48 protein-coding genes and 4 tRNA genes (1 of these 52 only partly in view) are annotated in these 57,414 nt (G+C 64.2%); 21 read left to right on the forward strand and 31 right to left on the reverse strand.

The window, feature by feature from the left end; translation table 11 throughout:
• Positions 1 to 499 precede the first annotated feature (499 nt).
• The 7 genes from ACLKOZ_RS12945 to ACLKOZ_RS12975 all read right to left on the reverse strand — a co-directional run bounded on the left by ACLKOZ_RS12945 (position 500) and on the right by ACLKOZ_RS12975 (position 7,607).
• Positions 500 to 572 (reverse strand) — tRNA-Glu (locus tag ACLKOZ_RS12945).
• A 129-nt stretch (positions 573 to 701) separates the two neighbouring features.
• Positions 702 to 773, reverse strand: a tRNA-Gln gene (locus ACLKOZ_RS12950).
• A 158-nt stretch (positions 774 to 931) separates the two neighbouring features.
• Entirely contained in the window at positions 932 to 3,259 is a 2,328-nt protein-coding gene (locus ACLKOZ_RS12955; protein ID WP_436475537.1) for a heparinase II/III domain-containing protein, read from the reverse strand.
• 406 nt (positions 3,260 to 3,665) lie between these two features.
• Positions 3,666 to 4,403: an HAD family hydrolase gene (locus tag ACLKOZ_RS12960; RefSeq protein WP_436475539.1), complete on the reverse strand. Its 738-nt coding sequence runs from the start codon at positions 4,401 to 4,403 to the stop codon at positions 3,666 to 3,668.
• Positions 4,403 to 5,917 (reverse strand): glutamate--tRNA ligase, encoded by a 1,515-nt coding sequence (gene gltX / locus ACLKOZ_RS12965; RefSeq protein ID WP_436475541.1) that lies wholly within the window; start codon positions 5,915 to 5,917, stop codon positions 4,403 to 4,405. Before gltX ends, ACLKOZ_RS12960 begins: the two co-directional genes overlap by 1 nt.
• 71 nt (positions 5,918 to 5,988) lie before the next feature.
• Positions 5,989 to 6,765: a fumarylacetoacetate hydrolase family protein gene (locus ACLKOZ_RS12970; protein WP_337348933.1), complete on the reverse strand. Its 777-nt coding sequence runs from the start codon at positions 6,763 to 6,765 to the stop codon at positions 5,989 to 5,991.
• Between the two features lie 41 nt (positions 6,766 to 6,806).
• A complete protein-coding gene (locus tag ACLKOZ_RS12975; protein WP_436475544.1) occupies positions 6,807 to 7,607 on the reverse strand; it encodes an MBL fold metallo-hydrolase in 801 nt (266 codons plus the stop codon).
• Between the two features lie 125 nt (positions 7,608 to 7,732).
• Here ACLKOZ_RS12975 and ACLKOZ_RS12980 point away from each other — a divergent pair, with 125 nt between their 5' ends.
• Positions 7,733 to 8,332 carry a hypothetical protein gene (locus ACLKOZ_RS12980; RefSeq protein WP_436475546.1) on the forward strand — a complete coding sequence of 200 codons (600 nt, stop codon included), beginning with the start codon at positions 7,733 to 7,735 and terminating at the stop codon, positions 8,330 to 8,332.
• Positions 8,333 to 8,452: 120 nt separating this feature from the next.
• On the opposite strand, the gene ACLKOZ_RS12985 is transcribed toward ACLKOZ_RS12980, so the two are convergent.
• The 11 genes from ACLKOZ_RS12985 to ACLKOZ_RS13035 form a co-directional block, all read right to left on the reverse strand.
• Positions 8,453 to 9,565, reverse strand: coding sequence for a branched-chain amino acid aminotransferase (locus ACLKOZ_RS12985; RefSeq protein WP_436475548.1), 1,113 nt, complete (start codon positions 9,563 to 9,565; stop codon positions 8,453 to 8,455).
• Positions 9,566 to 9,676: 111 nt separating this feature from the next.
• Positions 9,677 to 10,729 carry a 3-isopropylmalate dehydrogenase gene (locus tag ACLKOZ_RS12990; RefSeq protein ID WP_310161981.1) on the reverse strand — a complete coding sequence of 351 codons (1,053 nt, stop codon included), beginning with the start codon at positions 10,727 to 10,729 and terminating at the stop codon, positions 9,677 to 9,679.
• A 170-nt stretch (positions 10,730 to 10,899) separates the two neighbouring features.
• Positions 10,900 to 12,459 carry a methionine--tRNA ligase gene (gene metG / locus ACLKOZ_RS12995; RefSeq protein ID WP_436475550.1) on the reverse strand — a complete coding sequence of 520 codons (1,560 nt, stop codon included), beginning with the start codon at positions 12,457 to 12,459 and terminating at the stop codon, positions 10,900 to 10,902.
• 33 nt (positions 12,460 to 12,492) lie between these two features.
• Positions 12,493 to 13,248, reverse strand: a complete 756-nt coding sequence (locus tag ACLKOZ_RS13000; protein ID WP_131131755.1) for an ABC transporter ATP-binding protein — start codon at positions 13,246 to 13,248, stop codon at positions 12,493 to 12,495.
• Positions 13,245 to 16,040, reverse strand: a complete 2,796-nt coding sequence (locus ACLKOZ_RS13005) for an ABC transporter permease (protein ID WP_337345921.1) — start codon at positions 16,038 to 16,040, stop codon at positions 13,245 to 13,247. The genes ACLKOZ_RS13000 and ACLKOZ_RS13005 overlap by 4 nt, the downstream gene beginning before the upstream one ends.
• A 206-nt stretch (positions 16,041 to 16,246) precedes the next feature.
• Positions 16,247 to 17,836, reverse strand: a complete 1,590-nt coding sequence (gene serA, locus ACLKOZ_RS13010; RefSeq protein ID WP_436475553.1) for a phosphoglycerate dehydrogenase — start codon at positions 17,834 to 17,836, stop codon at positions 16,247 to 16,249.
• A 127-nt stretch (positions 17,837 to 17,963) separates the two neighbouring features.
• Positions 17,964 to 19,067 carry a ketol-acid reductoisomerase gene (ilvC, locus tag ACLKOZ_RS13015; RefSeq protein ID WP_337345919.1) on the reverse strand — a complete coding sequence of 368 codons (1,104 nt, stop codon included), beginning with the start codon at positions 19,065 to 19,067 and terminating at the stop codon, positions 17,964 to 17,966.
• A 23-nt stretch (positions 19,068 to 19,090) separates the two neighbouring features.
• Positions 19,091 to 19,603: an acetolactate synthase small subunit gene (gene ilvN, locus ACLKOZ_RS13020; protein ID WP_436475556.1), complete on the reverse strand. Its 513-nt coding sequence runs from the start codon at positions 19,601 to 19,603 to the stop codon at positions 19,091 to 19,093.
• A gap of 2 nt (positions 19,604 to 19,605) precedes the next feature.
• Positions 19,606 to 21,513 carry an acetolactate synthase large subunit gene (locus ACLKOZ_RS13025; protein ID WP_436475558.1) on the reverse strand — a complete coding sequence of 636 codons (1,908 nt, stop codon included), beginning with the start codon at positions 21,511 to 21,513 and terminating at the stop codon, positions 19,606 to 19,608.
• Positions 21,514 to 21,876: 363 nt separating this feature from the next.
• Positions 21,877 to 23,598 (reverse strand): dihydroxy-acid dehydratase, encoded by a 1,722-nt coding sequence (gene ilvD, locus ACLKOZ_RS13030; RefSeq protein WP_436475560.1) that lies wholly within the window; start codon positions 23,596 to 23,598, stop codon positions 21,877 to 21,879.
• A 140-nt stretch (positions 23,599 to 23,738) separates the two neighbouring features.
• Positions 23,739 to 24,665 (reverse strand): LysR family transcriptional regulator, encoded by a 927-nt coding sequence (locus ACLKOZ_RS13035; protein ID WP_436475562.1) that lies wholly within the window; start codon positions 24,663 to 24,665, stop codon positions 23,739 to 23,741.
• Between the two features lie 154 nt (positions 24,666 to 24,819).
• Here ACLKOZ_RS13035 and ACLKOZ_RS13040 point away from each other — a divergent pair, with 154 nt between their 5' ends.
• The 3 genes from ACLKOZ_RS13040 (at position 24,820) to ACLKOZ_RS13050 (ending at position 27,217) form a co-directional block, all read left to right on the forward strand.
• On the forward strand, positions 24,820 to 25,944 hold the full coding sequence (locus ACLKOZ_RS13040; protein WP_436475564.1) for a sunset domain-containing protein: 1,125 nt from the start codon (positions 24,820 to 24,822) through the stop codon (positions 25,942 to 25,944).
• Positions 25,945 to 26,077: 133 nt separating this feature from the next.
• Positions 26,078 to 27,025 (forward strand): PQQ-dependent sugar dehydrogenase, encoded by a 948-nt coding sequence (locus ACLKOZ_RS13045; protein ID WP_436475566.1) that lies wholly within the window; start codon positions 26,078 to 26,080, stop codon positions 27,023 to 27,025.
• A 116-nt stretch (positions 27,026 to 27,141) separates the two neighbouring features.
• Positions 27,142 to 27,217, forward strand: a tRNA-Lys gene (locus ACLKOZ_RS13050).
• A gap of 202 nt (positions 27,218 to 27,419) precedes the next feature.
• Here ACLKOZ_RS13050 and ACLKOZ_RS13055 read toward each other — a convergent pair.
• From ACLKOZ_RS13055 to ACLKOZ_RS13065, 3 genes are all read right to left on the reverse strand, one after another.
• Positions 27,420 to 27,917, reverse strand: a complete 498-nt coding sequence (locus ACLKOZ_RS13055; RefSeq protein ID WP_436475568.1) for a hypothetical protein — start codon at positions 27,915 to 27,917, stop codon at positions 27,420 to 27,422.
• Between the two features lie 80 nt (positions 27,918 to 27,997).
• Positions 27,998 to 28,675: an HNH endonuclease family protein gene (locus ACLKOZ_RS13060; RefSeq protein ID WP_436475570.1), complete on the reverse strand. Its 678-nt coding sequence runs from the start codon at positions 28,673 to 28,675 to the stop codon at positions 27,998 to 28,000.
• A gap of 139 nt (positions 28,676 to 28,814) precedes the next feature.
• Positions 28,815 to 29,270, reverse strand: coding sequence for a MarR family winged helix-turn-helix transcriptional regulator (locus tag ACLKOZ_RS13065; RefSeq protein WP_337345949.1), 456 nt, complete (start codon positions 29,268 to 29,270; stop codon positions 28,815 to 28,817).
• A 95-nt stretch (positions 29,271 to 29,365) separates the two neighbouring features.
• On the opposite strand from ACLKOZ_RS13065, the gene bcp reads away from it, so the two are divergent.
• The 8 genes from bcp to ACLKOZ_RS13105 all read left to right on the forward strand — a co-directional run bounded on the left by bcp (position 29,366) and on the right by ACLKOZ_RS13105 (position 39,384).
• Complete coding sequence (gene bcp / locus ACLKOZ_RS13070) at positions 29,366 to 29,839, forward strand: thioredoxin-dependent thiol peroxidase (protein WP_436475572.1); 474 nt, start codon at positions 29,366 to 29,368, stop codon at positions 29,837 to 29,839.
• Between the two features lie 88 nt (positions 29,840 to 29,927).
• Positions 29,928 to 30,009, forward strand: a tRNA-Leu gene (locus tag ACLKOZ_RS13075).
• A 267-nt stretch (positions 30,010 to 30,276) separates the two neighbouring features.
• The gene (locus ACLKOZ_RS13080; RefSeq protein WP_436475574.1) at positions 30,277 to 30,951 is read left to right on the forward strand and encodes a fasciclin domain-containing protein; all 675 of its coding nucleotides are present in this window, start codon (positions 30,277 to 30,279) and stop codon (positions 30,949 to 30,951) included.
• A 193-nt stretch (positions 30,952 to 31,144) separates the two neighbouring features.
• Positions 31,145 to 32,818: an ABC transporter substrate-binding protein gene (locus ACLKOZ_RS13085; protein ID WP_436475576.1), complete on the forward strand. Its 1,674-nt coding sequence runs from the start codon at positions 31,145 to 31,147 to the stop codon at positions 32,816 to 32,818.
• 79 nt (positions 32,819 to 32,897) lie between these two features.
• Entirely contained in the window at positions 32,898 to 34,400 is a 1,503-nt protein-coding gene (locus tag ACLKOZ_RS13090; RefSeq protein WP_436475578.1) for a malate:quinone oxidoreductase, read from the forward strand.
• A gap of 70 nt (positions 34,401 to 34,470) precedes the next feature.
• Positions 34,471 to 37,686 (forward strand): efflux RND transporter permease subunit, encoded by a 3,216-nt coding sequence (locus ACLKOZ_RS13095; protein ID WP_436475580.1) that lies wholly within the window; start codon positions 34,471 to 34,473, stop codon positions 37,684 to 37,686.
• 127 nt (positions 37,687 to 37,813) lie between these two features.
• Positions 37,814 to 38,923 (forward strand): LLM class flavin-dependent oxidoreductase, encoded by a 1,110-nt coding sequence (locus ACLKOZ_RS13100; protein ID WP_337345906.1) that lies wholly within the window; start codon positions 37,814 to 37,816, stop codon positions 38,921 to 38,923.
• Entirely contained in the window at positions 38,923 to 39,384 is a 462-nt protein-coding gene (locus tag ACLKOZ_RS13105; RefSeq protein WP_337345905.1) for a MarR family winged helix-turn-helix transcriptional regulator, read from the forward strand. The genes ACLKOZ_RS13100 and ACLKOZ_RS13105 overlap by 1 nt, the downstream gene beginning before the upstream one ends.
• A gap of 52 nt (positions 39,385 to 39,436) precedes the next feature.
• Here the strand turns inward: ACLKOZ_RS13105 and ACLKOZ_RS13110 are convergent, their stop codons facing one another.
• Positions 39,437 to 40,243: a transglutaminase-like domain-containing protein gene (locus tag ACLKOZ_RS13110; protein ID WP_436475583.1), complete on the reverse strand. Its 807-nt coding sequence runs from the start codon at positions 40,241 to 40,243 to the stop codon at positions 39,437 to 39,439.
• A gap of 70 nt (positions 40,244 to 40,313) precedes the next feature.
• Positions 40,314 to 41,111 carry a hypothetical protein gene (locus tag ACLKOZ_RS13115; RefSeq protein ID WP_436475584.1) on the reverse strand — a complete coding sequence of 266 codons (798 nt, stop codon included), beginning with the start codon at positions 41,109 to 41,111 and terminating at the stop codon, positions 40,314 to 40,316.
• A 68-nt stretch (positions 41,112 to 41,179) separates the two neighbouring features.
• Between ACLKOZ_RS13115 and ACLKOZ_RS13120 the strand changes: the two genes are divergently transcribed.
• Genes ACLKOZ_RS13120 through ACLKOZ_RS13130 form a run of 3 tightly spaced genes read left to right on the forward strand, consistent with a single transcriptional unit; the run spans position 41,180 to position 43,260 of the window.
• Positions 41,180 to 41,842: a DUF1684 domain-containing protein gene (locus tag ACLKOZ_RS13120; RefSeq protein ID WP_337345902.1), complete on the forward strand. Its 663-nt coding sequence runs from the start codon at positions 41,180 to 41,182 to the stop codon at positions 41,840 to 41,842.
• A 57-nt stretch (positions 41,843 to 41,899) separates the two neighbouring features.
• Entirely contained in the window at positions 41,900 to 42,739 is an 840-nt protein-coding gene (locus tag ACLKOZ_RS13125; RefSeq protein ID WP_436475586.1) for a fumarylacetoacetate hydrolase family protein, read from the forward strand.
• 17 nt (positions 42,740 to 42,756) lie between these two features.
• A complete protein-coding gene (locus ACLKOZ_RS13130; protein ID WP_436475588.1) occupies positions 42,757 to 43,260 on the forward strand; it encodes a GtrA family protein in 504 nt (167 codons plus the stop codon).
• Positions 43,261 to 43,361: 101 nt separating this feature from the next.
• On the opposite strand, the gene ACLKOZ_RS13135 is transcribed toward ACLKOZ_RS13130, so the two are convergent.
• The 6 genes from ACLKOZ_RS13135 to ACLKOZ_RS13160 form a co-directional block, all read right to left on the reverse strand.
• Positions 43,362 to 44,519: a cysteine desulfurase family protein gene (locus tag ACLKOZ_RS13135; protein ID WP_436475590.1), complete on the reverse strand. Its 1,158-nt coding sequence runs from the start codon at positions 44,517 to 44,519 to the stop codon at positions 43,362 to 43,364.
• A gap of 7 nt (positions 44,520 to 44,526) precedes the next feature.
• Positions 44,527 to 45,414, reverse strand: a complete 888-nt coding sequence (gene nadC / locus ACLKOZ_RS13140) for a carboxylating nicotinate-nucleotide diphosphorylase (RefSeq protein WP_436475592.1) — start codon at positions 45,412 to 45,414, stop codon at positions 44,527 to 44,529.
• Positions 45,407 to 47,209, reverse strand: a complete 1,803-nt coding sequence (gene nadB, locus ACLKOZ_RS13145; RefSeq protein ID WP_436475594.1) for an L-aspartate oxidase — start codon at positions 47,207 to 47,209, stop codon at positions 45,407 to 45,409. Before nadB ends, nadC begins: the two co-directional genes overlap by 8 nt.
• Positions 47,209 to 48,522, reverse strand: coding sequence for a quinolinate synthase NadA (gene nadA, locus ACLKOZ_RS13150; protein WP_337345896.1), 1,314 nt, complete (start codon positions 48,520 to 48,522; stop codon positions 47,209 to 47,211). The genes nadB and nadA overlap by 1 nt, the downstream gene beginning before the upstream one ends.
• A complete protein-coding gene (locus ACLKOZ_RS13155) occupies positions 48,519 to 49,229 on the reverse strand; it encodes an NUDIX hydrolase (RefSeq protein WP_436475597.1) in 711 nt (236 codons plus the stop codon). Before ACLKOZ_RS13155 ends, nadA begins: the two co-directional genes overlap by 4 nt.
• Before the next feature lie 129 nt (positions 49,230 to 49,358).
• Positions 49,359 to 49,841, reverse strand: coding sequence for an Lrp/AsnC family transcriptional regulator (locus ACLKOZ_RS13160; protein ID WP_337345894.1), 483 nt, complete (start codon positions 49,839 to 49,841; stop codon positions 49,359 to 49,361).
• A 175-nt stretch (positions 49,842 to 50,016) separates the two neighbouring features.
• Here ACLKOZ_RS13160 and ACLKOZ_RS13165 point away from each other — a divergent pair, with 175 nt between their 5' ends.
• From ACLKOZ_RS13165 to ACLKOZ_RS13190, 6 genes are all read left to right on the forward strand, one after another.
• Positions 50,017 to 51,396, forward strand: a complete 1,380-nt coding sequence (locus tag ACLKOZ_RS13165) for an amino acid permease (protein ID WP_436475599.1) — start codon at positions 50,017 to 50,019, stop codon at positions 51,394 to 51,396.
• Between the two features lie 189 nt (positions 51,397 to 51,585).
• Entirely contained in the window at positions 51,586 to 52,623 is a 1,038-nt protein-coding gene (locus ACLKOZ_RS13170) for a thiamine pyrophosphate-dependent enzyme (RefSeq protein WP_436475601.1), read from the forward strand.
• Entirely contained in the window at positions 52,616 to 53,668 is a 1,053-nt protein-coding gene (locus tag ACLKOZ_RS13175; protein ID WP_436475603.1) for an alpha-ketoacid dehydrogenase subunit beta, read from the forward strand. Before ACLKOZ_RS13170 ends, ACLKOZ_RS13175 begins: the two co-directional genes overlap by 8 nt.
• Positions 53,661 to 53,990: a biotin/lipoyl-containing protein gene (locus tag ACLKOZ_RS13180; RefSeq protein WP_337345891.1), complete on the forward strand. Its 330-nt coding sequence runs from the start codon at positions 53,661 to 53,663 to the stop codon at positions 53,988 to 53,990. The genes ACLKOZ_RS13175 and ACLKOZ_RS13180 overlap by 8 nt, the downstream gene beginning before the upstream one ends.
• A gap of 4 nt (positions 53,991 to 53,994) precedes the next feature.
• Positions 53,995 to 54,822 (forward strand): alpha/beta fold hydrolase, encoded by an 828-nt coding sequence (locus ACLKOZ_RS13185; RefSeq protein WP_436475606.1) that lies wholly within the window; start codon positions 53,995 to 53,997, stop codon positions 54,820 to 54,822.
• A 152-nt stretch (positions 54,823 to 54,974) separates the two neighbouring features.
• Positions 54,975 to 55,622 (forward strand): phosphoribosyltransferase, encoded by a 648-nt coding sequence (locus ACLKOZ_RS13190; protein ID WP_436475608.1) that lies wholly within the window; start codon positions 54,975 to 54,977, stop codon positions 55,620 to 55,622.
• Between the two features lie 89 nt (positions 55,623 to 55,711).
• Here ACLKOZ_RS13190 and ACLKOZ_RS13195 read toward each other — a convergent pair whose 3' ends face one another.
• A complete protein-coding gene (locus ACLKOZ_RS13195; protein ID WP_337345888.1) occupies positions 55,712 to 57,043 on the reverse strand; it encodes an MFS transporter in 1,332 nt (443 codons plus the stop codon).
• A 150-nt stretch (positions 57,044 to 57,193) separates the two neighbouring features.
• On the reverse strand, positions 57,194 to 57,414 hold the 3' portion of the coding sequence (gene hpaB / locus ACLKOZ_RS13200; RefSeq protein ID WP_436475610.1) for a 4-hydroxyphenylacetate 3-monooxygenase, oxygenase component. The gene runs 1,234 nt beyond the window's last position; 221 of the gene's 1,455 nt are visible here — the last part of the coding sequence; the start codon falls outside the window, past its right edge — the gene reads right to left on this strand; the stop codon is at positions 57,194 to 57,196.

Raw genomic sequence — 57,414 nt, forward strand, 5'->3', positions numbered from 1 at the left:
TCGAACCAATGAATGCGGCTTGACAGACATAGAAGAGTCCACAGGCCCCACACCGCAATCGGCGGCCAACCGCCCATCAGCCGTTTAACCAACCCGCCTGGGCAGTACAGCTAGAGCATCCCACTGGGGTACCAATTACGGAAGATGTCCATGATCAGATCCTGGCCGACGGGGTCGATGTGGTGTTAATGGTTGGACACACCGAGCACACAGCAACATGAACCACACCGTTGTGACGCAGTGCCAGAGCGGAACCAGTATGTTCATCCAGGGGTGCTCTGGAATAGCACCAGCCCAGTCCGAGTGCCGGAGGGAAGCCGCGACTCACCGTCATCTCATCCACGTCCAGTGCAACGTTTGTTAGAACCGGCGCCAGCCGAAGCTTCACGTCTACCTGCACCTAGAATTCGCCTGCCACGAGATCGCTTCCACGATCAACCGAATCGAAGGTGGCATCAAAGAAAAATGGCCCCGGGCTAGACCCGGGACCATTCTGCTGTGACCCCAGCGGGATTCGAACCCGCGTTACCGCCGTGAGAGGGCAGCGTACTAGGCCGCTATACGATGGGGCCTCGTACTTCCAGAACAGCATTTCTGCCATTCAGGCTAAGTGAGTATTTCATACACTCAGCCGGTGTTTCAAATCGGAGTGACCGTCTTGAAACCCCTGATTTTCCGCAAGATTCACGGATTTGTCAGAGCTGGGATACCAGGACTCGAACCTAGAATGACGGTACCAGAAACCGTAGTGTTGCCAATTACACCATATCCCAATGGAACCTTCGGGCCGGATCCGCAGGTCTAAACCAGCGCTCCCGGCGCCTCAGCACGAGTAATTACTTTACCTGAGACTTTTCCAGCGCACAAATCGATCAGCGGTTAGGTGGGTCACACTGGGGGTAGCCGCAGCCGTCATGGTGCCGTTCCTCCGTCAGTAAGCCGTCGTGGTCAGATCCAAAGAGGTGACCTGGGGCATCGTGAGCTTAAGAATCGTTAATGCCCTGCCGTCCGTCGTGGTTCCCGGCGCCGGTTCTGCGCTCAGTACAGCCCCCGGTGGAACTCCGTTCAGAGCGATGGTGATTGCCTGTCCATCCCGCCGCAACACGGCCCTGTTGGTTCCGAGACTGACCGTGGCATCAGTGACCCACTGCCAGGTGAAGTCTCTTGCCACCGAGGAACGAATTACATCTTTGACGATCATGCTGGTGCTCCCATGAGTAACAGTTCGTGTTGCGTTTGACGTGCCCGGAAGCGCCTGCCGCAGATCCACCGTCGCTGTAGTAGACGAGACCCTACGCACTGGAGCCGCCGCAGAAGTGGGCTGATTCAGGCCCGTGTAGGCAATTGTAGAGTGCGCCGAAGTGCTGGGATTCCAGTATGAAAGGCGTTGACTCTCAGAATAGTAGCCGGGAGTCAGCGGCGGCATCGGTCCGGGGTCAACGGCCCATTCAATGCCTTTCCTGAAGAACGAAATAGTGCCCAGGTCCAGGTGCGCGTGGTTAGCCGCATTTGAGCCACCTTTCAAGGTCGCCGTGCCCCCAACGACATGGAGCGCCGCAAGTCCGGTTTGTGTATAGACAGTTGACTGCTTGGCAGGAAGCGTCCCGGGCGCGATTCGCCACCACATCAGATATGCATCCGGCTTCTGCGCAAACCGGCCAGCAACCCATGCAGCCGCGGAAGCGTCTCCGCGCACTCGGGCGTCCCAAGCCGGCATCAGTCCGCTGAGCTCGTTCGGTTCGGCATCCGCGAACGGACTCGGCCGGCCGTCCGGCCCCGTGCTGTTCATCGCATAATGGGACACCTTCTCCAGAGACGGCAGGGTCACCGGCGGAGTTCCGTACGCGTTGGGCAGCGTCGAGTACAGTACAGCAATCGCCCGGCTTTGGTAGGTCCAGTACCCCGGCCCCTCCTGTGTACCCCCGTCAGCGGTAATCATGTTCAGTGCCGGCTGGACTGACTTCAGGGATTCCTGCGCCAGGGAGGCCGCCAGCTCCGGCCAGGACTTCAAGAAGACAGCTGCAGCCGTGAAATTAGCCGCGTTGTGTATCGCCCCCAAGTTCGTCGGCCCTTTTACAAAAGTGTCGCGGTCCTCGTGCAGGCACGTCTGCGGTCCCAGCCACCGCACGAGTACCGTTTCGTCCAACGCCGGCAGCTTCACCCAGTCAGCGGCGCTGGACGCTGCCAGCAACAGATGCGACGATGCCAAGGTAGTCATTCCTTCCGGCCCGCCCAGCAGGATGCGCTGAGTGTCCGCAGTTAGCACATCCCGCGCCTTACCGTCATTTCCGGACAACCATCCATACGCAAGTCTGGGAGTACGCACCACATAGGACGATCGCAGTTGCTCCAGGTTCATTTCAATTGCCGACTCGTTCACGGCCGCACGGAGGAGCTGCCGGTGAACTGCCCCGGTAGCTGTGTCCGTTGAAGCGCCTGCGAGGGAATCCCGCAAGATCTGCTGGTTGGTTGCGACCCCTGGACCGTCGGCAGGCAGCGCGGGCCTAAAGGCAGGGGATGCGGCCGGCAGTGCACAGCCACCGGCAAATCCAACCAAACCCGATACCGTCGGAATGCTCCCTGTCCCCTGTTCCAAAGCCGTCACGTAAGCCGGAGACGCAAGTGCCGGGGCGGGCACAGCCTTCCCCACCGCTCCGAGCTGCCTGGAGGTGTCCGCCGAAAGCTGTGTGCTGAAACTACTGGTGCGCGCTTTTTGCGCCTCATACGTTGACGCCGTGATCTTGCCCGCCGTCAGGTCGGCGAGGGCAGTTGTCGCTAGCAGCTGCTGCTTTGCCCGCAAGTCCTTCAGGATTGTGAGCTGGTATCCGCCTTTCTTTACCGTTGAAGCACGCAGCACCTCAGCCGTCATCTTCGCTGCTACCACATCCATTGAACTTTGCGTCGATGCGGCCGTCAGCTCGTCCCCCACAACTTTCAGCATCTCCAGTCCGGATGCAATTGCTCCCTTGATCACAAGCCCGTTGGCCCGCGCCAACTTCGGGACATAGTCACGCGACGCAACATAATCCTGTGCCGCAGAATACTGGGCCTGCCGCAATGACGCTCTTTGCTCGCTTAGCGTGGCAGCAAATGCAGGCGGAGCAAGAAGGCCACCCAGGGTGATGACCAGAACAGTGGCCGCTGCCAAGCAGGATTTGAAGCCGAGGCCTGCAACAGCTCCGGCGGCACGGACGGCGACTCGCCGGGCCTCCCTCGGGGCACTGCTTTTTCGCTCTTCGGTGGATGACTGCTCGTACATCGAGAACCCCCGGATACCAGTGCGGCTCAGGGTCAACGCTCATGCCAACCCAAGGACGGAAAGGCACAGACATCAGGGCACAACAGGGAACGGCTCATTGAGCATCGAGTCAATCAACGATGCCGAACGATCACGGTCGCTGGCTATGACCCGCAGACAGGAAATGGCTGCGAAGACGCCTGCGTTTAATGCATCCCTAGGAATTTCGAGTCTATGAAGGCGCGCATATTGAGACACGCGTGGTGACTACTCCAATTTGGATTGTCACATTTCGGGCTAGCCGGAGAATTACTTGCAAAAGCAGTGGCCGACACTTGCACGAGGGCCCACGCTCTACTCGGGTTCTCAGTTCCCACCACTTGGGCCGTGGAACGGCCGTCGCGCCAGCGCAAAACGCTGGCTGGATCTAGCTCCTGATCTGCTCCAGCGACGAGATCATGTCGCCCTCAAACCCCTGAGACGGTTCACCCACCCTGTTGAGCCAAACGCCCAGCAAACCGGCCGCCGTCGCCCCTTCGGCGTCAAGCAGCCGGTTGTCGCCAACAAAAAGCGTGTCCCCGGGTTCGGTCCCCAGGAGTCGTACGCCCTCGAGGTAAATCGCCGGCTGGGGCTTTGCTACACCGACAGTGTCGGTGCCCACGAGCCGCATGATGCGTTCCAGGCCGGCGCCGTCCAGTTTGGCCCGCTGATAATCGTGCACGTTGTTGCTCACGGCACCGTACGGGACGCCTGCCTCATCCAGGAGATCAAGCAGCGGAGCAACGTCGTCAAAAGCCCTGACATAGGAAGGCTGGATCCGGCCGTACGCGCTCAGCCATTGGTGTGCCTCCTCGCCGTCGGCAAGGTCCACGCCGAAATGGCCCAGGGCCGCGCGGCCACGAAGCAGCCGTTGGTCGTTGAAGGTCAGTTCCCCGGCCAGGTAGCGGTCGTAGTAGTGGGTGGTTTCGTGCGTGAAGATCCTGCCGAACCGCTCCCAGCCGGCCTGGTCCAGGCCAGGAAGGAGGTGTTCGCTGACCTCGCGCAGGGCGGTGGTCATGGCGTATTCAAGGTCCACCAGGGTGTCATCTATGTCGAAGAGAATCCCCCTGATGGTGCCGAACGGCGTCTCAAGGAAACCCTCAGCTCGCTGGCCGGGAGAAGCCATCAGCCGCGGAAGGTGCGGAGCCGGGCAAGGGAGGAGTCCTTGCCGAGGATCACCATGGACTCGAACAAGGGCGGCGAGATCCGACGCCCGGAGATGGCTGTCCGGACCGGACCGAACGCCAGCCGTGGCTTGATCCCCAAGTCCTCCACGAGGGCCTGCTTCAGGGCGGCCTGGATGTTCTCAGGGTTCCACTCCGCAATGGGCTCCAGCGCCGCGATGGCGGCCTCGAGGACCTCGCTGAGATTCTCCGGCATGCCCTTGCGGGCGTCGTCGGCGACGTCGATGGCATCGTCTGCTTTGAACAGGAATCCCAGCATCTCCGGCGCCTCGCCCAGCAACGTGATGCGTTCCTGGATCAGCGGCGCGGCTTCGGTAAGGATTTCCTCCTGGCGCGCTGTGGGCTGCTCCCCCACGAAGCCTGCAGTGCGCAGGTACGGCACAAGCCGGTCACGGAAGTCTTCCGGGTCGAGCATGCGGATGTGGGTGCCGTTGATGGCCTCGGCCTTTTTGATGTCGAACCGCGCCGGGTTGGCCAGGACGTCCTTGACGTCAAAGTATTCAATCAACTGGTCCACGGTGAAGATGTCCTCATCGGCCGAAAGGCTCCAGCCGAGCAGTGAGAGGTAGTTCAGCAGGCCCTCGGGAATGAATCCACGATCGCGCAGCAGGAACAGGTTGGACTGCGGGTCACGCTTGGACAGCTTCTTGTTGCCCTCACCCATCACGTACGGGAGGTGGCCAAAGAGCGGCAGGTAGCTGGCGACGCCGATGTCCATCAGGTAGCGGATCAGCACCACCTGGCGGGGGGTGGAGGACAGGAGGTCCTCGCCGCGCAGCACGTGCGTGATCCCCATCAGGGCGTCGTCTACGGGGTTCACCAGCGTATACAGCGGGGATCCGTCAGCACGAACGATGACGTAGTCCGGGATACTTCCGGCTTTGAACGTGATGTCGCCGCGGACCAGGTCAGTGAAAACGACGTCCTCGTCAGGCATCCGGACGCGCAGGACCGGCTGGCGGCCCTCGGCCCTGAACGCCGCGAGCTGATCTTCGCTGAGTTCCCGGTCAAAGTTGTCGTAACCGAGCTTGGGGTCGCGTCCGGCGGCACGGTGGCGTGCCTCGACTTCCTCCGGCGAGGAGTAGCACTCGTAGGCGTAACCCGCTTCAAGGAGCTTGGCGACTACGTCCTTGTAGAGGTCCAGCCGCTGGGACTGACGGTACGGCTCGTGCGGACCGCCGACCTCAACGCCCTCTTCCCAAGTGATCCCCAGCCATTTCAGGGCTTCCAGCAACTGCTGGTAGCTCTCTTCCGAGTCGCGTGCTGCGTCCGTGTCCTCGATGCGGAACACAAACGTGCCCTTGGTGTGCTTGGCGTGGGCCCAATTGAACAGGGCCGTGCGGATCAGGCCCACGTGCGGCGTCCCGGTGGGTGAGGGGCAGAACCGGACACGCACGGGGGTGTCGGCGGTAACGGTGGGGACGGAGGCAGGGTTCGACGCAGAAGCAGTAGTCATAGTGGCTCCAACTTTACCGCCTGCTGCCTGCCCTGCTGCTCCGTCCCGGGACCCTTGGGTTGGGCGGACCGTCAGCGGCGCACGATGGGGTTGGACAGCCGCCCGATCCCTTCGATCTCCACTTCATAGCGGTCGCCGGCCTGCACCAGGCCCACCCCGGCAGGAGTCCCGGTCATGATGACATCCCCCGGCAGCAGGGTGAAGGCCTGCGAGACGATGGACACCAGTTCCCGGACGCTGCGGATCATTTGGCTGGTACTGCCGTCCTGCCGCAGCTCGCCGTTGAGCCGGCCCTGGATCTGGAGGTCCTCGGTGTCCAGTTCGGTCTCGATCCACGGCCCCAGCGGCGCCGATGTGTCAAAGCCCTTGGCACGCGCCCACTGCAGGTCCGTTTTCTGGACATCCCGGGCGGTGAGGTCGTTACCGCATGTGTACCCGAAGATGACGTCGTCGACGCGTTCCTCCGGGACGTCCTTGCAGATCCGGCCAATGACCACGCACAGCTCCGCCTCGAAGGAGACTTCCTCGGAAAATTCAGGCAGCACAACGGGGTCGTTCGGGCCCACCACGGACGTGTTGGGCTTCAGAAAGAGCAGCGGATGGGCAGGCACCTCGTTGCCGAGTTCATGGGCATGCTCCACGAAGTTGCGGCCAACGCCAATCACCTTGCTGCGGGGAATGATCGGCGCGAGCAGGCGGACGTCTTCGAGCTTGTGGTGGACCGCCGTACGCTCCACGCCGTTAAAGAACGGGTCACCGTGGATGACAGTGATTTCCTCACTGCCTGGCTGGCCCTCCACAATGCCGTAAAGGGGATCAGAATCGACTACAAACCTGGCAATACGCATGGTTCCCAGCCTACAGTCTTCGGCCGTGCGGCCCGGCGCATTCAACGGTGCCCGGCGCCTCCGCGCAGGTAGTCCAGCTGCGCTGCGACAGACATTTCGGCCGCACGCCGCACAGATGGTCCGACGTCGGAATACACGGCGTCGGCGACGTCACTGACAGCGGCGTTGCGGCCCAGCCGGTCCAGTGCGGCCCGGATCTGGTCGAGGCGTTCGTGCCGGTGGCCTCGGTAGTCGCGGACGATCGCCTCCAGGGACGGCAGCACGGGCCCGTGGGCAGGCAGGACCGTTGCGGCCCCCAGCGCTTCCAGCCTGTCCAGCGAGGCAAGGTAGTCCCCGAGCGTCCCGTCCGGGTAGTCCAGCATGGTGGTGCCGCGGCCCAGGATGGTGTCGCCGGTCAGCACGGAACCGCGGCCGCCGTCGTCGGGAAGGTGGAAACAGACGGAATCAGAGGTGTGGCCGGGTGTGGCCAGGACCCGGATTTCCAGGCCCGCCATCACGACGATCTCGCCGTCCAGGAGGGGCGACCCGCCGCCATGGCAGTGGGCGGGTTCGGCGGCTCGGACCGGCGCGCCCGTCAGCTGATGCAGCGCGGCTGAACCGGCCGTGTGGTCCGCGTGCCGGTGCGTGACCAGGATGAGTTCGACGGGTCCAGCAGCCGCCAGCGCCTGAAGATGCTGTTCGTCCAGCGGGCCGGGGTCCACGACAACAGCGGACGGGCTACCGCCACCCCGTAATACGTAGGAGTTGGTGCCCTCCAGGCTCATGGGTCCTGGATTGGGGGCAAGGACGAACTGCGTCAAGGCAGAGCTGCGCTGCAGGCCAGGGCTGGAAGCTGAAGTCACAAACCCATCTTTGCACCAGCCGCGGCTCCGGCACCGGTCACGCCGCCGGAATAGAACAGCCAACAAACCGGGTTGACCACCATGAAGAGCACAAGATCTCCATCAGGAAAGCCGGAACCGGACACATGAGCGACACACCCCGCACCATTGCAGACCTCATCGCCGAAGCTGACTCAGCTGGCCATGACCACGCTGCCACCGAGAAAAACAGCGGTCTGCAGCACATCCATAACCACGCGACTGGAGCCATCGTGTGGTTTCCCACATGGCGGACGTTCCGCGGGACGTCCGACTGGAGCGAGGCGGTGGAAGGCGTCGCGGAGGATTTCCGGTCACGTCCAACACCCGTCGAAGAACAGGCGGCCACCTTCCTGGCGGATGACCTGGCTGCACTCCTCAGACGCGCTGCTGCCTCCAGCGATGCGAACGTTTTTGTCCAGGAAAACCTGGTCCACCATCTGACGCGGACCTGGGCCGTCGCGGACGCCGTCGCGACGGCAACGGGCAGGGAACTGCCCACAGGCAGCACCACGCCGTCCATTTTTGCGGGCTATCCCTATGATGTGTACGCGCAGGATGGCGGCACCTTCGCAACGACGCTGTGGAACGACATGATAGACGCCCGCCGTAACCAGGCCCTCAAGGACGAAGCTGCCCGCAAGGCCCTGAAGCCGGTGTCCCGCAAGGCGCTCAAGAACGCTGCCCGGAAGGCCGCGCGACGCTGATGCCCGGGGCCGGCTTTGCCTGCAGAAAGGGAAGAACGACGGCGGTTGCCCGGCACTGCGCTTGACGTACCGCAGTGCCGGCCAGCCGCCGTCGTACCTTTCTCTTGCGCTGTATCCCGGCTAGGCCAGGCGGGTCAGCCAGCCGTGCGTGTCTGGCAGGGCGCCGGTCTGGATGCCCAAAAGCTGCTCGCGGATGGCCATGGTGGTCTCCCCCGCTTTGGCGTCTTCGGAGCCAATGAACTCCGTGGCGTCCTTCAGCACGCCAATGGGAGTGATAACAGCAGCGGTTCCGCAGGCGAACACCTCGGTGATCTCGCCGGAAGCCACGCCGTCACGCCACTCGTCCAGGGTGATCTTGCGTTCGGTGACGTTGCGTCCCATGTCCTTGGCCACCTGGATGACTGACATCCGGGTGACGCCCTCGAGGATGGTGCCGGTGAGGGCGGGAGTGACCAGGGAGCCGTCCTTCATCACGAAGAAGACGTTCATGCCGCCGAGCTCTTCAACGGCGTTGTCATTGAACTGGTCCAGGAACAGCACCTGCTTGCAGCCGTTGGCCTCTGCCTCCTGCTGGGCGATAAGCGAGGCCGCGTAGTTGCCACCGCACTTTGCCGCTCCCGTGCCGCCGCGGCCTGCGCGTGCATACTCACGGGAAATCCAGATGGAAACGGGCTTCAGTTCGCCGCCGAAGTAGTTGCCGGCCGGGGAAGCAATGACGCGGAATGACACTTCACGCGCCGCACGAACACCCAGGAAAGCCTCGGTGGCGATCATGAACGGACGCAGGTACAGGGCCTCGCCATCGCCGGCCGGAACCCATTCCTTGTCTGCGGCAACCAGCTCGCGGATGGCGCCCAGGAAGTACTCCACGGGAAGCTCCGGCAGGGCCAAGCGGCGGGCGGACTTGTTCAGGCGGGCGGCGTTGGCTTCAGGGCGGAACGTCCAGATGGATCCGTCGGCGTGGCGGTAGGCCTTGAGACCTTCGAAGATCTCCTGGCCATAGTGCAAGACTGCCGCGGACGGGTCCAGCGAAATCGGTCCGTAGGCCTCGACCCGGGGGTCGTACCAGCCGCCCTCGCCGTGCTCGTCGACGCTGTAGTCGACGATGGCGGTGTGGTCGGTGAAGTAGTTGCCAAACCCTGGGTTGGCCAGGATGGCTGCACGCTCTTCAGCGGACTTCGGGGTTGCCGAGGGCTGCTGGTTGAATTCGACGCCATGGGCGGTCTGAGTCATGGTTCCTCCACGATCGGCTGCCTGTGGATGTGGTTCATCCTTGAACCCCAGGGCAGCATTTGGTGATTCGAAACTAGCTTACGCCGGTTAACCGAGTCTCTAGGGCACGGCCTAGAGCGCTGCAGCGATGGCATCTCCGATGGCACTGGTGGTGCGGGAGCCGCCGTCGCGGTTTTCGACGTCGGTTATGACCGCCGCTTCGATCTTCCGGGCCGCCTCGGTGTAGCCGAGGTGGTCCAGCAGAAGTGCCGCTGACAGGATGGCGGCAGTGGGGTCCGCCTTCTGCTGCCCGGCGATGTCCGGTGCGGAACCGTGGACGGGTTCGAACATGGAGGGCGCGGTGCGGTCCATGTTGATGTTGCCCGAGGCGGCCAGCCCGATGCCGCCGGTGATGGCCGCGGCGAGGTCCGTCAGGATGTCACCGAAGAGGTTATCCGTGACGATCACGTCAAAACGCGACGGATCGGTGACCATGAAGATCGTGGCCGCGTCTACGTGCAGGTAGTCGTGGGTGACCTCGGGGAATTCCTTGGCCACCGCCTCAACTGTCCGCTTCCACAGGTGGCCGGCGAAGACCAGGACGTTGTGCTTGTGGACAAGGGTGACGTGCTTGCGTTCGCGTGCGCTGGCACGGCGGAAGGCATCCCGGACCACACGCTCCACGCCGTGGGCGGTGTTCAGTGAGACTTCGGTGGCTACTTCGTGCGGAGTGCCGCCGCGCAGCGTGCCGCCGTTGCCGACGTAGGGGCCCTCGGTTCCTTCACGGACGACAATGAAATCGATGGTTCCAGGGTTGGCCAGCGGGCTTCCCACCGTGCCAAAGAGCCGGGATGGCCGCAGGTTGACGTAGTGGTCCAGGCTGAAGCGGAGCTTGAGCAGCATCTCCCGCTCGATGATGCCGGACGGGATCCGGGTGTCGCCGGGTGCTGCACCAACCGCGCCGAAGAGAATCGCGTCGCGCGTCCGCAGGTCCTCCAGGACCTCATCCGGAAGGGTCTCCCCCGTGGCCAGCCAGTGTTCGGCCCCGAGCTTGTAGTGGTGCTGCTCGAGGTCAACACCTTCGGCGGCGACGGCCTTTTCGAGGACCTTCAGTGCCTCGGCAATGACCTCGGGGCCAATGCCGTCACCGGGAATGACAGCGAGATTGATGGTGGATGCGCTCATGATTTCAGGGTAGCCAAGTCATCCACATTCTGGTCAAACCGTCTCATTATTCGAAACCCCGGGACGCTCCCGGTTCGTGCACGTTTCGGGGCGGCCCTCTCCCACTTCCTGCACCTTAACGGCAAACGCTCTCTCACCTCGGAAAAGGAAGTGAGAGAGCGTCCGTGATGCTAGGCCTCGGTGGGCTCCTCGTACTTGGGGAAAACCGGGGCCGGAGCGGGCAGCGGCGTTCCTGCAGCAATCGGTGTGGTGAGCGCGGAGAACTGCCGGGACGCGCCGTCGGGCTGGCCGAGTGTATCCAGCAGCGCGGCCGTGGCGGTGGGCATGACCGGCTGCGCGAGGATAGCCACAATCCGCAGCACTTCCAGCGTCACGTACAGCACCGTGTTCATGCGTTCGACGTCGGTCTTGCGCAGGACCCAGGGCGCTTGGTCCGCAAAGTAGGCGTTGGTGTCTCCCAGGACGGCCCAGATGGCCTCAAGGGCGCGGCTGAACTCCTGCTTTTCGAAGGCGGCCCGTGCCGCCTCAAGCAACCCGTTGGCCTGCTCCAGGATCGCCGTATCCGCAGCGGTGAAGGTACCGGGTACCGGTACCTGGCCTTCGCAGTTCTTGGCCACCATGGACAGTGACCGCTGAGCAAGGTTTCCGAAGTTGTTGGCGAGGTCGGAGTTCATGCGCCCCACGATGGCTTCGTGGTTGTAGCTGCCGTCGGCGCCGAACGGGACCTCGCGGAGGAAGAAAAACCGTACCTGGTCCAGGCCGTACTGCGCCACGAAGTCTGCGGGCGCCACGACGTTGCCGAGTGACTTGGACATCTTGACGCCGTTGTTGTGCAGGAAGCCGTGGATCATGACCCGCTTGGGCAGTTCCAGCCCGGCGCTCATCAGGAAGGCTGGCCAGTAGATGGCGTGGAAGCGCGAGATGTCCTTGCCGATGACGTGGACGTCGGCGGGCCAGAACTTCCTAAACGATTCCGAGTCGACATCGGGGTAGCCCACACCCGTGAGGTAGTTCGTGAGGGCGTCCACCCAGACGTACATCACATGCTTGTCGTTGCCCGGGACGGGAACGCCCCAGTCGAAGGTGGTTCGGCTGATGGACAGGTCTTCGAGGCCGCGCTTTACGAAGCTGATGACCTCGTTGAACCGGGACTGCGGCGCGCCAAATTCGGGCTGGGCCTCATACAGCGCCAGAAGGCGGTCCTGGTAGGCGGACAGCCGGAAGAAGTAACTCTCCTCCGCAGTCCAGGTCACCTCGGTGTCGGTCTCTTTCGAGTAGCGCACGCCGTCGTCCTTGACCACGGTGTCGTCCTCAACGTAGAAAGCTTCGTCGCGGACGGAGTACCAGCCCTCATATTTGGACAGGTAAATATCGCCGTTGGCTTCCATCTTCTTCCAGATGGCCTGCGAGGCGGCGTAGTGGTCCTCGTCCGTGGTGCGGATAAACCGGTCATAGGTGATACCCAGGGCGGAGTGCGCAGCCTTGTAGACCTCGGCGTTGCGGTCCACCAGCTCCTTGGGAGTGATGCCTTCCTTTTCGGCCGTCTGGGCGATCTTCATGCCGTGTTCGTCCGTGCCGGTCAGGAACATCACGTCATAACCGTCCAACCGCTTGAACCGCGCCATGGCATCGGTGGCGATGTACTCATACGCGTGGCCGATGTGGGGCACCCCGTTGGGGTACGTGATGGCAGTGGTGATGTAGAACGGGGTTTTCTCTGGAGCAGTCACGTGCGGACGGTACCTTTGGTGCGAAGGGACGGGCTAGATAAGTTCAGTCAGCGTATCGCTCAGGCGGACCAGTTCGTGGTCGTGTGAAGCGACCAGCACTGCGATTCCGTCGTTAGTGGTGTCTTTGAGGATGCTGATGATGCGGTTGGCGGATGCCCTGTCCAGGCTTGCGGTCGGCTCGTCCACCACCAGGACACGGGTGCCCAGGATCAGCGCACGGGCAATGGCCACACGTTGGCGTTCGCCGCCCGAGAGCTGTGCGGGGCGGTGCCTCATCCGGCGGCCGAGCCCAACGAGGTCCAACAGGTCCTTGGCCATGTCGCGGCGCTGCTCCACCTCGCCGTCGGGCACGGCCGGCAGGAGCACGTTTTCCAGCGCGCTCATGCCGTCGATCAGTGCCCCGCCTTGGTCCACGTAGCCGATCAGGGCCCGACGGCGGTCGGCGATTTCGTCGTCGCCCATGCTTTCGAGCGAATCACCTTCCCAGAAGACCCGGCCCGACGTCGGCAGCGTCAGGCCCGCGCCCACGGTCAGGATGCTGGTCTTGCCGGATCCGCTTCGGCCGGCGACACAGTGCATCTCGCCAGCGTGCAGCGTCAGGTCAAAGCCTTCGACAACGCTGACAGCCTCCGCACCGCCCTTGCCCCCGCCATACCGAATGGTGATGTCGCTCAGTTCCAGCGGAGTCCCGTGGTCCGAGGCCTTGACGATGGTGTTGGCACGGGTCTGCAGGGGCGCCTCAACCGAGCCGGACCTCCGGCTCCGGTGAACATTCGTCTCGTTTGTCATTGGACCACTTTCGTTGCAATCGGTATCCAGCAAAGTACAGCCACGAGGCCGGCGACTCCGGCCCACAGGGCGGCATAGGGGGCAAGGAGGAGCCCGATGCCCAGCGCGCCCAGCACGCCCAGCGGCAGCGCCACCGTGCCCACCAGGGCGTTTTCGAACAGACGGACCTGGCGGAGCATGTCCGGATTCCAGCCCATGGCTTCAAGGATGCCAAGGTACTGGCGTTTCGCGTTGAGCTCAAACCGTCCGGTCACCAAAGTGAGCACGAGTCCCACAATCACGCCCGAAAGGGCCAAAAGGATGCTGGGGAAGGCGACGCTGGCAGCGGCGAGTCCGCTCAGTGCGCTTGCGCCGGCGGCCCGTGGGATGTCGATGAGCAGTGCGATCAACCCGCCAACAGCGGCCCCGAAGACACCCACGGCGACGGCCAGCGAGAGCGTGTTGAACTTGTTGGTGCTGAGCTGCCTGTTGGCGAACGTCAAGGGAGAATCCACCGGGATCAGGCGCTCGTCGTGCTGCGGTTCCTGGTCCACAACGTCACGGTGCCGCAGCTGCTGCGCCGCGAAGAAGGCTGCTGCCGCATACAGCACGAGGACTGATGCGGACACGATGACCGTTGTCAGGCTCCAGCTCACAACGCTCAGGACGATTCCCGCCACGGCGAGGAGCGCGGCACCAACGCCGAATTCCTCCAGCACCCAGCTGCGGATCCGCCTCTGGGTCCAACCCATGGCGCGCAAGGTTCCGGCTTCACTCTTGCGTTTGCGGATGTAGCTGACGGTGGAGGCGCCTGTCAGCAGGGCAGCTCCGCAAAGCGTCAGGAACAACAGGGTGACGTTGGTTCCGGTCAGCGAACCGGAAACGGCGTCGGCGGCGTTCTGCCGTACCCAGGACTGCTGGACGGTACCCAGGGCCGATTCCTTGCCGGCGCCATCCTTGGAGTAGCCGGGAACGAAGATGCTGGCATCCTCGCGGGCGGAGCCGGCAACAACAGTGGCTTCCAGGCCCATCTCGCGGATCTCACTGGCCAGCTTTTCGACGTCGGGCTGTGCCTGCTTCCAGCTTCCGGGGGCCTTGGCCCGGACCCGCACAGCGTCGATGACAGCGGCGTTGTCCTTATAACCGCGGGCAGCGGCGAGGCCGTAGTAATCGGTGATTGCACCAGCCGACTGGCTCGCCAGGCCGGTGGCGCTGAGGGAGGGCTCAAGTTCGGTAGCCGTGACGTCCTTGCCGTCCGCGTCCTTGGTCAGGGTGAACGGCGTGGGGTCGTAGCCGCCCAGTGGGAGCCGGTTGACGTCGCCGGCTGCCTTTGCCACAGCTGACGGGTCAAAGGTTCCGTAGACCATCGCGAGGGGCGCCGCCAGCTTCTCCCCCGTCTCCAGGTTTTCGCGGTACGAGCGCTCATCCACGGGCTCACGCTGGGTCTGATCCACCGGACCGCCGGACGGTGTCTTCTCAGGCAGCCTGTTAACGGTCACCCACTCGCCGGGAACGGCCGACTTTTCGACGGCGCCGTTGGCCGCGGTTTCGCCATCGGTGTACTTCGGCGCGGCGGCAAAGTCGGTGCTCCAGGTGGCCGGTGTGTAAAGGCCCTGGTTGAAGTTGCCCTGGTTGCCAAGGACGGACGAGTGATCGGTTGAACCGGGCCAGGACAGCGCGAAGGGATCCTTGGACACGAACGGAAGGTAGTCCTTGTCCAGGGAACGGGAGGCAGTCCCGACCTCCTTGACCACCTTGCCGGAGTCGTCGATCTCTTCGATCTTGACGTTGTACTTCAGGTCAAGGGATGTGCCCGAACGGACAATCAAGGGGATGGCCTGTGAGTCCGCCGTGAGCTGTCCGTTACGCTTTGCCTGCTGGTACTGGGTCATCAGGGGTGCCCAGTACTTGAGCTTAACGCCCAGGAAGTCAGGGCCCTCCGCCAGCTCTTCCGTGCTGATGCCGTTGGTGAAGAGGCTTTCGAAGTGACGGCCAATGGCCCCGGCGTTGCGGGCATCGGCGGGCGGCGCCTTCTCCAACGGAGCCAGGAAGTCACCAGCCGAACCCAGCAGCGCACGTTCGGCCACAGGATCGACGGCGACGACGGACTCCGTTACTTCGGGCGACAAGGGCAGCGACACGGAAAGATTAAAGAGGTTGTGCTCGGAGCCGCCGGCCGGGTCAGGGAACTTGATCCCGGTTTCGTCCTTGGGGGCGGCAATGCGGATGCTGCTTCCTCCGGCGGCCTGTTCCTCCACGAGCTTGGCCTTGCCGAGGCTGCCTTCTGCCGTGGATTTGAAGAGGGTCTGCTCGGAGACGCCGTCGGAGCTGACGGCGCTGGCCGTGAGGCGGTACTTCTTGGCGGTGTCGCTCAGGACCGATTCTGCGGCCGGCCACTTGTCCGGCGAGGTCGCACCCGCGGCCTGGTCAGCTGTGGCGGTGCCCGCGAGCCCGGCGTTGTAGCCGAGGTAGTCCATGGCGTCCAGCCTCGGTGCTTCAAGGTTCTGGGTCACTCGCGAGACCAGGCTGATGGGCGCTGCCACCGACGTGCCTGTCAGGTCGCGGATGGACTCCAGCTGTTCGAAGCTGATGCCGCCGCTGCCGCTGGCGATTTCCGGCTGCATCAGCGCGCCGGATCCCGCTTTGGCCTGGACCAGAACATCGTAAAGTCCGCGTGAGTTCTCATCCACGGTCCTGTTAAGTGCGGCCTGCGACTGGCCTTGGACGAGGACCGACAAGCACATGGCTGCGATCAAGATGGCCGCGGTCAGCAGCAGCACTTTGCTTCTGATGAACCTCTGGACGGCGTTCATTGGGCTCCCTGAAACCTGGATTGCGTGCGCACACCATCATCCGCGGTTGACGGACGTGAGGATTGGTTTCCTGCCTGGTGTGCGTAAAGTATTGGCCGGCCTGCCGGCCCGGTCCTGAATCAGGACCTAGCCATTGTAAGCAGACCGGCCAATCATACGTGGCCGACGTTAAGTCGAGGTCACGCGTAGTTCACATGCTGGGGATGCTAGTCCTCGAGGTCCACTTCGCGGACCATTTCGGCGCCGATGCCTGCCTTGATGGCGTCCAGCACCTGCTGCGGCACGGAGCTGTCGATCGTCAGAAGGGCCAGGACCTGGCCACCCTCCGCCTGGCGCGCAACCTGCATTCCGGCGATGTTGATGTTGTTCATGCCCAGGATATGACCGATGGTGCCGATCACGCCGGGACGGTCGGAGTAGGCCACCACCACAAGGTGCTCGCTGATGGGAATCTCTACGTCGTAGCCGTTGAGGCCCACGAGCTTCTCAACCTGCTTAGGCCCGGTGAGGGTACCCGCAACGGAGATCTGTGAGCCGTCGCTCAGCGCGCCCCTGATGGTCAGGACGTTGCGGTAGTCCTCTGCTTCCGGCGTGGTGATCAGGCGGGTGTTGATGCCGCGCTGTTCGGCAATGACCGGGGCGTTGACGTAGGAGACCTGCTCGGTCACGACATCGGCGAAGATGCCCTTCAGGGCTGCGAGTTCGAGGACCTTGACGTCCAGCGCAGCAATTTCGCCGGCAACCTCGACGTCGATCTGGGTCAGCGAGGCGTGGGTCAGCGCGGTGAAGATCCGGCCCAGCTTCTCGATCAGCGGGATGCCCGGGCGGACGTCGGGGGCAATGACCCCGCCGGCGACGTTGACGGCGTCCGGAACCAATTCTCCGGCCAACGCCAGGCGCACGGACTTGGCGACCGAAACGCCAGCCTTCTCCTGTGCCTCATCGGTGGAGGCACCCAGGTGCGGAGTCACGATTACGTTATCCAGGGTGAAGAACGGCAGATCGGTGCTGGGTTCCTTGACGAAGACATCCACGGCTGCGCCGGCGATCTGCTTGTCCTGGAGCGCGGCGTAGAGGGCTTCCTCATCCACCAGTCCGCCACGGGCGACGTTCACGACGTAGGCGGTGGACTTCATCTTGGTGAAGGCGTCCGCGCCGAGCATGCCAACGGTTTCAGGGGTCTTGGGCATGTGGATGGTGACGAAGTCGGACTGGCTCAGGAGCTCGTCGAGACTGACCAGCCTGACGCCGAGCTGCGCCGCGCGGGCCGAGGTGATGTAGGGGTCGTAGGCGAGGATTTCGGTGTCGAAGCCCTGCAGGCGGGCGGCGACCAGGGCGCCGATGCGGCCGAGGCCGATGATGCCGACCTTCTTCTCGAAGAGTTCGATGCCCGTGTACTTCGAGCGCTTCCATTCACCGCCTTTAAGGGCGGAGCTGGCCTGCGGGATGTGCCGTGCCAGGCTCAGGATGTGGCCTACCGTCAGTTCTGCAGCGGAGACGATGTTCGAGGTGGGGGCGTTGACCACCATCACACCTGCCTGCGTTGCAGCCTTGATATCCACGTTGTCCAGGCCGACGCCGGCACGAGCGATGACCTTCAGGTTCTTCGCTGCGGCGATGGCTTCGGCGTCCACCTGCGTGGCAGAGCGGACCAGGATGGCATCCACATCGGCGATGGCGGAGAGCAGCTGGGACCGGTCGGCGCCGTCCGTCTGGCGGATCTCGAAGTCCGGGCCCAGGGCCTCGATCGTGGCGGGCGAAAGTTCTTCGGCGAGCAGTACTACGGGTTTTGACACGGTTGATCCTCTGCGTTGCAGTCCTGGGGATAAGTCAAGTCTAGGCTGACGGAAAGGCCGGGCTCACATTGTTAAGTGTGAACCCGGCCTCACTGGCGCGCCGTGAAAGGCGCGTGGGGGCGCAGCCTTAGCGGGCTGCTGAGCCCTCTACGTAGTCCTCGTCCTGCTGCTGCCAGGAGAACAGACCGCGCAGTTCACGGCCGACAGCTTCGATCGGGTGCTGCTCTGCCTTGGCGCGCAGCGCCTTGAACTCCACACCGCCGTTGTCCTGGTCCTCGATGAACCGCTTGGCGAAGGCGCCGTTCTGGATGTCCGCGAGGACAGCCTTCATGTTTTCCTTCACCTCCGGGGTGATGACGCGCGGGCCGGAAACGTAGTCGCCGTACTCTGCGGTGTCGGAGACGCTCCAGCGCTGCTTGGCGATGCCGCCTTCCCACATGAGGTCAACGATGAGCTTGAGCTCGTGCAGCACCTCGAAGTAGGCGATCTGCGGCTGGTAGCCGGCTTCAGTGAGGGTTTCGAAGCCGTACTGGACCAGCTGGGAGACGCCGCCGCACAGGACGGACTGCTCACCGAAGAGGTCGGTTTCGGTTTCTTCCGTGAAGGTGGTCTTGATGACGCCGGCGCGGGTGCCGCCGATTGCCTTGGCGTAGGACTTGGCCAGGTCCCATGCAGCGCCTGATGCGTCCTGCTCGACGGCGATGATGTCGGGGATGCCGCGGCCGGCTTCGAACTCGCGGCGCACGGTGTGGCCGGGAGCCTTCGGGGCGATCAGGATGACGTCAACGCCCTCCGGGGCCTCGATGTAGCCGAAGCGGATGTTGAAGCCGTGTGCGAAGGCCAGTGCCTTGCCCGGGGTCAGCTTGTCCTTGATGGAGTCGTTGAAGATCGAACGCTGGTGCTGGTCCGGTGCCAGGATCATGATGACGTCTGCCCACTCGGCGGCGTCGGCCACGTTCTTGACCGTGAAGCCGGCGTCCTGAGCCTTGGCGATGGAGGAAGAGCCTTCCTTCAGGGCGATGGTAACTTCGACGCCGGAGTCGCGCAGGTTCAGCGCGTGGGCGTGGCCCTGGGAACCGTAGCCGACAATCGCAACTTTGCGACCCTGGATGATCGACAGGTCGGCGTCGTCGTCGTAGAACATTTCAGTCACTTGGGTAACTCCTCTTGAGTGGTTTCTCTGGGTAGACAGTCTGTGGTGTTGCGGTACTGCACGGGCATTGCGCTGCATAGCGGGGCGGTACCCCGCCAGTTTCAAGCGCTGCGCAAGGCCCTGTCACTCATGGAGCGGGATCCCCGTCCAACGGCCAAGGTGCCGGACTGCACAATTTCGCGGATGCCGAAGGGCTCAAGCACTGACAGCAGTGCGGTGAGCTTTTCGGGGTGGCCGGTGGCTTCAATGACCACGGAGTCTGTGGAGACGTCAACCACTGAAGCACGGAACAGGTCTGCAGCCTGGGTCACCTGCAGGCGAGTCGCGGCATCCGCACGTACCTTGACCAGGATGTGGTCTCGCTGTACGGAAGATTCGGAGGTCAGCTCAACGATCTTGATCACGTTGACCAGTTTGTTGAGCTGCTTGGTGACCTGCTCAATGAGGTCACCGTCGGCATCGACGACGACGGTCATCCGGGACATGCCCAGGACTTCCGTCGGGCCGACGGCCAGGGAATTGATGTTAAAGGCCCTGCGTGCGAACAGGCTCGCGACGCGGGTCAGTACACCGGGCTTGTCTTCGACCAGAACGGACAGTGTGTGGCGGCTCATGATCAGTCCTCCTCTTCCCATTCCGGGGTCATGTTGCGGGCAACCTGGATCTGGTCGTTGCTTACTCCGGCGGGCACCATCGGCCACACCATGGAGTCGGGGCTCACCACGAAGTCGATGACCACGGGGCGGTCGTTGATCTCGAGGGCCTTCTGGATGGTTGCGTCGATGTCTTCGTCACGCTCGCAGCGGAACGAGGCACAGCCGTACGCCTCCCCCAGTTTAACGAAGTCCGGAATCCGGACGGTCTCATGGCCCGTGTTCAGGTCGGTGTTGGAGTATCGGCCCTCGTAGAACAAGGTTTGCCACTGGCGCACCATACCCAGCGATGAGTTGTTGATGACTGCAACCTTGATGGGGATCTTGTTGATCGCACAGGTGGCCAGTTCCTGGTTGGTCATCTGGAAGCAACCGTCGCCGTCGATGGCCCAGACCACGCGGTCCGGGTCACCCACTTTGGCACCCATGGCGGCCGGAACCGCGTAGCCCATCGTGCCGGCGCCGCCGGAGTTGAGCCAGGCGTGCGGACGTTCGTACTTGATGAACTGCGCAGCCCACATCTGGTGCTGGCCCACGCCTGCCACATAGATGCCTTCGGGGCCTGTGAGTGCGCCGATGCGCTCGATGACGCGCTGCGGGGCGGAAAGCCCGTCCTCCGGTTCCGTCCAGCCCAGCGGGTAGGTTTCCTTGAGGTTGTTCAAGAACGCCCACCACGTAGTGAGGTCCGGCGTGCCGGTGGCCTCAAACTGCGAGCGTAGGGCCTCGGTGAGCTCTGGAATGATTTCCTTGACGGAGCCCACGATGGGGACGTCGGCCGTGCGGTTCTTGGAGATTTCGGCGGGATCGATGTCCGCGTGGATCACCTTGGCGTTCGGCGCGAACGTCTTGAGTACGCCTGTGACGCGGTCGTCGAAGCGGGCGCCCAGGGTGATGAGGAGATCGGACTGCTGGAGGGCAGTGACGGCCGACACCGTGCCGTGCATGCCAGGCATGCCCACATGCTGAGGGTGCGAATCCGGGAAAACACCGCGCGCCATCAGTGTGGTGACCACGGGGGCGCCTGTCAGCTCGGCCAACTCTCGGAGTTCCGCGGAGGCATGGGCCTTCACGACGCCGCCGCCGACATACAGGACGGGCTTGGTAGCCGCCGCGATGAGCTTTGCTGCTTCGCGGACCTGCTTGTTGTGTCCGCGCGTCACGGGCCGGTAGCCGGGGAGGTCGATCCTTGGCGGCCAGGAGAAGGTCATCTGACCCTGCTGGGCGTCCTTTGCGACATCAACGAGCACGGGCCCCGGACGCCCGGTGGAGGCCAGGTGGAACGCCTCAGCCATGACGTGAGGGATGTCGTTGGGGTCCGTCACCAGGAACGAGTGCTTGGTGATGGGCATGGTGATGCCCACAATGTCGGCTTCCTGGAACGCGTCGGTGCCGATTACACCGCTGGACACCTGGCCGGTGATGGCCACCAGGGGCACCGAGTCCATGTGGGCGTCCATGATGGCGGTAACGAGGTTGGTGGCACCAGGGCCCGAGGTGGCAATGCAAACGCCCACCCGGCCGGTAACCATGGCATAGCCTTGCGCGGCGTGGCCGGCTCCCTGTTCGTGACGGACCAGTACGTGATTCATGCTGGAGGCCATCAAGGGGTCATAGGTAGGCAGGATCGCGCCACCAGGCAAACCAAAAATATCGTCGACGCCGAGTTCTTCGAGCGAGCGGACGATAGCTTGCGAGCCGGTCATCACCGTTGGGGGTACAACGTTGTTCGGCCCAAGGACAGGAGAGACAGCGGCAAGATCAGCGACGACTGCGGCATGGTCAGCCGTTCGGTCGGCGCGTTCCGGGGCCTTGGGGGCTCCAGCGGACTTTGTAGCCATCAGCGAGGGGCTGATCGGCGATCCTTTGCTCATCGGACTCTTCCTTGTGGATCATCTGTATTTTTGGGAACTGCGGGAAATAAAAAAACCCCTCAGCCTTGTGGCTCTTCGAGGGGTTGCGCGTGACGGTTCGTTACCCGGGGCTAATGTGCCACGCGCTTGGTAAGGACGACGACTGCATCTGCAGCGATGCCGGCGGTAACGAATGCGATCATGCGATCAGTTTTCCCTCTGCGTGAGATGCATGTCAACGACGACGATACGCATCTCACCATGTGGACTCCATTGTCCACCAATCGGCCGCCCTCCCAACTAGGTAGCAGCAGGTGTCGTTTTGAGGGCCCATAACGACATCTGCTGCTACCCAGTTGGGTTCAGGCGACCGGCTGCGGTGTACTACCCGCAGTATGCCCCGGTGGAGGCGCTGTGGACCAGCTTGGCGTACTTGGCGAGGACGCCCTTGGTGAACTTGGCCGGCAGCGGCTCCCAGCCCTCCTTGCGGGCTTCGAGCTCTGCGGCGTCGACCAGCAGGTCGAAGCTGCGGGCTGCGATGTCGACCCGGATCCGGTCCCCATCCTTGACAAAGGCGATGGGACCGCCGTCGACGGCTTCCGGCGCTACGTGGCCGATGCACAGGCCCGTCGTGCCGCCGGAGAAGCGGCCGTCAGTCAGCAGGAGCACGTCCTTGCCAAGGCCTGCACCCTTGATGGCGCCGGTAATGGCGAGCATCTCGCGCATGCCCGGCCCACCCTTGGGTCCTTCATAGCGGATGACGACGACGTCACCGGCGTGGATTTGGCCGTTGTCCAGCGCATCAAGGGCGCCCTGTTCGCGCTCGAACACGCGGGCCGTACCTTCGAAGACGTCGGCGTCGAAACCGGCGCTCTTGACCACGGCGCCTTCGGGTGCCATCGAACCGTGCAGGATAGTGATGCCGCCGGTCTTGTGGATCGGGTTGTCCAGGGCGCGCAGGATCTTGCCATCGAGGTCCGGCGGGTTGATGGACTCGAGGTTCTCGGCGAGGGTCTTGCCGGTAACGGTGAGGCAGTCGCCGTGCAGCAGGCCGGCGTCGAGCAGTGCCTTCATGATGACCGGCACGCCGCCGATCTTGTCCACGTCAGTCATGACGTAGCGGCCGAAGGGCTTGAGGTCTCCCAAGTGCGGGATTTTGTCGCCGATGCGGTTGAAGTCGTCCAGGGAGAGCTCGACTTCGGCTTCACGGGCGATGGCCAGCAGGTGCAGCACAGCGTTGGTGGAGCCACCAAAAGCCATGGTCACGGCGATGGCGTTCTCAAACGCCTTCTTGGTCATGATGTCCCGGGCGGTGATGCCCTTGCGCAGGAGGTTCACCACTGCTTCACCGGACTTGCGGGCAAAGTCATCACGACGGCGGTCTGCCGAGGGCGGGGCAGCGGAGCCCGGCAGGGACATACCGAGGGCTTCGCCGATGCAGGCCATGGTGTTGGCCGTGTACATGCCGCCGCAGGCGCCTTCGCCGGGGCAGATGGCCTTTTCGATACGCGTGAGGTCTTCCATGCTCATCTTGCCGGCGGCGCATGCCCCGACGGCCTCGAAGGCGTCAATGAGGGTGACTTCCTTTTCGGAGCCGTCCTCGAGCTTGACCCAGCCAGGCATGATGGAGCCGGCGTAGAGGAACACGCTGGCGAGGTCCAGGCGGGCGGCTGCCATCAGCATGCCCGGAAGGGATTTGTCGCACCCGGCCAGGAGGACCGAGCCGTCGATCCGCTCGGCCTGCATCACCGTTTCCACGGAGTCGGCGATGACTTCGCGGGAAACCAGGGAGAAGTGCATGCCTTCGTGGCCCATGGAGATGCCGTCCGAGACGGAGATGGTGCCGAACTGCATGGGGAACCCTCCGCCTGCGTGGACGCCTTCCTTGGCGCCCTGGGCCAGACGGTTCAGGGAAAGGTTGCAGGGAGTAATTTCATTCCAGGAGCTCGCAACGCCGATCTGCGGCTTGGCGAAGTCGTCGTCCCCCATGCCGACCGCTCGGAACATGCCGCGCGCGGGGGCGGCGTGGATTCCGTCGGTGACGACCCGGCTGCGGGGCTTGATGTCAGGCTTGTTTTCAGTTGCGATCTGGGTGTCCTCACTCATGCGTCAAAGTCTATGACTCAGATTGGGAGGCCAACGACACGGGAGGGTCCGTGAAGCCCAATTCCATGAATATTTCGATCAAATAGTGGACTCTCGTCTCATATATTGAGATCGGAGCTCAGGGACTCCCCCGGAACGTGTCAGAAATCACTTGGACCGCGGCCAGCAGCAACCGACTCGGCTTCCTGCTGGAGCATGTCCAGGACCTTCCGGATAGTGGTCCGGGCCGCGACGTCGGGCCGGGCAAGGGCCACGATGCTGCGGCGGGCTGTCACACCCACGAGCGGGCGGAGCACAAACCCACGATCCTGGTTTGCCACCGCGGTGTACCGGGGCAGCAGGGCGAGTCCGTGTCCGGCGCTGACCAAGGCCTCGAGCACCCGCAGGTCCGGAAAGAGCTGCGCCCGGACCGCGGTGGATCCGGCCTGCTTTTCGATCTGCCGCAGCACGGCGTCGAAGGGGAACCCCTCGGGGACCCCCATCCAGGGATAACCCACCACATCCCGGGCGGTCAGCCGGGGTTTCGACGCCAGGGCGTGCCCTGACTGCATGGCAACGTCCAAGGGCTCATTAAGTAGCGGGACCACGATCAGCCCGTGGGAGGAAAACACGTCCGGGCCATCCACGCTGTGCGCCAGCACGATGTCATAGTCGGCGGCGAGGCCTGCGAAACCGTCCACTCCCGGGTCCTCGAAATGGGCCTCAAAGTGCAAGCCGGCGATGGTCTTGACCCGGTGCAGGAGTCCTGGCAGGAACATCTCCGCCGCGCTGGGGAAGAACGCGGCCCGCACATGGGCCTGCCAGCCGTGCCGGTACGTATCGATGGTGGCCTCCGCCCTGGCCATTGCTGTTGAGACATCCGCAGCGGCCGAGGCCATCGCCAGCCCGGCTTCGGTCAGCCGGACTCCCCGGCCGGCCTTCTCGATTAGGACCACACCTAGCTCGTCCTGCAGGGTTTTGAGCTGCTGGGACACAGCCGATGGCGTGACGTGCATGGCTTCGGCCGTGGCGCCCACAGTGCCCCGGTCGGCAAGTTCGCGCAGAATCCGCAGCCTCTTGAAGTCCATGTAGAGAGGCTACTGGACTGCCGCTGCGTTGTTCGGGCCGTCTTCACTGTCCGCCGGACGGGCTGCTCCCTGCCGAAGACCTAGACAGTCCCGTTTGCCCCGACGTACCGTCAGGTGAACGGCAACCCTGCCATCCGGACTGAAGGGCCCTGATATGGATTTTGTCTTCTGGATCATTCTGATCGTGCTGATCGTCGGTGTCGTCTGGTGGCTGCTGAACCGCGGCAGTTCCACCAAGTCCACCGGCGAGGACGACAGGTCAGCGGCAGCTCCGGCCGGTTTCCGCGCGGACGGCGCCCTGGCCGGAGGCAGTGCCGCGGCTTCCGCGGAAGCCGCGGGTACCACTGGGATCGCCACTGCCGCAGGCTTTGGACGGCCGTCCGACCCTGTGCCACCGACGACGGCGGATGACGCCTCCGAGCTGCCCGAACCCTCTGGTGCCGGCCGGGTTGGTGAACAGGATTCCCCTGCGCCGGAACGGACGGAAGCCGGACCGGGGACCACATCCGCGGAGACAATTGCAGCCCCTGCACCAACAGGCGCCCCGGGCGCCGGGGATATGCCGGAAGCCCCTGTTCCGCCTGCTGTTGACGACGCCACTGAGGTTCACGGCGCCCAAGCAGCCCAGGGCGGAGGGGCCGCGCAGTCCGCGGGCACAGCCCAGGCTTCGGGTCCATCTCAGGTCAGCAGCGACCAGGGCGAGTGGGAGACCCAATGGTCTGAGGCCGGCGGAACGCCCGCTTCCCATGCAGGGGCCCCGACTACAGCGGCCCCAACCGCCCCTGCGGCGGGTAGTGCAGCCGGGGGTCCCACGGACGCCGGCAAAGCAGGCCAGTCCGGGCCGGTCCATCGCCCCGAGTACACCGGGCCACATGCGCCCACGCTGCCGGGTGCTGAATCTGCAGCAGCAGAGGCTGTGGTGGACGAGCCGACGGCCGCCGAACAGGCCGAATCCAACCGCGTCCAGGCCAGTCCAGGCGAAGTGGATGAGGTCGAAGCCATCAAGGCAGAGTCCCCCACGTCCGTCGGCTCGGAATCAGTCCCCGAACCCGCGGGTTACCTGGCGGCGGACCGCCCGTATGGTGAAGGGTCGGCGTCGCCGTCCCCCGACGGCAGCGGCCCGGCCGATTACACGGTCAAAGGTGACGCGGACTCCATGGTCTATTACGAAGAGGGGCACCCGGAGTATGAGCAGACCCGCGCAGGAGTCTGGTTCGAATCAGCGGCCCACGCCGAAGCTGCCGGCTTCCGGGCCCCGCGGCGGACCCGGTTCCAGTAGGTTCGGCCGCGCCCCTGCGGCGTGGACCGTCTGCCTCGGGCTCCTCCTGACCGGTTGCACAGGTGATGCCAATGGGCCGCCCACCACAGTCAGCACGAGTGCGGGTACCGGCGGCACCGCGAGAGCGCCCGCTGTGGTGGAGCGACTTGACCTCGGGCTCCAGATCCCGTGGGCAGCGGTGTTCCTGCCGGACGGAACGGCCGTCATCTCGGAGCGTGATTCCCGACTGCTCAAGGCGGTCCGTGACGGGCGGTCCTCCACCATCGGAGAGGTTCCCGGAGTAGTTCCCGGCGGGGAGGGCGGCCTGCTCGGACTCGCGCTCTCCCCCTCTTTTTCCTCGGACAATTTGCTCTACTTCTACTTCACGGCCGAGCGGGACAACCGGATTGCCCGTGCGGTCCTCAGGGCAGACGGCGACGGGAAATTCGCCATCGGCTCTCCGGAGGTCATCTTCACCGGCATCCCGAAAGCATCAACGCACAACGGCGGCAGGATCCGCTTTGGACCCGACGGCCTCCTCTATGTGGGGACCGGCGACTCGCAGCGCCGGGAGCAGCCGCAGGACCCGAATGCGCTGGGTGGAAAGATCCTGAGGTTGACGCCCGAAGGCCGCCCGGCGCCGGGCAACCCTTTCGGCAATGCCGTCTACAGTCTCGGCCATCGGAACGTCCAGGGACTGGCTTGGGACAGTGAAGGGCGCTTCTGGGCCAGCGAATTCGGCCCTGACGTCAACGACGAACTCAATCTGATCCTTCCGGGCGCCAATTATGGCTGGCCCCAGGTCACTGGGGCGCCGCACCGGGACGGATTCCGCGACGCGAAAGTGGTGTGGCCATCCACCGCTGAATCCTCGCCCAGCGGGCTGGAAATTGTTGGCGCCACAGCGTACCTCGGGGCACTGCGCGGCCAGCGGCTGTGGACGGTTCCGCTTGAAGGCGAGGAAGCCGGAAATCCTGTGGCCTATTTCACACGGGAATATGGCCGGATCCGCGATGTCATCAAGGCTCCCGACGGACGTTTTTGGCTGCTGACGAACAACGAAAACCCCGACTTTGTGCTGGTTTTGACCCCTTCGGAGTGATACTGCCAACCGCCCGCCACCCCGATTTCACATGGGCCAAAAGTTCGTGTAGAGTTTCATGTCGTTGCGGAGATCAACCGGGAAATAAAAGCCCCGGGGAGATCAAAACAAGAGATGCACCTCTAGCTCAATTGGCAGAGCAATTGACTCTTAATCAATGGGTTCCGGGTTCAAGTCCCGGGGGGTGCACCAAGAAAACCCCGTCTTCATGGCCACAAGCCACGAAGGCGGGGTTTTGCTTTGCCCATCGATCAGGCCGAGGGATATTTCGGGCCGATAACTGGGCCGATCAGCCGACGGCGCCGCCAGCTATCGCAGCCGCGGGCCACGTTCAAGACACCGCGTGGCGCAGACTCCCATGGACCCTATTTCTCGTCCCAGTCTTTCGGGAGCGTCATCGGGCTGCCTCCTGCCTCCGGAGCTTCGCGGAATGAGGGAAATAGTCCAGGGTCATCTGGATGCGGGAATCAGGGTGCGTGAGGAACCACTCGTAGGCGTGGTCATCAGCAGCCTGCCACCAGGGCTTCGGGAGACCTTTGAGCTTCCGGGCCTTCCTCCCCCGCCATTCTTCTTGGACGTTAAAGTATCCCTGGAGGACGCCCAGGCCGAAGATGAGCCCGAAGAAAACCATGACGAGTGTCATGAGCGGCATATTGAACAGCGCAAGGAGGCCGAAGACCAGGCAGGCCAGCGAGGCAGGGAGAAAGATGAGAGCCGTTGCCAGGAGGCTGAAGTAGAAGGAGCGGATCAGTTTGTGGTCGCCTCCGCCGGAGCCGGCCCCAATGCCCCACTCTTGCTTCGTGTACGCGTACACAGTTTTGCCCGTCCTGGCGTACCCGTAGTAGTACGGCCGGTTAAGCGCTCTTCTGAAAGGTTCGTCCTTGGTCCCCACGGGATTAACCTTATCTGTCGTCACGCTGCGGCCGCCGTCCCGTGCCGGCCGAGGCAAGCCACGAAGACCCGCAGGCGCCCTTACTCACAGTTGCCCAGGATCCCCGCGATCGCAGCATGCTCGGCTGGGGTAACCCACAGCTGGTACTTTGCCTTCACGGCCGTCTGGCGGGCAACGTATTCGCAGCGGAACGCCTTGTTCGGCGGAAGCCACGTCGCTGCGTCTTTGTCTCCCTTGGCGCTGTTGGTGGGACCGTCCGCGGCCATGAGATTCAGCGGGTCGTTGGCCAGTTGCCTGCGCTGGTCAGCGCTGAGCCGCTGGGCACCTTTCTGCCACGCGTCCGACAGCGCGATCATGTGGTCGATCTGGACCGCTGAGCTGGTGGTGTCGCCGCGGACAAACCTGATGCGGGTGCCGGTGTAGCTGTCATTCAGCGTGCCGGACGCGACAACACAGTCCTGTGTTCCTGGCTTGAACGTCTCGCCCTCAAGATCCCTGGCAAGGATGTCGTTGCGGGTATCACAGCCGTTGCGGTCCACATCCGCCCAGGCGGGACCGAACTCCTCACGGCTGTAGCCGGTCTTGGGAGCACGCCCCTTCACCGGGATAGTTTCCAGCTGGGCGAGGGCAGCGGCGGCTTCGGTTCCGGAAACCCTTGGTTCGGCATGGGCTGGGGCATCGCAGCCGGCAAGGGAACCGGCGAGGACCAAACCGGAGATGGCAGTAAGCGCGAAGGTGACGGCGGAGCGGTAGTACAAGAAGTTCCTTAATGTGCACGGCGCAGGTTCACCGCCGCGCGAGGAAGCGTTGCGGCTGGCGATCCTGGTTCAAAGATTAAAAGAAAAACGCGCAACCACTGTGAGGAACCAGTGATTGCGCCTGGAGGCCGTGATGCGGCTACCCTACCGGGGAACCGTCCGCCAGTGCCTTGGCTTCAGGGGAAGCAAATTGGCTGGCAAGTTCCCGCACCACAGCCTGTAGCTCCTGGCGCAGGACGTCGGGATCAATGGACGCGGCAGCAAGCACCGAACGTTCCATCTCCACTGCGGCGGTGACAGCCTCGCGTCCACGGTCCGTCAAAGAGACAACATGACTACGGCGGTCCGAGGTGCTGCGGACGCGGGCGATGTGTCCGTGGGTCTCCAGCCTGCTGAGCGTCTTGCCCATTGTCTGCGCCTGGACGCGGACGTACTGGGCCAGCTGCGCCTGCGTCATGGGGCCCTGGGCCGCAAGTACTTCGATCGCGATAACACCGGCGTGTGTCAATCCAATGGCGCCGAGTTTTTCGTTCCAGGAGTGTTCTACGAGACGGGCCGCAGTGGACAGTAGGCGCCCAGTGGGCCAATGATCCATATCAGGCATACCAGCAGTATAGCCAAGTGACGATTCGCCCCGGTCCAGCACGCTTACTAAACTGGCATGTCCCGCCTTCAACTAGGAGATTAACTGTGGCTGACAGACTCATGACCGGTACCGAAGCACCTGGCTTCACTCTGAAGGACTCGCACGGTAAGGACGTCAGCCTGGCGTCCACCCGGGGGCGAAACACCATTGTGTACTTCTATCCCGCCGCGTCCACTCCTGGCTGCACCAAGCAGGCGTGCGATTTCCGAGACAGCCTGGCCTCCCTGCAGGCTGCCGGATACGAAGTCCTGGGCATCTCCCCGGACCCGGTTGAAAAGTTGGCAAAATTTGCCGCCACGGAAGCCCTCAGCTTCCCGTTGCTCTCGGATGCAGACCACGCCGTGGCAGAGGCCTACGGTGCCTGGGGGGAAAAGAAGAACTACGGAAAGACCTACCAGGGGCTGATTCGTTCGACCATCGTGGTGGACACTGAGGGCAAGGTTGCCGTGGCGCAGTACAACGTCCGGGCGACCGGTCATGTTGCCAAACTGCGCCGTGACCTCAAAATTGATTCCTGACGGGTCCGGCGACTGACCGGACCCACAGCCGGCCGGCGCTACAATGGAACCTGGCATCCGCCGTCGCAGGTTTCTGCGCGGCAGCCAAGCGCGAGTGGTGAAATTGGCAGACACGCAGGATTTAGGTTCCTGTGCCTTCGGGCGTGGGGGTTCAAGTCCCCCCTTGCGCACTGTTGAACGTCATGAACCATGGAATCCCGGGCCCAACGGCCCGGGATTCCGTCGTTAAGTCCCCCCGACGCCGGCTTTCGCAAGTTTCAGTCCGTCGGCGCCCACCGCAAAAAAACTCCTTGAGATCCACCCATCCGCATCGAGGCACCACCCGAATACACAGTGAGACACCAGCCAAGGCAGGTGCCCACCACGTCGGAAAAGGCCATAAGCGGCAGGCAAGCTGTCCGCAAAGGCAACGATCGGCACTAACAAGGAGAACCGAAATGCAGTCAACCAAACGCACAACCTTCACCGTCGCAGGCGTTGCCGCTGCCGCATTGCTCAGCCTGACCGCTTGCGGCGGCTCCGCCACCACGGCAACCTCTTCGTCAGCACCGGCCTCCACGCCTTCATCCTCCAGCATGGCTCCATCACCGTCGGCAAGCTCCGCCGCCCCGATGGACCCGGCTGCGAACCTGGTCGGCGCCGGCTGTGCCGGCTACGCCGAGAAGGTTCCCACCGGCGCGGGCTCTGTTGCGGGCATGGCGCTCGATCCCGTGGCTGTTGCAGCCTCGAACAACCCCATCCTTACCACCCTGACGGCGGCAGTCTCGGGAAAGCTGAACCCCAAGGTTGACCTGGTGGACACGCTGAACGGCAGCGAGTTCACGGTCTTTGCTCCGGTGGACGACGCCTTCGCCAAGATCGACGCCGCCACGATCGAGACGCTCAAGACGGACGACGCCCTGCTGAGCAAGATCCTGACCTACCACGTGGTCCCCGGCCAGATCACCCCCGACAAGATCGCCGGCACCCACGCCACGGTCCAAGGCGGCTCCGTAACGGTCACCGGCAGCAAGGACGCCCTTATGGTTGACGGCGCCAGCGTGATCTGCGGCGGCGTCCAGACTGCTAACGCCACGGTCTATCTGATCGATTCGGTGCTGATGCCCAAGTAACCCCGGGCACCAGCGAACCGGGCAAACCGGAGCTTCGGGGCCTGACTCCCCCGGCGGCTCCGTGCATATAGTTGGGCCCGGCCTGTACAGGCCGGGCCCAACTGCGTCTCCAGGATCATCGTGGTCAGTCAACTAGACTGGGCTGGGGCCCGCAGACCGCGGAGCCGGCCAGCAGCCCAGAGGTGATCAACGAGTGCCCAGCAGTACATCGCGACGAACGGTGATCAAGACAAGCGCCGTTCTCCTGGCACTGGGAGTGACGTCCTGCACCGGAGTTCCGGCCCCTTCCCCGTCCTCGCCCACAAGTTCAACGGCGTCCACTGGCCCTGAGCCCACGGCCACCTTCAGGTTCGGAACAGCATCCCAGCCGCTCGGGCTCGACCCCGCCCTCTCCAACGACGTGGAGTCGCACCGGATCACACGCCAGATCCTCGAAGGCCTGGTCGGAGTGGACCAGACAACGGGCAAGCCCACACCGCTGCTGGCAACCGAGTGGACCGAATCCGACGAAGGCCGCTCCTACACATTCAAACTGCGCAGCGGAGTCACGTTCCAGGACGGAACCCCCTTTAATGCCGATGCCGTCTGCGCCAACTTCAACCGCTGGTTCGCGTTCCCGGTGGCGCTCCGGCAACAGGCACCGGGAAGCTCCTTCAAGGGTGTGTTCAAGGCCCATTCCGATGAGGCATCGCTGTCCATCTTCAAAAGCTGCACCGCCCTTTCCGCTGACACTGTCCGGATCGACCTCACACAGCGCTTCACCGCCTTCCTCCAGGCCCTGACCCTGCCGGCTTTCGCCATGGCATCGCCCACAGCGCTGGCGGCCGGGACTGCCGATGTCCTGGACAGGGACCGGGGCGGACAGCCTCTGTCAGCCTTTGCCACGAATCCGGTGGGAACCGGGCCCTTCCGTTTGGGCGCCTGGGACGAAACCAGCGTCACGCTGGTCAGCAACAAGGACTACTGGGGCAACCGCGGGCAGATCGCCACGATCAACTTCCTGACCTACGACCACCCCCAGACCCGCATGCAAGCGCTCCTGGACAACAAGATCGACGGCTACGACGCCGTCACGGTGGGAAACTTTGACCAGCTGGTCAAACGGGGCATGCAGATTGTGCAGCGGGACCCGTTCTCCGTGATGTACGTCGGCATGAACCAGGAAGTCCCTGCCCTCCAGGATGTGAAGGTGCGGCAGGCGATTGAAATGGCGATCGACAAAGACACCCTCATCCGCAAATTCTTTATCGACAACACCGCCCAGGCAACGCAATTTGTTCCGCCGAAAATCAGCGGCTTCAATAACGAGGCGCCTTCCTTGGGCCACGACCCCGCCAAGGCGAAGACGTACCTCGAAGAGTCCGAATATGACGGCGAAGAGCTGAAGTTCTACTATCCGTTGAACGCCACCCGGCCTTACCTCCCCACGCCAGAGAAGGTCTACGCGGAGATCAGCCGGCAACTGACCGCCGTCGGACTGAACATCAAGCCTGTACCGGTGGACTGGGCAAACGGATACCTCCAGAAAGTCCAGTCCCCGGGCGACCACGCCCTCCACCTGCTCGGCTGGAATGGTGCCTACGCCGACGCCGACAACTTTGTTGGCCCCCTGTTTGGCGAGAAAAACGGTGAGTTCGGCTACCAGGATCCCCAGGTCTTCTCAAAGATCAACCGGGCCCGCAGCATGCCGCAGGGACAGGAACGGGATGAGCAATATCACACCATCAATGTCCAGATCGCTGCCTCGGTCCCGGCTGTTCCCATCGCATTCCCCATCTCCGCATTGGCCCTCTCTGACCGCGTGGTCAGCTACCCGGCCTCACCGGTATTAAACGAAGTTTTCACCAAGGTCCAACTAAAGCCTTGACGGAGCCGTCCAATTTCAGTAAGAGGGTGGCGCGGGGATATTCTGTGACAGCCAGAGCCGCTGCTATCGGAGACTCACTGTGACTTTTATTTCCAAGACCAAACATGCCGACGTCGTCCTGATCGGCGGCGGCATCATGAGCGCCACACTTGGGGCGTTCATCAAGCAGCTTGAACCCACCTGGACCATCTCCCTCTTCGAGCGCCTCGACGAGCCCGGACTGGAAAGCTCCGGTCCGTGGAACAACGCCGGCACCGGGCACGCCGCACTCTGCGAGCTCAACTACTCCCCCGCAGCCAAAGACGGCTCGGTGGACCCCACCAAGGCGCTGCTCATCAACGAGCAGTTCCAGCTCTCCCGCCAGTTCTGGGCCCACCTCGTGGAGCAGTCGCTGATCGGTTCGCCCAAGGGCTTCATCAACACCGTCCCGCACATGAGCTTCGTCATTGGCGAGGACAACACCAAATTCCTGCGGACCCGGTACGAGGCACTGAAGCCGCACCCGCTGTTCCGCAGCATGGAGTATTCCGAGGACCACGCCCAGATCGCCAAATGGGCTCCGTTGATCGTCAAGGGCCGCGACCCGAAGCAGCGCATCGCTGCCACCCGCGCAGCGGAGGGCACCGACGTCGACTTCGGTGCACTCACCCGCGAGCTGACCACGTACCTCGGGAACAACGGCGTCGACATCAACTACGGCCACGACGTGACCGGGATTTCCCGGGCGTCCGACGGCGGCTGGGACCTTTCGCTCAAATACCCGGCTTCCGGGGAACACAGCAGGATCCACGCGAAGTTTGTGTTTGTAGGTGCCGGCGGCGGCGCCCTGCACCTGCTGCAGGCTTCAGGCATTCCGGAAAGCAAGGGCTTCGGCGGCTTCCCGGTCTCCGGCCAGTTCTTCCGCTGCACCGACGAAAAAATCGCGGCCCAGCACAGCGCGAAGGTCTACGGCCAGGCCTCCGTGGGTGCTCCGCCCATGTCCGTGCCGCACCTTGACACGCGCTACGTCCACGGGAAGCGCTCCCTGCTGTTCGGCCCGTACGCCGGTTTCTCCACGAATTTCCTGAAGAACGGCTCTTACCTGGACCTGCCGCTGTCCATCCGGCCCAGCAACATCATTCCCATGCTCGCCGTGGCCAAGGACAACATGGACCTGACGGCCTACCTCGTGAAAGAGGTGGCGAAGCGCCACGGCGACAAGGTGGAGGCGCTCCGCGAGTACTACCCTGAGGCCAAAGACGGCGACTGGGAACTGATCACCGCGGGCCAGCGTGTACAGATTATTAAGAAGGACCCAAAGAAGGGCGGCGTGCTGCAGTTCGGCACGGAAGTCATTGCCGGGCGTGACGGCTCCATCGGGGCGCTCCTGGGTGCCTCACCCGGGGCTTCCACCGCGGTGCCCATCATGATTGAACTGCTGCAGAAGGCCTTCCCCAAGAACTTCAAGGGCTGGCAGGGCAAGCTCAAGGACATGATGCCCGGCTACGGAACCAAGCTGGACAGCAACCCGGAGCTCGCAGCGGAGCTTGAGAAGGCAACTGCCGCGGCCCTTCAGCTGGAGAGCGTTTCCGCGAGCCGTTGACCTTGCCGGGGTCGGCGGGCAGCAGTTCGATGTCCGTACCAGTCCGCCAACCCCTTCAGGAGACCATGCGATGTTCCGGCTGGCACAACTTTCACTGGCGAACCGGGCGCTGATCGCCCTGATCACCGTCTTCGCGTCGGTGTTCGGGGTGATCACCATGTCTTCGCTGAAGCAGGAACTGATCCCTTCCATCGAGTTCCCGCAGATCACGGTGCTGTCGGCGATGCCCGGGGCCTCGCCGGAGGTAGTGGACAAGCAGGTCAGCGAGCCGCTGGAGAAGGCGCTGAACGGCGTCGAAGGCCTGGAGTCAACGTCCTCAACATCGCGCACGGGTGTCTCGCAGATCTCAATGACGTTCACGTACGGCTCCAACCTCGATCGTGCGCGGAACCAGATAGACCGGGCGATCTCCAACGCCAAACGCCAGCTGCCGGAGGACGTCCAGCCGCAGGCCATCGCCGGCAGTATCAGCGATTTCCCCATCTTGTTCCTGGCAGTCTCCTCGGACAATTCGCTGAGCGAGCTTAATGCCGACCTGCAGCGGCTCAGCGTCCCCCGGCTGCAGAAGATCGACGGCGTCCGCAGCGCCGATGTAACGGGCGGCGCCACCCAGCACATCCAGATCCTGCCACGCGCGGACGCCATGGTGTCCAGCGGAGCAACCATTCCGGCGATCCGCGATGCATTGTCCAACAACGGGGCGCTGATTCCTGCCGGAACCATCGAGGAAGAGGGCAAGACCCTCTCCCTCCAGATCGGCAGTCCGGTGGACTCCCTCGACGCCATCAAAGCGCTGCCTCTTGCCGGTACGAAGGCGCCTGCCACTATCGGCTCGGTGGCGGACGTGTCGCTCAAAGACGATGAACGGACGTCCATCTCCCGCACGGACGGCAAGGAAACGTTGGCGGTTGCCATCACCAAAAAGCCCGAAGGCGACACCGTCGCCATCTCCCACGCCGTTGCCGGCATCATCGGCGACCTTGAGGCGGAGTTGGGCTCCAACGCCAAATTCACGCCGGTGTTCGACCAGGCACCCTTCATTGAGAAATCCATCAAGGACCTGACCACTGAGGGCCTGCTGGGCCTGGGCTTCGCCGTCGCCGTCATCCTGGTGTTCCTGATGTCCACGCGCTCTACGTTGGTCACAGCCGTGTCCATCCCGCTGTCGCTGCTCATCACCTTTATCGGGCTGTCCGCGACGGGCTACTCCCTGAACATCCTGACCTTGGGTGCCCTGACCATCGCCATCGGCCGCGTGGTGGACGACTCCATTGTGGTGATCGAGAACATCAAACGGCACCTCGCCTACGGTGAGGACAAGGTGACCGCCATCCTGACCGCCATCCGCGAAGTTGCCGGGGCGATTACTGCCTCAACGCTGACCACGGTGGCCGTCTTCCTTCCCATCGCGTTCGTTGGCGAACTCGCCGGCGAGCTTTTCCGCCCGTTCGCGCTCACCGTCACAATGGCGCTGCTGGCCTCCCTGCTGGTGTCGCTGACCATTGTCCCTGTGCTCGCCTATTGGTTCCTGAAGTCGCCGTCGGCCGCTGTCCCCGGGTCCCCCGCCGCACGCGAAGCCGCCGCGGCTGTCCGGGCCAAGGCGCTGGAAGCCGAGCAGAGAAGCAGGCTGCAGCGTGGCTACCTGCCCATCCTGACCAAGACCCAGAAGCATCCGGTTGTCACACTGATCGCCGCTGGGTTGGTGCTTGTAGCAACGGGCGCCATGACACCGCTGCTGGCCACTGACCTGCTGGGCCAGTCCGGACAAAACAGCCTGACTGTGCGCCAGGTCCTGCCGGGCGGCACCAGCCTCTCCGAGACCAGTGCCGCCGCTGTCCGGGTGGAAGGAGTGCTGCGCGGCATTGAAGGCATTAAGACTGTTCAGGTCACTTCCGGCAATGCCCAGGCGGGTTTCGCCGCGTTAGTATCCTCCGGCGCCTCCAATTCGACCTTCACCGTGGTCACGGATGAGAAGGCGGACCAGGCGGAGCTGCAGGAGAAAGTCCGCACGCGGCTCGCCGACGTCCCTGACGCCGGCAAGATCTCCGTGGGCACGCAGCAGGGTGGCTTCGGCACATCGTCCACCGTGGACATCACCCTCCGCGCTGCCACGTCGGCCGACCTCCGCACCGCCAGCGACGCGATGGTGGAAGCGATGAGCGGAGTACCGGGCACCAGCGAGGTGGCCACCAACCTGGCAGCGAGCCAGAACGTTGTCCAGGTCAAGGTTGACCGCGCGAAGGCCGTGGCAGCCGGACTGAACGAGCAACAGGTTGCCGGCGTGCTTGCCTCCACTATCAGCCCGGTCCCGGCAGGAACGGTGCGGATTGACACTGACGACTTCCCCGTGCAGATCGGCGAGGGGACCCGCTTCACCAGTGTCGAGGCCGTCCGCAACATCCCGCTTCCGGGCGGACGGGCCACCCTGGGCAGCATAGCCTCCGTGGAACAGGTCGACGTCCCGATCTCCATCACCGCCAGCAATGGGCAACGGACGGCGAAAGTCTCCCTGACGCCGTCGGGATCCAACCTTGGCGCCGTGAGCGCCGAAGTCCAGTCCCGCCTGGATGATGTTCAGCTTCCGGCCGGGGTCACGGCCACTTTGGGCGGGGCAACCACCCAGCAGGCAGAGTCCTTCCGGCAGCTCGGGCTGGCCCTGCTGGCCGCCATCGCCATTGTGTATGTGATCATGGTGGCCACCTTCAAGTCCCTCGTCCAGCCGCTCATCCTGCTTGTGTCCGTCCCGTTCGCGGCCACCGGGGCCGTCGCGCTTCTTCTGGTGACCGGAGTGCCGCTGGGTCTTCCCTCCCTGATCGGCATGCTGATGCTGGTGGGAATTGTGGTTACCAACGCCATCGTGCTGATCGACCTGATCAACCAGTACCGGAAACCCGGTGACGGCCGGCCGGGGATGTCAGTGGCGGACGCCATCACCCACGGCGCCCGCCAGCGCCTGCGTCCCATCCTGATGACCGCACTGGCCACAGTGTTCGCTCTGACTCCCATGGCGCTGGGCCTGACAGGTGGCGGTGGCTTCATCTCCCAGCCGCTCGCCGTCGTGGTGATCGGCGGGCTGGTTTCCTCCACCGCACTCACGCTGGTCCTGGTCCCCGTTCTGTACCGGCTCGTGGAGGGGCGGCGCGAGAAGAAGGCACTGCTCCGGGCTCTGCATGAGCGTCCGGAGCTGGGCCCGGCGACAGATGTCGACGACGAGTTCCGCGACTGGACCACCGGAATGGTTCCCAAGGTCAGTGGCCGCCGCGCCGCACCGGGAGACCCTGCCTAAAGCCGCCGCAGACAACCAGGGAATAATCCCGTCCGGGAAGTGTTGTACCCGTCGATAGATGCATATGCATCTAAATCGGGTATAGTGGTGATAAGCCACCACGGACATCCAGAACGGAAGGCACATCATGCAGATCGGCGTATTCAGCGTCAGCGACATCACTACTGACCCCACCACGGGACAGACCCCCACGGAGAACGAGCGCATTAAGGCGTCCGTGGCGATCGCCAAAAAGGTCGAGGAAATCGGCATGGACGTGTACGCCATCGGCGAGCACCACAACCGGCCGTTCTTCTCCTCCTCCCCCACCACCACACTCGCCTACATCGCAGCACAGACCGAGCGGATCACGCTGTCCACGGCCACGACACTGATTACCACGAATGATCCGGTCAAGATTGCCGAAGACTTCGCGATGCTCCAGCACCTGGCCGACGGGCGCGTGGACCTGGTACTGGGCCGTGGCAACACAGCCCCGGTGTACCCCTGGTTTGGCAAGAACATCCAGGACGGCGTTGAACTGGCCATCGAGAACTACAGCCTGCTGCGCCGGCTCTGGGACGAGGACACGGTGAACTGGTCCGGAAAGTTCCGGACCCCGCTGCAGAACTTCACGTCCACACCCCGCCCGCTCGACGGCGTCGCCCCCTTCGTCTGGCACGGCTCCATCCGCACACCCCAGATCGCCGAGGTCGCCGCGTACTACGGTGACGGGTTCTTCGCGAACAACATCTTCTGGCCGAAGGAGCACTACCAGCAGCTGATTGGCCTCTACCGCGAACGCTACGAGCACTACGGCCACGGCAAGGCGGACCAGGCGATCGTGGGGCTGGGCGGCCAGTTCTTCATGCGGAAGAACTCCCAGGACGCCGTCAAGGAGTTCCGGCCGTACTTCGACAACGCGCCGGTCTACGGTCACGGCCCGTCGCTGGAGGACTTCACCTCGCAGACTCCGCTCACAGTGGGCAGCCCGCAGGAGGTCATCGAGAAGACCCTGACGTTCCGTGAGTACTTCGGCGATTACCAGCGCCAGCTGTTCCTGATCGACCATGCGGGCCTGCCGCTGAAGACCGTGCTCGAACAGCTTGACCTGTTCGGTGAGGAGGTCCTGCCGGTCCTGCGCAAGGAGTACGCAGCCCTCAAGCCCGCGCACGTCCCGGACCCGCCCACGCATGCCGGCCGGGTCGCCACGCTGCTGGCTGCGCAGAGCACCGAGACAAGCCCTTCGGAGGCGTGATGGCAACCGACGGCGAATCACCGGTCCGGCTGGCCGCCGAGACCTGGGAGTCCCTGTTCCGCGCCCAGGTGGCGGTCATGCGCAAGCTCCAGGCCGGGCCCGCCTTCAGGAAGGTGGCGCTGAACGAGTACGACGTCCTGTTCACGCTTTCCCGCTGTCCGTCCGGCTGGCTGAGGCTTAACGAGCTCAACGACAATGTCCTGCTCAGCCAGTCCAGCCTCAGCAGGCTGGTGGAGCGGCTGGAAAAGCGCGGACTGGTGGCACGGATGCCGGCCCCGGACGACGGCCGGGGGGTGCTGCTGAAGCTGACCGAAGCCGGCGCAGAGCTGCAGAAGGACATTGGCCGGGAACACGTCCGGGATATCTCCGGGCTCCTGGGGCCGGCCCTGACCGCGGCGGAGCAGAAGGAACTGAAGCGGCTCACCGAGAAGCTGCGCCATTCTGTAGGCGCACGCCACTAACAGTGCTTCCGAGGACCCGGCGCCACTTGACGCGGCGCCGGGTCCCGGTCCGCTAGCGCAGCACCACGAGCTTGGCTGGATCCTCAACCGGCAGGCTGCCGTTCACGACGGCGGTAACGCTCATCTGGTTCAGGGTGAGGCTGCCGCCGACCGTGGAGAGGAATGCGGTATCGGCGGAATCGCGGCCGGCCGTAATCCTGAGCATCGATTCCCGCGGGGCCAGCCCCGTGGGGTCGATGACGTGCCACGCACCGTTGATGTGGCCCTCGGCCACAGCGTGGAAATCCATCGGGCTCAGTCCCGGTGCATAGACAGCCGTCAGCCGCGCGGGGATGTCCTTGGACCGCAGCAGGGCGATGGCCAGGTGGGCGAAGTCCCGGCAGACTCCGCGGCGGTGCAGGAGGGTTTCCACCGCACCGTCGGTCCCTCGCGAGGATCCGCTGATGTACCTTAGTTCGCCGTAAACCCAGTTCCGCACGGCCTGCAGGAGTTCCCCGCCGTGGAGTCCGCCGAATTCGGCATAGGCGGTAGGCAGGAGCCGGTCCGACTCGGCATAACGGCTGGGGCGCACGTAGCGGATAAGGTCCTCCAGCGGCGCGTCCTCCGGGGTGGCCTGGCCGCCCACCGAGGCCGAATAATCAACAGTCACCTCGGCCGGGTCCGGGAATTCCATGTAGTGGATCCTGCCGCCGTGGTGGTCTGGCAGTTCCGTCAGCGCCACCTGCGCCCCGTCCGCCGTAACTGACAGGGATTCCTCAAAGGAGGTGTAGCCGGGGTTCCTGGCCACTGTTATGGCCAGCGCAACCTTGGTGTCGGCTACGGTCCTGAAAACCAGGCGTGCGGAAACAGAGCGGTCCATGGATCTCCGGGGTGTGAGGAAGCGGCTGGCCAGTCTCCACTCGGCCCGGCAGGGTGGGCCGGCGGCAGGACTAGTTCTTGATCTCCAGAGACATTAGCATCCGTTGGACGTTGGCGAATTCGGTCCCCTCGTCCACGTACTTGGCCGCCTGGTCGAGGGTGTCAAAGGCCTTGGCCGGTGCAACCTTTTCATCAGGCGCGAACGCCTTGAGCACCGGCAGGTCCCCGAAGGAGTAATCGCCCTTGCCAGCCGGACCGCGGACCACGTTGCGCAGTTCGCACGCCTGGCCGTCGGCGCCGCCCACAATGTTCGTGATCCCGAAGGACCCGAAATACCGGTAGCCCTGGATCACCCTGAACACCACGTGCGGGGCGATGGTCCCTTCGCCTGTCAGCGCCGGAAGGTCCACGGGCACGCTGCTGATCACGGTGTAGGGCCGGCGCGCAGCTTCCGCGCATTCAGGGGCCGACGGCGGCAGTCCCGTCCGCAGCGCCGCAACAACGGTACCGTCCGGCTTCTTTACCTCCACCTTCAGTGCACCGGCCAGCGTCCCTTCCTCAGGGGTCACAGACTGTGCGATCCATTCCTCCGGCAACTCAAAGCTCACTTTCTTGCCGGCATCCGAGAAGGTCTTCCATGCAGCTGACGTTGCCGCCGCCCCAGGCGACGGGGAGCCGGACTCCTGGGTCGCCGTCGGATCACCCGACGGAGTGACCGTCCCGGTGGGGGAAGAAGTTGACGGGGACGCCTCCGGCTCTGCGGTCCAGGACGGCTGAGCCTGGCCTGGCGCGTTGCACCCGGCGGCCAGGCCGCCGCCCACCAGCAGAGCCATGATCCGAAACCCAAACACTGTCCTCTTGCGCGTCATGCAGCCAGCGTAGCGCCGGGTGCCGCCGCCGCGACGGAAGCGCGCTCCGAGGGACTAGGCTGGTGGCTATGGCGGAAGAGCAGTATGGCGTGGCGGATGACAGCCCGGCGGACATCTCCGCCATCGACATTGCAGATTGGCGCCTGCGGACGTTCGCTTTGTATGAAATGGTCCGGAAGATTTCGGTAGAGAGCCCTGCGGAGGCCCATTCGTATTGGCGGCACGAACGCGACCGGATGTTCGCCACGCATCCCGCATCTGCTTTGACAGCCCAGGACAAGGCACGCTTCTCAGGGCTCAGGACGGCAGACTACGATCCCATCTACCGCTTCCATGTGCCGCTGACGCTGGAGGGCGCCGGCCGGGAAATGTCAGTGGAAACCGCCACGGATGGCGTCATCAATTTTGTCCGGCTGGGAACGTTCGATCTTCCGGAGATGGGGCAGCTCGCCGTGTGGAAGCTTGTGGGGTACGGCGGCGGCATCTTTGTACCGTTCCGTGACGCAACGGCAGGTCAGCCCGGAGGCAGTTACGGTGCAGGACGCTACCTGATCGACACCATCAAGGGCGCTTTCCACGGTGTTCACGGCAGCGGACCCGGTGCGGAATTCGTCCTTGACTTCAATTTCGCGTACAACCCTTCCTGCGCCTACAACGAGGCTTGGGCGTGCCCATTGGCCGGACCCTCGAACCGCCTCGCCGTCGAGATCCCGGCCGGCGAACTGTACTGACCTGACTGTCCAGCAAGCAGGCGCCTGCCGCCGTCGCACATCTCTCAAGGAATGCCCATGACCCAGCTGCGACTTGCCCGAGTCCGTCCGGCCTCCCCCGCCACACCAGGCGAGCAGTTCTTTGTAGCCAACAGTGCTGCCGACTTCGCCAGCGATGCCGGCGCCACCTGGACGGTGGTGGACACTCCCTTCCCGGGTTCACCGGCGAATGCGTCGAGCACTCCGCGCCCCGGATGGGAGCCCGGAGACCGGGTGCACCAGGAGGGCTTCGAGTTCCTTGCGCCCAGCGTCCCGGCCAATGTGCTGGGCATGGCCCACAACACGGGCAAGGCGGGCCGGGACCTGCCCCCGCAGGCATTCCACAAGGCCGCCACCAGCGTGATCGGCCCCGGCGACGCCATCGAGCTGGCAACGGATGCCGGTCACGTAGACCCCGAAGCGGAGCTGGCCATCGTCATCGGCCGCAAGGTGCGGGGACTGACTCCGGACAATGCGCGCGCCGCAGTGCTGGGATTCACCATCGGCAACGACGTCACCTCCCGGGACCTGCAAAAGTCGGACGAGCTCTGGATCAGCGCCAAAAGCCAGGACACCTTCACGCCTGTGGGACCGTGGATCGTCACCGCGCTGGACGACGCCGATGCTGCCATCAGCATCGTCCACAACGGCAAGGAATTGGGAGCCGCCAGCAGCGCGGACCTGGGCTGGAAGGTTGACGAGATACTCGTCTACCTCACATCCTTCATGACCCTGCACCCGGGAGACCTGGTCCTTACCGGCTTCCCGGCAGTGTGCGCGCCCATCGCTCCCGGCGATACGGTCACCTGCCGGGTGGAGGGCATTGGCGAACTCACCAACCCGGTGACGGCAGCGCCTTGGGAGGGTTCCGCGGCCTGATGTGTCAGGCTTGACCCATGGAATCCCCTCCTGCGCCCGCCGCCCCGCAGACGCAGCAGCCAGGCGTCCATGAAGTCCGGCGGGCTCCCAGCACCAGGCATTACCGGGGGATTCTACGGTTCCCGATGGTCCGCCAACTCATCCGCTTCACTGGAGTGGGCGTCGTCTGCACGGCCGCTTCGCTGGGGCTCTATGCCCTGTTACGCCCCTGGCTGGGCCCACAGCTGGCCAATGCCGCAGCACTGGTTGCCACCTCTTTGCTGAACACGGCCATGAACCGCAGGCTGACGTTCAAAATCACCGGGCAACGCCGGATGGCTCGGGACCACCTGAACGGTCTCATCGTTATTGCCGTAGCCCTGTTCATCACGGGCAGCAGCCTGGGCGTCCTGCATTGGCTGAAACCGGAGGCAAGCGTTGCCGACGAACTCTGGACCACCACGCTGTCCGGTTTCCTGGCGACGGCTGTCAGGTTCACCATGCTCCGGCACTGGATTTTCCGCCGCGCCCGGCACATCTGACGCTTTCCCTGAACCGCGTCGCGCCCTGGCGACTAAGTAGCAGCAAATGTCGTTTTCAGCGGTCAAAACGACATCTGCTGCTACTTAGTTGGGGGCGGAGCCTAGGCCCGGCCCAGGGTCCGGACGCTCGCGACGGCGGCCAGCACGGCTTGGGCAGCGGCCTCCAGGTCCGCGGCACTGACGGATGAGGCAAAACTGAACCGCACCGCCGTCTGCGCCACCTCGGCAGGGATGCCCAGCGCGGTCAGGACCGTCGACGGCGCGTCCGAGCCGGCAGCGCACGCCGAACCGCTGGAACACACCACGCCCTGCCGTTCCAGTTCGAGAAGGACGGACTCCCCGCTGGTGCCGGGGAAACAGAATGACGCCACGGAGGGCAGGCGTTTGGTGGGATGGCCTGTCAGGACGGCCCCCGGCACGCCGTCGAGCACAGCGCCGACGAAGCCGTCACGCAGCCCTGCCACGCGCTCCTCAAGGCCGGCCTGGTCCCGTTGGGCCAGATTGAGGGCAGTGGCCAGCCCCACGGCTCCGGCCACGTTCTCGGTGCCCGAGCGGCGTCCGCGTTCCTGTCCGCCGCCGTGGACCAGCGGCTCAATCCGGGTCCGGCCTCGGACGTAAAGCACGCCGCAGCCCTTCGGCGCCCCGAGCTTATGGCCTGAAATGCTCAGTGCGTCCACCCCCAGCCCTTTGACGTCCAGGGGCAGCCAGCCTGCGGCCTGGACAGCGTCAGTGTGGAAAGGGATGCCGCGTGCCCGTGCCAGGGCTGCCAAATCTGCAATCGGCTGGACGGTACCCACTTCATTATTGGCGTACATCACGCTGACCAATGCGGTCTCAGGGCCGAGCACGGCGGCGAGCGCCTCGGGCGTGACCAACCCCGTCGCATCAACGGGAACCACGTCGACGGCGAACCCGTGGAACCGCTCAAGGTAGCGTGCCGACTCCTCCACGGCTGGATGTTCGATGGCGCTGACCGCCACACGGTTGAGCCGGGGATCCGAGGCCTGCCGTGCCAGTGCTATCCCCTTCACGGCAAGGTTGTCCGCCTCGGTACCGCCCGAGGTAAAAGTCACCTCCCCGGCCCGGCAGCCCAGGACACTGGCGACGGCGGCACGGGCGTCCGCGAGCGCCGCGGCGGCAGCTTCGCCCAGTGAATGATGGCTGGAGGGGTTCCCGAATTCGCCGGTCAGGTAAGGCCACATCGCATCGAGCACCTCGCGGCGGACCGGGGTGGTGGCGGCGGCGTCGAGGAAAATCACGATGCACTCATCCGACGCTTAGCTCAACATCCAGGCCCAGGTCCAGCGCCGCCACACTGTGGGTCAGCCCGCCGATGGATATGACATCCACGCCCGTGGCGGCAATTCCGGCCACCGTCTGCAGGTTGACGTTGCCACTTGCCTCGACGCGTGCACGGCCGCCCACCAGTGCCACGCCGGCACGCAGTTCTTCCACAGTGAAGTTGTCCAGCATGATTGTGTCCACCCCGGCTGCCAGGACCGGCTCGATCTGGTCCATGCTGTCCACTTCCACTTCGAAATGCGTGGTGTGGCCGAGCTGGGCTTTGGCTGCCGCCAGGAGGCCGGTCAGCTTGGCAGGATCACCGCCGGTCATGACCGCCAGGTGGTTGTCTTTGGCCAGGACGGCGTCCGACAGGCTGTAGCGGTGGTTCGCCCCTCCGCCGCACCGGACGGCAAAGCGTTCCAGGACACGCAGCCCGGGGGTGGTTTTCCTTGTATCGGTGATCCGGGCAGTGGTGCCCTCCGTGAGTTTCACGAATTCTGCCGTTTTGGTGGCAATGGCGGACATGCGCTGCACGAGGTTGAGTGCGACTCGTTCTGCGAGCAGCACCGAGCGTGCCCGGCCGCTGACCCGGGCAAGGTGCGTTCCGGCGTCGAACGCGTCACCGTCGGCGAGCAGGAGCTCGACGTCGGTGTCCGGGTCGATGAGCCGCATGGCGTCCCGGAACACGGTGGCGCCGCTGAAGACGCCGGGGACGCGCGCGTTCAGGACGGCAGTTGCCTTGGCTTCGGCGGGGATCAGCAGTTGCGAGGTGATGTCACCGGCAGGGGCGTCCTCGGCGAACGCCCGCTCCAGGATCTCCCGCACCGGCGCTGTGGGGAGGGCCAGGTCAAACACGGTGGATTCAGTCATGGACGAGGCTCGCTTTCGGGCGGGTGTAGGTCTCTTCAAGTTCTTCGTGCAGGTCGGCGGCTTCGGCAGGGCTGTCGCTGCGGTAGTGGGCGCCCAGGGATTCGGTGCGCTGCCGTGCCGCAGCCACGAGCAGCCGGGCGGCAAGCAACAGGTTGGCGTCCTCATGCGCCCGCGGGTCCCCGCCACAGGGAACCACCTCAGGACGTACGACGCCGGCCCAAGCCTCAAGTAAGCCCCCTGCCTCCTCAAGGAGCACCCCGTTCCGAAGCACCCCGGCCTTGGCAGTCATCAACCGCCACAGGGCGTCCCGCGAAAACGGCTCTGGCTCGGGCACCACAGTCCCCCACTCGGACGCGTCGGCCGGAAGTATTTCCCGACCAGCACCCAAACTGGACTGTTCAAGGTCGCCTGAGGGTGCTCCGGAAGCGTGCGTCAAGGGGAGGCCGCCAGCGGCCGGGACAGCACGCGGAGGAGTGCCGTCAGGCGACTCCCAAGGAGGCACGGCAGCGCTGCCCCCAAGAAACGCCTCAACAGCGCGCCGGCCAAAGACAAGACCCTCCAGGAGTGAGTTGCTGGCGAGCCGGTTCGCACCCTGGACGCCCGTGCACGCAACTTCACCGGCGGCATAAAGCCCGGGAACTGAGGTTCTGGCGTGGAGGTCGGTGGCGACGCCGCCCATCCAGTAGTGCGCCGCCGGGGCCACGGGTACAAGCTCGCGGGTCCAGTCGAAGCCGGCTTCGCGGGTGCGCTGGCTCAGGGTTGGGAACCGTCGTGCGAGGAACCCTGCACCCTTGGCAGCCTCGATGACGGTTGCGTCAAGGTAAACGTGGCCGTTGGGATCCCCAAGCTTGGCCAAGTGGAGGGCGATGCTGCGGGACACGACGTCCCTGGGCGCCAGTTCGGCGTCCGGATGGTATTCGGGCATAAAGCGCCTGCCCAGGGCGTCCAGCAGGATGGCGCCTTCCCCGCGGACGGCCTCCGAGATCAACAGCGGGTCCGAGTCCGCAGGGCTTTGGGTCCGGGCCGGAACCAGGCAGGTGGGGTGGAACTGGAAAAATTCAAGGTCGGCCACGGCAGCGCCTGCGCGCCATGCGAGGGCCAGTCCGTCGGCGGTTGCAACAGCCGGGTTGGTGGTTTGGGCAAACAGTTGGCCGGCGCCGCCCGTCGCCAGCAGAACAGCGTCTCCCTGCACGCTCAGGCTCCGGCCACCGTGGAGATACCTGACACCGCACACGGTGTGGCCGTCCATCATCAGTTCGGTTGCCAGAGCCTGCCCGACAATCCTGATCTTTCCGGCCCCCTGCTGCGACAGCACGGCGTTGATGAGGGCACGGACCACCCCTGCGCCGGTGGCATCGCCGCCGGCATGGAGGATCCGTGGAGCGGAATGGGCGGCTTCGAGGCCAAGGGAGGGCCCGCCGTCGTGGTTCTGGTCGAAACGCACACCGAACCGCACCAGGCCTGCGATGTCCCTGCGCGCCTCAGTGCAGAGCACGCGCACAGCCTCGTCATTGCAGTGCCCGGCACCCGCGGTCAGGGTGTCTGCGATGTGGGCAGCAACGGTGTCGCCTGGTGCAGGTTCGTCCAGCACCGCTGAGATCCCGCCCTGCGCGTAGAACGTATTGCTGTCTGCGAGCGCACCCTTGGTCAGCACTACTACATCGACGCCCGCGTCCGCTGCCAGGAGGGCAGCGTACAGGCCGGCGATGCCGCTTCCGACGACGATCAGCTTCTGCGGGGCAGAGCTGCGGTCGGCAGCGGCCGGGGTCTGTCCGACGGCTGGGATGGCGGTCATTACGGCCTGGCGGCGAGCATACGCTCGAGCGCTGTCCTGGCGTTCGCCTGCACGGCGTCCGCGACGGTGATGCGGTTGACCACCCGGCCCGCCACAAGCTCCTCCAGAACCCAGGCGAGGTAGCCAGGGTGGATCCGGTACATCGTGGAGCAGGGGCAGATCACCGGATCCAGGCAGAAGATGGTGTGCTGGGGGTATTCGGCGGCGAGCCTGTTGACCATGTTGATTTCGGTGCCGATGGCGAACGTGGTGGGTTCGGTAGCCGCAGCGATGGCCTTTTTGATGAAGTCGGTGGAACCGGCGGAGTCGGCTGCGTCCACGACTTCCATGGGGCACTCGGGGTGGACAATGACGTTGACACCGGGGAAGTCGATCCTGGCCTTCTCGATCTGGGCCACGTTGAAGCGCTTGTGGACCGAGCAGAATCCGTGCCAGAGGATGACACGGGAATCCAGCAGGGCCTGTTCGTCGTTGCCGCCGAGTTCCTTGCGGGGGTTCCACATGGGCATCTGCTCAAGCGGTACGCCCATGGCCTTGGCAGTGTTGCGGCCCAGGTGCTGGTCCGGGAAGAACAGGACGCGCTGGCCGCGTTCGAAAGCCCATTCCAGGACGGTGCGGGCGTTGGAGGACGTGCAGACGATGCCGCCGTGCTCGCCGCAGAAAGCCTTCAGGGCTGCGGAGGAATTCATGTAGGTGACGGGGATGACCGGTACGCGGCCGTCGGCGTCGGGCTCGGTGCCGAAGATTTCTTCAAGCTGTTCCCAGCATTCTTCGACGGAGTCCGTGTCCGCCATGTCAGCCATGGAGCAGCCGGCTGCCAGGTTCGGCAGGATGACGGCCTGCTCAGGCCGGGACAACGTGTCCGCGGTTTCCGCCATGAAGTGCACACCGCAGAAGATGATCGCCTCGGCGTCGGGCCTGGTCAGCGCGGCGTTGGCCAGCTGGAAGGAGTCACCTACGAAGTCGGCGTACTGGATGACCTCGTCGCGCTGGTAGAAGTGCCCCAGGATCACGGCACGGTCCCCCAGCGTGGCTTTCGCCGCGCGGATCCGCTGGTCGAGTTCGGCGTCGGTGGCCAGCTTGTATTCTTCGGGCAGCTGACCCTGGCGGGGCGTAGCGGCGGGGGCAACGTCGGCGCTGGATGCTCCCGGGCCGTAGGCGGGCACACCGGCCAGGGCCTCGGCGAGATCGTAGTCCCAGGGCCCCTTGGCGAGTGCCGGGCTGCACGTTGATTTGCCTGCGGACGCGGTGCGTGCGGCGCTTTCGGCCTGTTCGCGCGTGATCAGCTGGATTGCTGTGTTGACGCTGCTCATGGGGTGCTCCTGTTATCTGGGTCAAGGCCGGGGCGGCCGGTGAAGCGGTAGAGGCGGGGCGGGCGGTGTTTTCCGCCCTGGAGGTATTCGCCGGTTTCTTCAATCTCCGGCGTGGAGATGATCTGGCGGCGGAAGTTGGCCGGGTCCAGTTGACGGTCCAGGACCGCTTCGTAGACTTCCCTGACTTGGGCCAGCGTGAAGTACTCGCCCAGGAAGTGGTAGGCAATTGAGCCGTACGCCAGCTTGTTCCGCAACCGCCAGAGTGCGTAGTCGACGATGGCGTTGTGGTCGAAGGCCAGTTCGCCCAGCCGGTCGGCGCGGAACCACATGACGTTTTCGGATTCATCGGCGAGGGCGGCCTCGGTTGGCTGTACCAGGGCCCAGTAGACGATGGAGACAACACGTTGGGTTGGGGAGCGGTGCAAACCGCCAAACGCGTAGAGCTGCTCCAAGTAGCTCGGTGCCAGGCCGGTGGTTTCCTGCAGGTTGCGCGACGCCGCGTCCTGCAAGGATTCCGAATGGGTCAGCGGCCCCCCGGGCAGTGCCCACAGCCCTTTGAAAGGTTCACGGATGCGGCGGACCAGCGGGATCCACAAGGTGGGGCGCCCGGACTTCTCACTGGGGCGGAGGGCGAAAATGACCGTGGAAATGGCGAGCGACGGCGGCGCGGTGCGGCGTTCAGCCACATTGGCTGCGCTGGTGTACATGCCTTCCACCCACTCTCTCCACGGCAGTTAAAGTCATAATGACTAGAACTGATTCTAAGGCCAGCGGGGCGCTTATCAAAATGTTTCGCGACATGGACCCACGCGGGGTCCGCAGCCCGCCTGGTCGTCTTATCGGGCCGGGGCGGTCGAAGCCGCCGCTTCCAGCAGGTTGAGCGTCCGCCCTTGGAAGTGCGTGTTGAGGACTATGACCGAGGAGGCACGGAGGATCGTCTTCGTGGCAATCATGGCATCGAGCACTCGCTGGAGGTCCGGGTTGGAGCGCGCGGCGATCCTTGCCATCAGGTCCGAGCTCCCCGAAACCGTGTGGATTTCAATGAGCTCGGGGATCGCAGCGAGCGCTTCCGCTACCGCATCATGGCCGAGGTCCTGATTGATGGTCAGGGAGCAGAAGGCCACCACCGGGAAGCCAAAGCTGGCGGGATCGGGCTGCGGCACCCAGGAACTGATCACCCCTGCCTCCGTCATCCTGTCCAGCCTCGATTGGATCGTCGCGCGGGCCACGCCCAGCACCCTGGAGGCCTCGAGCACCGAGGCCCGCGGCGAGTCAGTGAAGAATCGGACAATTTTGGCGTCCAAGGCATCCACGTTCATACAATTTTCCTTCTGGGGCCAGCGGAAAAAGGCAACCTGTGAGCCCCTTGCCGTGATGACAAATCAAACTGAGTCCATGATGGCACGGCAGCCGCACGCTGGCTGGCGGGCGAGGCGGTAAATTCGAGAGGTCCCACGAGGACCACCACCTACACCCCAAGAAGGTTCAAAAGGCATGACAATGAAGTCCACGCAAGTGCGGCCGGAAACCCACCTCGGCCACACCATGAAACCCCGCCAGCTCACCATGATGGGGCTGGGAAGCGCGATTGGCGCCGGCCTCTTCCTGGGCTCCGGCGCAGGAGTCCAGGCTGCCGGGCCTGCCGTCCTTGTTTCATACCTGGTGGCCGGGACGCTCATCATCCTCGTCATGTGGGCGCTGGGGGAAATGGCTGCCGCCAACCCCACAAGCGGCGCGTTCTCGGTGTACGCCGAGCGCGCACTGGGGAAGACAGCGGGCGCTACCGTGGGATGGCTGTGGTGGCTGCAGCTCGTCGTCGTGATCGCCGCCGAGGCCCTGGGCGCGGCTGGGCTCCTCTTCTCGGTCTGGCCGATCATCCCCGTGTGGGCCCTTGCACTGATCTTCATGATCGTGTTCACCGCCATCAACCTCGCCGGGGTCAAGAACTTCGGCGAGTTCGAGTTCTGGTTCGCCATCCTTAAAGTCGCCGCGATCGTACTCTTCCTGGTGGTCGGCGCCAGCCTGCTGCTGGGCTTCCTTCCCGACGTCGCATCGCCGGGGCTGGCCAACATCACAACAGACTTCGCTCCGGCGGGCCTCGGCGGAGTGGCCACCGCCCTGTTTGTGGTGATCTTCGCCTTCGGTGGCACGGAGATCGTTTCCGTTGCCGCAGCCGAGACCGAGGACCCCGAACACAGCGTGGGCAAGGCCATCCGGACGGTGGTGTGGCGGATCCTGGTCTTCTACATCGGCTCGGTTTTTGTTATTGCAGCAGTGTTGCCTGCCACCTCAGAGGGCCTCGCGTCGCCATTCGCGGGCGTTCTCGATGCTGCCCGGATCCCGGGCGCAGGCACGGCAATCACGCTGGTGGCCGTCGTCGCGCTTCTCTCCGCCCTGAATGCCAACCTCTACGGCGCCTCCCGGATGGTCTACTCGCTGTCCGAACGCGCCGAGGCGCCACGCTTCCTGTCCCGGCTGAGCAGGGCGAGCGTGCCCGCGCTGGCTGTTGGCGTCTCCGTGGCCTTTGGTTTTGCCGCAACGGTGCTGGAGCTGCTGTTCCCGGAACGGATCCTCCCGGCCCTGTTCCAGCTGGTGGGATCCACCTGCCTGGTGGTGTGGGGCACGGCCCTTGTCTCGCAGCTCATCCTGCGCCGCAGGGCAGACCGTGACGGGATTGCGCTGCCATTGCGAATGAAAGGCTATCCGGGATTGACCATCCTCGGACTGGTTCTCCTGGGCCTGATCTTCGCCGTCGGCTTCAGTGCGGAAAGCAACCGTGCACAGCTGCTCAGCACGTTCGCCCTGGTGGCCTGCCTCGCCGCGGCGTGCTGGATCGGCGCCCGGCTCTCCAGCCGCGAACGGCAGCCCAAGTAGGTAGCACTAAATGTCGTTATGGACGCTCATAACGACACTTGCTGCTACCCAGTTGGGCGGGCCGACGGAGCGCCGCAAGATTAGCAAGTTGCTAGGCAACATGGTCAACAGGGTGGCAACTTTTGGCAGTTTGGTCAGTGGAGTGCGAGCTGATTGTTTAGGCTTTCGACGGTGACTAGGGTCACAGTCATGGGCACTCTTCCTCCACAGGCTCCCGGTGAACACGCTGCGCCGTTGACCGCGGACGAACTCCGCGAGCTGTACACCCTCATGGTCACCGTCAGGCACTTGGACACATCCGCCGTAGCGTGGCAGCGGCAAGGCATCATCCCCGGCTACGCCCCCGAACTGGGCCAGGAAGCAGCCCAGGTGGGAAGCGGGTACGCCGTGGACCTGTCCCGCGACTTCGTGTTTCCCACGTACCGCGAAATGGGCGTTGCCCGTGCCATGGGGGTGGATATGGTCTCCTACATGGCCACGCACAAGGCCACTTGGCACGGCGGCCTATACGACCCGCTCGAATCCCGGCTTGCCCCGATCCAGGCAGTAGTGGCCGGCTCCGTGCTTCACGCCGTCGGCTGGGCCCACGGCCAGACCCTGGATCACAAGGACGGCGTGGCCCTGAGCTACTTCGGGGACGGCGCCTCATCCCAGGGCGACGTCCACGAGGCCATGAACTTCGCGGCGGTCCTGAAGGCGCCGGTGGTGTTCTTCGTCCAGAACAACGGCTGGGCCATTTCAGTCCCTACCGAACGGCAGGTGGCGGGCGGCTCCGTGGCCGCCCGGGCGGATGGTTATGGCATCTCCGCCAGCCAGGTCGACGGGAACGACGTCGTGGCCGTGGTGGACGCGACCCGGAAGGCCCTGGCGAACTGCCGCGCCGGAAACGGCCCTGTCCTCATCGAGGCCATGACGTACCGCCGCGGCCCGCACTCCACGTCCGATGACCCCGGCCGCTACCGCTCACTTCAGGAAGAGCACGACGACGCCGGCCAGGACCCGCTGGAACGGTTCCGTCAGGTCCTGCTCACTAGGGGGATCGCCGGCGAGGCATTTTTCGCCACAGCCCTCGCCAAGGCCAAAGCGGAAGAAGAGATGGTCCGCTCAGGCCTTCAGGCGCTGCAACCACGCCCTGGCAGCGAAATGTTCGATCTGGTGTTCCAGGAAACCACACCTGCCCTGCAGGACCAGGCTGCCAAGTGGCGGGAGGAGTCGGAGCATGTCTAACGCCATCCTTGAAAGCGAGGCCTCCATGGGTCGGGGAAATCCAGGGCACGGAGTTGCGCAACTTTCCATGCAACAGTCCCTGAACCGGGCCCTTGACGAGATCCTCGCGGACAATCCCAGGGCAGTGGTCTTTGGCGAAGACTGCGGCCGGCTCGGCGGAGTCTTCCGGATCACGGACGGTCTCCAGGCCAAGCACGGCGAGCAGCGGGTCTTTGACACGCCGCTGGCCGAATCAGGCATCCTGGGCATGTCCGTGGGCCTGGCCATGGCTGGTTTCCATCCCATTCCCGAGGTGCAGTTCGACGGCTTCGCCTACCCGGCGATCAACCAGATCATCTGTCAGGTCGCCAGGCTGAATTACCGCAGCCGAGGCACCCTGCCGATGCCCATCACCCTGCGCGTTCCCAGCTTTGGCGGGATCCGTGCCCCCGAACATCACGGCGAATCCCTCGAGGCGCTGTTCGCCCACGTTCCCGGCCTGAAGGTGGTGTCGCCGTCGAACCCGCACGAGGCCTACCACCTGCTCAAGTACGCAGCCACGCGGCCGGACCCGGTGATCTTTATGGAGCCGAAGTCCCGCTATTGGCAAAAGGGCGAGGTTGATATCGCCAATGCCGAGGCCGACGGCGGCTCTCCCGACGCTGCGAAGGTCATGAGGCCAGGCAGGCACCTCACCCTGGTCGCCTGGGGTGCGATGGTGGCACGCTGCCTGCAGGTGGCGGAACTGGCGGCTGAGGACGGCGTGGACATCGAGGTCCTGGACTTGCGCTGGCTCAAGCCCATCGACGCGCCGGCTTTGGTGGCATCCGTAGCGAAGACGCGGCGCGCCGTAGTCGTCCATGAAGCACCGCTGACTTCCGGCCTCGGCGCGGAGGTGGCGCAACTGATCACGCAGGGCTGCTTTGACACGCTCAAGGCGCCCGTGGAACGGGTAACCGGTTTCGACGTGCCGTACCCTTCCGGCGACCTCGAAGACGAATACATCCCCAATGTGGACCGGATCCTCAATGGGATCCAACGCGTATTGGAGTACCGCCGTGGCTGAAATCTCGTTCCCGCTCCCCGACCTGGGCGAGGGCCTCATTGAAGCAACCGTGCTCGAATGGCTGGTTTCCCCCGGTGATCACGTGGAGCGGAACCAGCCGCTGGTGGAAGTCGAAACCAGCAAATCCGCTGTTGAACTGCCCAGTCCGCAGGCAGGTAAAGTGGTGCGTACCTTCGGTGGGGCAGGTGACAGGATCAATGTCGGCGACCCCCTGATCGTGTTCGAGGTGCCGGATAACACCGCCGGAATTGTTGGCACGGTCCCGAAGGACGAGGCACCGAAGCGCCGGGTCCGCCTGAGCGCCGTACTTGATGAGGACTGACACCATGAGCGGCAGGCACACAGGCGAGATGCATTCCCACACCGTTGAGGGCACCGATCCCCAGCTGTACGTGCAGGTGCACGATCCCGCGCAGGACGCCGGACTCCGGCCCATCCTGCTGCTCCACGGATTTTCCTCCTCGAGCAAGCTCAACTGGGAGGACACCGGGTGGGTGCCGGCCCTGCAGGAGGCGGGCCGGCGTGTCATCACCGTGGACCTGCCGGGACACGGCCGCAGCGGCGCCCCGGAGGACCGGGATTCCTACTCCCCCAGCCGCATCCGCGCTGACCTGCTCCAGATCGCGTTCGACGCCGGCGTCCGGCCATTGCACGAGGGCGACCCAGCCAGCGGGATGGACGTTGTGGGCTACTCGCTGGGCTCCAGGCTCGCCTGGGAATTCGGCGCCACCCAGCCCGAGATCGTCCACCGGTTGGTCTTGGGCGGTCCGAACGTCGCGGACCCGCTGGCCGCTTTCGACCTCGTGGCGGCCCAGCGATACCTTGCAGACGGGACTCCCATCGCGGACGAGTCCACCGCGGGGCTGCTGAAGATGGCCATGCTGCTGCCCAGCAACAACATTTTTGCCCTGCTGTCGTTGGTTGAAGCGATCAAGGACGAGCCCTACGATCCTGCCGAGGCCGTCCCGCATATGCCCATGCTCCTGGTTGCCGGCGACAAGGATGAGCGCGCTGCAACCATGCCGCAGCTGGCCGAGCTGGCCAGGACGGCCGGTTCCATGGCCGAGCAACTGCTGCTTCCGGGCAGAAACCACACCAACGCCATTACCAGCAGGGCCTTCAAGCAGGGCGCCATAGACTTCCTGGCGGTTTGACCCGCAGGGGTTTCATAACTCCCGTCCGCACCAGTTCCGAAGGCACCTGATGGGCTTGTGGCCCAGCAGGTTGAAACGGGCCATTACTTCCCGGTGCTGCCACCGCAGACGGTAGGCTGGAAGCGGGGCGGAGTCAGCCGGGAGAGGGAACAATGAGCACGCGTTTTGAAGACCGCACGGATGCCGGTGAGCGTCTGGCTGCGGTGCTGACGCAGTTCCGGGAACGTCCCGACGCGATTGTCCTGGGGCTGGCCCGGGGCGGAATCCCGGTTGCGGCGGCCGCGGCGAAGGCCCTGTACCTGCCGCTCGGTGCCGTGCTGGTCCGGAAGCTCGGAATCCCCGGCCATGACGAGACCGCGTACGGAGCCCTGGCGTGGTCAGACGGGCGCGTTGTGCGCCTGCTCAACAGGCCCCTCATGTCCCGCGTCCTGGAACATGGCGTCCGTCAGGAGTGGCTGGATGAGGTGGAGCAGAGGGAACGCGCTGAACTTCTCCGTCGGGTCGAAACCTACCCGGCGATCAAGCATGACCTCACGGGAAAAACAGTCCTGCTGGTCGACGACGGCCTCGCGACTGGAGCCACGATGAGGGCGGCGGTCGAAGCGGTTCGTTCCGGCGGCGCAGCCCACGTGGTGGCCGCAGCCCCGGTCGGTTCAGTGGAAGCGGAAGCAGCGGTGTCGTCCGTCTGCGATGCTGTGCTCTGCCTGCACCTGCCGGGCAAGTTCCGGGCCGTGGGAAGTTTTTACCGCCATTTCGAGCAGCTGACGGACGAGGACGCCATCAGCCAGCTGGAGCAATAGCCCGCCGGCCTTCACGACAGGGATGGCAGGCACGGAACCCTTCGGTCCGTGCCTGCCATCGAAAGATCCGCTGATGCGGCGCCTTCTCCCTAGTGGTGGCTGATTCCCAGGGGGCGGCCCTTGGTCTCCTTGGCAAGCAGGACGCCGACGGCCGAGATCACGCACAGGATCATGATGTAGATACCGATCGAGCCGGTCCATTTGGTGCTCAGGAGCAGCGACTCGGCGATGGTGGCAGCGAACGCTCCACCGAGGATGGCGCCGAAGGCGTAGCCGATGGAGATGCCCGAGTAGCGCACGTTGGCCGGGAACATTTCGGCATACATGGCGGACATCGGACCGTAGGACAGTCCGAGCCCGATGGTCAGGACAAACAATGCCACGCCATAGAGCATGATGTCCTTCGTGTCGATCAGCGCGAACATCGGGATCATCCACGCAAACACGATGCCATAACCAATCAGGAAGGTCTTGACCCGGCCGATCCGGTCAGACAGCCAGCCGCCGACCAGCGTGAAGATCAGCCATCCGAAGGACGCCAGCGTGGTGGCCAGCAGGACCTGCGGGGTGGGCATCTTCAGGATCCTTGTGGCGTAGGAGATGAAGAAGGCAATCAGAAGGTAGCCGGCTGCGTTGTTGCCGATGAAGATCATGGTGGAGTACAGGACAGCCTTCTTGTGCTTCCGAATGAGTTCGCCGAGGGGTGCCTTGCTCGCTTCCTTGCGGGCAGCCATCTCCTTGAAGACCGGGCTCTCGGCCACGGCCCGGCGGATCAGGTATCCGACCACGATCAGGACGATGGACAGCAGGAACGGCACCCGCCAGCCCCAGGCGGCGAAGTCCTCCTTGGACATGCTGCTGTTGAGGAAGAACAGCAGACCGGTGGCCAGGATCATGCCCACCGGAACACCAATCTGCGGATAGGCGCCGAACAGGCCTCGCTTGTTCAGCGGTGCGTGTTCGACCGCCATCAACGCGGCACCGCCCCATTCCCCGCCCGCCGAGAAGCCCTGGATAATGCGCAGGGTGATCAGCAGGATCGGTGCCCAGACGCCGATCTGGGCATACGTGGGCAGCATGCCGATCAGCGCCGTCGCGGCACCCATCATGACGAGGGTGAACACCAGCATCGCCTTGCGGCCGAGGCGGTCACCGAGGTGGCCGGCGACGACAGCGCCCAAGGGCCGGAACAGGAAGCTGATGCCGATCAGGGCAAACGACAGGATCTGCGCCAGGCCGGGGTTGGAATCGTTCAGCGGAGCCAGGAACAACGGGGACAGCAGCGTCCCCGTCAACTGGGCAAAAATAAAGAAGTCGTACCACTCGATGGTGGTGCCTACGAGGGTCCCGGCCAGGACCTTGCGTTCTTCCCTCCGGGTGCTGGGGCCGGCAAGTGAATCCACCAAAGAAGGTGTGGTCATTGAAACTCCATTGTTTAAGGCAGGGGCACTGCCAGGTGAACGCCTTCATGATTACCGACAGAACGGTCAGTTAGTTAGTAGCGTACTACGAAAATGTGAGAGAAAACACGCTGGTCACAGATATTTCGGCAAATAGCGGGATCGGATGCATCAGTCTTCCCGCGCCAGGAAGTCCCTCACCCTCGCCCGGACCGGCCCGCGGTCGTACGAACTGACCAGGGCACCGGCCATCCGCACAGGGTCCCCAAAGAAGAAGTACTCATAAAGCGCCTGCCGGCCCGAAAACGACGAGACGCTCGCGTCAAACGCCAGCTTGAACAGCCTTACGCGCTCCGGGCCGGTAAGAGTCTTGGCCTGCAAGTAGAGGTCTA

Origin of the sequence: Arthrobacter sp. R4, from assembly GCF_051365025.1 — a bacterium.
Taxonomy (GTDB): Bacteria; Actinomycetota; Actinomycetes; order Actinomycetales; family Micrococcaceae; genus Arthrobacter.

Bases quoted from the DNA above. Each gene is read 5' to 3' on its own strand.
- ACLKOZ_RS12955 (WP_436475537.1), bottom strand. From the start codon at position 3,259: ATGTACGAGCAGTCATCCACCGAAGAGCGAAAAAGCAGTGCCCCGAGG.
- ACLKOZ_RS12960 (WP_436475539.1), bottom strand. From the start codon at position 4,403: ATGGCTTCTCCCGGCCAGCGAGCTGAGGGTTTCCTTGAGACGCCGTTC.
- gltX (WP_436475541.1), bottom strand. From the start codon at position 5,917: ATGACTACTGCTTCTGCGTCGAACCCTGCCTCCGTCCCCACCGTTACC.
- ACLKOZ_RS12970 (WP_337348933.1), bottom strand. From the start codon at position 6,765: ATGCGTATTGCCAGGTTTGTAGTCGATTCTGATCCCCTTTACGGCATT.
- ACLKOZ_RS12980 (WP_436475546.1), top strand. From the start codon at position 7,733: ATGAGCGACACACCCCGCACCATTGCAGACCTCATCGCCGAAGCTGAC.
- ACLKOZ_RS12985 (WP_436475548.1), bottom strand. From the start codon at position 9,565: ATGACTCAGACCGCCCATGGCGTCGAATTCAACCAGCAGCCCTCGGCA.
- ACLKOZ_RS12990 (WP_310161981.1), bottom strand. From the start codon at position 10,729: ATGAGCGCATCCACCATCAATCTCGCTGTCATTCCCGGTGACGGCATT.
- ACLKOZ_RS13000 (WP_131131755.1), bottom strand. From the start codon at position 13,248: ATGACAAACGAGACGAATGTTCACCGGAGCCGGAGGTCCGGCTCGGTT.
- ACLKOZ_RS13005 (WP_337345921.1), bottom strand. From the start codon at position 16,040: ATGAACGCCGTCCAGAGGTTCATCAGAAGCAAAGTGCTGCTGCTGACC.
- ilvC (WP_337345919.1), bottom strand. From the start codon at position 19,067: ATGCAGCGCAATGCCCGTGCAGTACCGCAACACCACAGACTGTCTACC.
- ilvN (WP_436475556.1), bottom strand. From the start codon at position 19,603: ATGAGCCGCCACACACTGTCCGTTCTGGTCGAAGACAAGCCCGGTGTA.
- ACLKOZ_RS13025 (WP_436475558.1), bottom strand. From the start codon at position 21,513: ATGAGCAAAGGATCGCCGATCAGCCCCTCGCTGATGGCTACAAAGTCC.
- ilvD (WP_436475560.1), bottom strand. From the start codon at position 23,598: ATGAGTGAGGACACCCAGATCGCAACTGAAAACAAGCCTGACATCAAG.
- ACLKOZ_RS13035 (WP_436475562.1), bottom strand. From the start codon at position 24,665: ATGGACTTCAAGAGGCTGCGGATTCTGCGCGAACTTGCCGACCGGGGC.
- ACLKOZ_RS13040 (WP_436475564.1), top strand. From the start codon at position 24,820: ATGGATTTTGTCTTCTGGATCATTCTGATCGTGCTGATCGTCGGTGTC.
- ACLKOZ_RS13065 (WP_337345949.1), bottom strand. From the start codon at position 29,270: ATGGATCATTGGCCCACTGGGCGCCTACTGTCCACTGCGGCCCGTCTC.
- ACLKOZ_RS13080 (WP_436475574.1), top strand. From the start codon at position 30,277: ATGCAGTCAACCAAACGCACAACCTTCACCGTCGCAGGCGTTGCCGCT.
- ACLKOZ_RS13095 (WP_436475580.1), top strand. From the start codon at position 34,471: ATGTTCCGGCTGGCACAACTTTCACTGGCGAACCGGGCGCTGATCGCC.
- ACLKOZ_RS13100 (WP_337345906.1), top strand. From the start codon at position 37,814: ATGCAGATCGGCGTATTCAGCGTCAGCGACATCACTACTGACCCCACC.
- ACLKOZ_RS13105 (WP_337345905.1), top strand. From the start codon at position 38,923: ATGGCAACCGACGGCGAATCACCGGTCCGGCTGGCCGCCGAGACCTGG.
- ACLKOZ_RS13110 (WP_436475583.1), bottom strand. From the start codon at position 40,243: ATGGACCGCTCTGTTTCCGCACGCCTGGTTTTCAGGACCGTAGCCGAC.
- ACLKOZ_RS13115 (WP_436475584.1), bottom strand. From the start codon at position 41,111: ATGACGCGCAAGAGGACAGTGTTTGGGTTTCGGATCATGGCTCTGCTG.
- ACLKOZ_RS13120 (WP_337345902.1), top strand. From the start codon at position 41,180: ATGGCGGAAGAGCAGTATGGCGTGGCGGATGACAGCCCGGCGGACATC.
- ACLKOZ_RS13125 (WP_436475586.1), top strand. From the start codon at position 41,900: ATGACCCAGCTGCGACTTGCCCGAGTCCGTCCGGCCTCCCCCGCCACA.
- ACLKOZ_RS13130 (WP_436475588.1), top strand. From the start codon at position 42,757: ATGGAATCCCCTCCTGCGCCCGCCGCCCCGCAGACGCAGCAGCCAGGC.
- nadC (WP_436475592.1), bottom strand. From the start codon at position 45,414: ATGACTGAATCCACCGTGTTTGACCTGGCCCTCCCCACAGCGCCGGTG.
- nadB (WP_436475594.1), bottom strand. From the start codon at position 47,209: ATGACCGCCATCCCAGCCGTCGGACAGACCCCGGCCGCTGCCGACCGC.
- nadA (WP_337345896.1), bottom strand. From the start codon at position 48,522: ATGAGCAGCGTCAACACAGCAATCCAGCTGATCACGCGCGAACAGGCC.
- ACLKOZ_RS13155 (WP_436475597.1), bottom strand. From the start codon at position 49,229: ATGTACACCAGCGCAGCCAATGTGGCTGAACGCCGCACCGCGCCGCCG.
- ACLKOZ_RS13160 (WP_337345894.1), bottom strand. From the start codon at position 49,841: ATGAACGTGGATGCCTTGGACGCCAAAATTGTCCGATTCTTCACTGAC.
- ACLKOZ_RS13165 (WP_436475599.1), top strand. From the start codon at position 50,017: ATGACAATGAAGTCCACGCAAGTGCGGCCGGAAACCCACCTCGGCCAC.
- ACLKOZ_RS13170 (WP_436475601.1), top strand. From the start codon at position 51,586: ATGGGCACTCTTCCTCCACAGGCTCCCGGTGAACACGCTGCGCCGTTG.
- ACLKOZ_RS13175 (WP_436475603.1), top strand. From the start codon at position 52,616: ATGTCTAACGCCATCCTTGAAAGCGAGGCCTCCATGGGTCGGGGAAAT.
- ACLKOZ_RS13185 (WP_436475606.1), top strand. From the start codon at position 53,995: ATGAGCGGCAGGCACACAGGCGAGATGCATTCCCACACCGTTGAGGGC.
- ACLKOZ_RS13190 (WP_436475608.1), top strand. From the start codon at position 54,975: ATGAGCACGCGTTTTGAAGACCGCACGGATGCCGGTGAGCGTCTGGCT.
- ACLKOZ_RS13195 (WP_337345888.1), bottom strand. From the start codon at position 57,043: ATGACCACACCTTCTTTGGTGGATTCACTTGCCGGCCCCAGCACCCGG.